53 protein-coding genes (1 of these 53 running past the window's edge) are annotated in these 57,671 nt (G+C 47.5%); 34 read left to right on the top strand and 19 right to left on the bottom strand.

Annotated elements, in window-relative coordinates:
• Both EKM92_RS09815 and EKM92_RS09810 read right to left on the bottom strand, forming a co-directional pair.
• Positions 1 to 5, bottom strand: partial view of a GNAT family N-acetyltransferase gene (locus tag EKM92_RS09815; RefSeq protein WP_125710320.1) — the start only. 418 nt of this gene lie to the left of the window's left edge; only the first 5 of its 423 coding nucleotides appear in the window; it begins with the start codon at positions 3 to 5; its stop codon lies off the left edge, out of view.
• A gap of 78 nt (positions 6 to 83) precedes the next feature.
• Complete coding sequence (locus EKM92_RS09810; RefSeq protein WP_125710318.1) at positions 84 to 437, bottom strand: iron-sulfur cluster biosynthesis family protein; 354 nt, start codon at positions 435 to 437, stop codon at positions 84 to 86.
• A 448-nt stretch (positions 438 to 885) separates the two neighbouring features.
• Between EKM92_RS09810 and EKM92_RS09805 the strand changes: the two genes are divergently transcribed.
• Together EKM92_RS09805 and nagE are read left to right on the top strand one after the other, a co-directional pair.
• Complete coding sequence (locus EKM92_RS09805) at positions 886 to 1,986, top strand: peptidoglycan-binding protein (RefSeq protein WP_125710316.1); 1,101 nt, start codon at positions 886 to 888, stop codon at positions 1,984 to 1,986.
• 752 nt (positions 1,987 to 2,738) lie between these two features.
• Positions 2,739 to 4,727, top strand: a complete 1,989-nt coding sequence (gene nagE, locus EKM92_RS09800) for an N-acetylglucosamine-specific PTS transporter subunit IIBC (RefSeq protein ID WP_125710314.1) — start codon at positions 2,739 to 2,741, stop codon at positions 4,725 to 4,727.
• Between the two features lie 51 nt (positions 4,728 to 4,778).
• On the opposite strand, the gene EKM92_RS09795 is transcribed toward nagE, so the two are convergent.
• Both EKM92_RS09795 and EKM92_RS09790 read right to left on the bottom strand, forming a co-directional pair.
• Positions 4,779 to 5,759 carry a Gfo/Idh/MocA family protein gene (locus EKM92_RS09795; RefSeq protein ID WP_125710312.1) on the bottom strand — a complete coding sequence of 327 codons (981 nt, stop codon included), beginning with the start codon at positions 5,757 to 5,759 and terminating at the stop codon, positions 4,779 to 4,781.
• 1 nt (position 5,760) lies between these two features.
• Positions 5,761 to 6,423, bottom strand: a complete 663-nt coding sequence (locus tag EKM92_RS09790) for a ribose-5-phosphate isomerase A (RefSeq protein WP_125710310.1) — start codon at positions 6,421 to 6,423, stop codon at positions 5,761 to 5,763.
• A gap of 151 nt (positions 6,424 to 6,574) precedes the next feature.
• Between EKM92_RS09790 and EKM92_RS09785 the strand changes: the two genes are divergently transcribed.
• The gene (locus EKM92_RS09785; RefSeq protein WP_125710308.1) at positions 6,575 to 7,414 is read left to right on the top strand and encodes a MurR/RpiR family transcriptional regulator; all 840 of its coding nucleotides are present in this window, start codon (positions 6,575 to 6,577) and stop codon (positions 7,412 to 7,414) included.
• A gap of 753 nt (positions 7,415 to 8,167) precedes the next feature.
• Here the strand turns inward: EKM92_RS09785 and EKM92_RS09780 are convergent.
• Complete coding sequence (locus EKM92_RS09780) at positions 8,168 to 9,469, bottom strand: sensor histidine kinase (RefSeq protein ID WP_125710306.1); 1,302 nt, start codon at positions 9,467 to 9,469, stop codon at positions 8,168 to 8,170.
• Positions 9,466 to 10,158 carry a response regulator transcription factor gene (locus EKM92_RS09775; RefSeq protein ID WP_125710304.1) on the bottom strand — a complete coding sequence of 231 codons (693 nt, stop codon included), beginning with the start codon at positions 10,156 to 10,158 and terminating at the stop codon, positions 9,466 to 9,468. Before EKM92_RS09775 ends, EKM92_RS09780 begins: the two co-directional genes overlap by 4 nt.
• A 123-nt stretch (positions 10,159 to 10,281) precedes the next feature.
• Between EKM92_RS09775 and EKM92_RS09770 the strand changes: the two genes are divergently transcribed.
• Positions 10,282 to 10,575: a hypothetical protein gene (locus tag EKM92_RS09770; protein ID WP_125710302.1), complete on the top strand. Its 294-nt coding sequence runs from the start codon at positions 10,282 to 10,284 to the stop codon at positions 10,573 to 10,575.
• On the opposite strand, the gene EKM92_RS09765 is transcribed toward EKM92_RS09770, so the two are convergent.
• Positions 10,558 to 11,562, bottom strand: a complete 1,005-nt coding sequence (locus tag EKM92_RS09765) for an alcohol dehydrogenase catalytic domain-containing protein (protein WP_125710300.1) — start codon at positions 11,560 to 11,562, stop codon at positions 10,558 to 10,560. The two genes, EKM92_RS09770 and EKM92_RS09765, sit on opposite strands and share 18 nt — an antisense overlap.
• A 97-nt stretch (positions 11,563 to 11,659) precedes the next feature.
• On the opposite strand from EKM92_RS09765, the gene EKM92_RS09760 reads away from it, so the two are divergent.
• Positions 11,660 to 12,013 carry a hypothetical protein gene (locus EKM92_RS09760; protein ID WP_125710298.1) on the top strand — a complete coding sequence of 118 codons (354 nt, stop codon included), beginning with the start codon at positions 11,660 to 11,662 and terminating at the stop codon, positions 12,011 to 12,013.
• Between the two features lie 321 nt (positions 12,014 to 12,334).
• On the opposite strand, the gene EKM92_RS09755 is transcribed toward EKM92_RS09760, so the two are convergent.
• Positions 12,335 to 12,808 (bottom strand): hypothetical protein, encoded by a 474-nt coding sequence (locus EKM92_RS09755; RefSeq protein ID WP_125710296.1) that lies wholly within the window; start codon positions 12,806 to 12,808, stop codon positions 12,335 to 12,337.
• Between the two features lie 2 nt (positions 12,809 to 12,810).
• Positions 12,811 to 13,947 (bottom strand): AI-2E family transporter, encoded by a 1,137-nt coding sequence (locus EKM92_RS09750; RefSeq protein ID WP_125710294.1) that lies wholly within the window; start codon positions 13,945 to 13,947, stop codon positions 12,811 to 12,813.
• A gap of 292 nt (positions 13,948 to 14,239) precedes the next feature.
• On the opposite strand from EKM92_RS09750, the gene EKM92_RS09745 reads away from it, so the two are divergent.
• Entirely contained in the window at positions 14,240 to 14,437 is a 198-nt protein-coding gene (locus EKM92_RS09745; protein WP_056964344.1) for a hypothetical protein, read from the top strand.
• A 320-nt stretch (positions 14,438 to 14,757) separates the two neighbouring features.
• On the opposite strand, the gene lexA is transcribed toward EKM92_RS09745, so the two are convergent.
• From lexA to EKM92_RS09710, 7 genes are all read right to left on the bottom strand, one after another.
• Positions 14,758 to 15,384 (bottom strand): transcriptional repressor LexA, encoded by a 627-nt coding sequence (gene lexA, locus EKM92_RS09740; RefSeq protein ID WP_125710292.1) that lies wholly within the window; start codon positions 15,382 to 15,384, stop codon positions 14,758 to 14,760.
• Positions 15,385 to 15,497: 113 nt separating this feature from the next.
• On the bottom strand, positions 15,498 to 17,258 hold the full coding sequence (locus tag EKM92_RS09735) for an LPXTG cell wall anchor domain-containing protein (RefSeq protein WP_125710290.1): 1,761 nt from the start codon (positions 17,256 to 17,258) through the stop codon (positions 15,498 to 15,500).
• Entirely contained in the window at positions 17,255 to 18,214 is a 960-nt protein-coding gene (locus EKM92_RS09730; protein ID WP_125710288.1) for a WxL protein host-binding domain-containing protein, read from the bottom strand. Before EKM92_RS09730 ends, EKM92_RS09735 begins: the two co-directional genes overlap by 4 nt.
• Positions 18,215 to 18,274: 60 nt before the next feature.
• Entirely contained in the window at positions 18,275 to 18,880 is a 606-nt protein-coding gene (locus EKM92_RS09725) for a WxL domain-containing protein (protein ID WP_125710286.1), read from the bottom strand.
• A gap of 175 nt (positions 18,881 to 19,055) precedes the next feature.
• Positions 19,056 to 19,526, bottom strand: coding sequence for a hypothetical protein (locus EKM92_RS09720; protein WP_125710284.1), 471 nt, complete (start codon positions 19,524 to 19,526; stop codon positions 19,056 to 19,058).
• An 18-nt stretch (positions 19,527 to 19,544) separates the two neighbouring features.
• Positions 19,545 to 20,492, bottom strand: coding sequence for an AEC family transporter (locus tag EKM92_RS09715; RefSeq protein ID WP_125710283.1), 948 nt, complete (start codon positions 20,490 to 20,492; stop codon positions 19,545 to 19,547).
• Between the two features lie 138 nt (positions 20,493 to 20,630).
• Entirely contained in the window at positions 20,631 to 21,566 is a 936-nt protein-coding gene (locus EKM92_RS09710; protein WP_125710281.1) for a hypothetical protein, read from the bottom strand.
• 120 nt (positions 21,567 to 21,686) lie between these two features.
• On the opposite strand from EKM92_RS09710, the gene EKM92_RS09705 reads away from it, so the two are divergent.
• On the top strand, positions 21,687 to 22,619 hold the full coding sequence (locus EKM92_RS09705) for a magnesium transporter CorA family protein (RefSeq protein ID WP_125710279.1): 933 nt from the start codon (positions 21,687 to 21,689) through the stop codon (positions 22,617 to 22,619).
• Positions 22,620 to 22,654: 35 nt separating this feature from the next.
• Here the strand turns inward: EKM92_RS09705 and EKM92_RS09700 are convergent, their stop codons facing one another.
• Entirely contained in the window at positions 22,655 to 24,019 is a 1,365-nt protein-coding gene (locus EKM92_RS09700; protein ID WP_125710277.1) for a class II fumarate hydratase, read from the bottom strand.
• Positions 24,020 to 24,028: 9 nt separating this feature from the next.
• The gene (locus EKM92_RS09695) at positions 24,029 to 24,907 is read right to left on the bottom strand and encodes a LysR family transcriptional regulator (RefSeq protein WP_125710275.1); all 879 of its coding nucleotides are present in this window, start codon (positions 24,905 to 24,907) and stop codon (positions 24,029 to 24,031) included.
• Between the two features lie 51 nt (positions 24,908 to 24,958).
• Between EKM92_RS09695 and EKM92_RS09690 the strand changes: the two genes are divergently transcribed.
• Together EKM92_RS09690 and EKM92_RS09685 are read left to right on the top strand one after the other, a co-directional pair.
• Positions 24,959 to 26,671, top strand: a complete 1,713-nt coding sequence (locus tag EKM92_RS09690) for a malolactic enzyme (RefSeq protein ID WP_263853894.1) — start codon at positions 24,959 to 24,961, stop codon at positions 26,669 to 26,671.
• A 39-nt stretch (positions 26,672 to 26,710) separates the two neighbouring features.
• A complete protein-coding gene (locus EKM92_RS09685; protein ID WP_125710271.1) occupies positions 26,711 to 27,694 on the top strand; it encodes an AEC family transporter in 984 nt (327 codons plus the stop codon).
• Positions 27,695 to 27,738: 44 nt separating this feature from the next.
• Here EKM92_RS09685 and EKM92_RS09680 read toward each other — a convergent pair whose 3' ends face one another.
• Positions 27,739 to 28,386, bottom strand: a complete 648-nt coding sequence (locus EKM92_RS09680; protein WP_125710269.1) for a YigZ family protein — start codon at positions 28,384 to 28,386, stop codon at positions 27,739 to 27,741.
• Positions 28,387 to 28,398: 12 nt separating this feature from the next.
• Here EKM92_RS09680 and EKM92_RS09675 point away from each other — a divergent pair, with 12 nt between their 5' ends.
• From EKM92_RS09675 to trxB, 25 genes are all read left to right on the top strand, one after another.
• Positions 28,399 to 29,652: a helicase-related protein gene (locus EKM92_RS09675; RefSeq protein ID WP_125710267.1), complete on the top strand. Its 1,254-nt coding sequence runs from the start codon at positions 28,399 to 28,401 to the stop codon at positions 29,650 to 29,652.
• Between the two features lie 2 nt (positions 29,653 to 29,654).
• On the top strand, positions 29,655 to 30,317 hold the full coding sequence (locus EKM92_RS09670; protein WP_225420772.1) for a ComF family protein: 663 nt from the start codon (positions 29,655 to 29,657) through the stop codon (positions 30,315 to 30,317).
• Between the two features lie 134 nt (positions 30,318 to 30,451).
• Positions 30,452 to 30,997 carry a ribosome hibernation-promoting factor, HPF/YfiA family gene (hpf, locus tag EKM92_RS09665; RefSeq protein WP_056963469.1) on the top strand — a complete coding sequence of 182 codons (546 nt, stop codon included), beginning with the start codon at positions 30,452 to 30,454 and terminating at the stop codon, positions 30,995 to 30,997.
• Between the two features lie 747 nt (positions 30,998 to 31,744).
• Positions 31,745 to 34,108, top strand: coding sequence for a preprotein translocase subunit SecA (gene secA, locus EKM92_RS09660; RefSeq protein ID WP_125710265.1), 2,364 nt, complete (start codon positions 31,745 to 31,747; stop codon positions 34,106 to 34,108).
• A gap of 376 nt (positions 34,109 to 34,484) precedes the next feature.
• A protein-coding gene (prfB, locus tag EKM92_RS09655; RefSeq protein WP_125710263.1) for a peptide chain release factor 2 occupies positions 34,485 to 35,601 on the top strand; the annotation gives its coding sequence in 2 pieces (ribosomal slippage) (positions 34,485 to 34,556 and positions 34,558 to 35,601; 1,116 coding nt in all).
• Between the two features lie 318 nt (positions 35,602 to 35,919).
• A complete protein-coding gene (gene ftsE / locus EKM92_RS09650; RefSeq protein WP_125710261.1) occupies positions 35,920 to 36,606 on the top strand; it encodes a cell division ATP-binding protein FtsE in 687 nt (228 codons plus the stop codon).
• Positions 36,596 to 37,483, top strand: coding sequence for a permease-like cell division protein FtsX (gene ftsX / locus EKM92_RS09645; RefSeq protein ID WP_125710259.1), 888 nt, complete (start codon positions 36,596 to 36,598; stop codon positions 37,481 to 37,483). Before ftsE ends, ftsX begins: the two co-directional genes overlap by 11 nt.
• Before the next feature lie 781 nt (positions 37,484 to 38,264).
• On the top strand, positions 38,265 to 39,377 hold the full coding sequence (locus EKM92_RS09640) for a PDZ domain-containing protein (protein ID WP_125710257.1): 1,113 nt from the start codon (positions 38,265 to 38,267) through the stop codon (positions 39,375 to 39,377).
• Positions 39,374 to 40,093 carry a response regulator transcription factor gene (locus EKM92_RS09635; protein ID WP_125710256.1) on the top strand — a complete coding sequence of 240 codons (720 nt, stop codon included), beginning with the start codon at positions 39,374 to 39,376 and terminating at the stop codon, positions 40,091 to 40,093. Before EKM92_RS09640 ends, EKM92_RS09635 begins: the two co-directional genes overlap by 4 nt.
• The gene (gene pnpS / locus EKM92_RS09630) at positions 40,086 to 41,729 is read left to right on the top strand and encodes a two-component system histidine kinase PnpS (RefSeq protein ID WP_125710254.1); all 1,644 of its coding nucleotides are present in this window, start codon (positions 40,086 to 40,088) and stop codon (positions 41,727 to 41,729) included. Before EKM92_RS09635 ends, pnpS begins: the two co-directional genes overlap by 8 nt.
• Before the next feature lie 424 nt (positions 41,730 to 42,153).
• Positions 42,154 to 43,008 (top strand): phosphate ABC transporter substrate-binding protein PstS family protein, encoded by an 855-nt coding sequence (locus EKM92_RS09625; protein WP_125710252.1) that lies wholly within the window; start codon positions 42,154 to 42,156, stop codon positions 43,006 to 43,008.
• A gap of 9 nt (positions 43,009 to 43,017) precedes the next feature.
• Positions 43,018 to 43,938 carry a phosphate ABC transporter permease subunit PstC gene (gene pstC / locus EKM92_RS09620; protein WP_125710250.1) on the top strand — a complete coding sequence of 307 codons (921 nt, stop codon included), beginning with the start codon at positions 43,018 to 43,020 and terminating at the stop codon, positions 43,936 to 43,938.
• Complete coding sequence (gene pstA, locus EKM92_RS09615) at positions 43,938 to 44,822, top strand: phosphate ABC transporter permease PstA (protein ID WP_125710248.1); 885 nt, start codon at positions 43,938 to 43,940, stop codon at positions 44,820 to 44,822. Before pstC ends, pstA begins: the two co-directional genes overlap by 1 nt.
• Positions 44,823 to 44,829: 7 nt before the next feature.
• Entirely contained in the window at positions 44,830 to 45,639 is an 810-nt protein-coding gene (gene pstB / locus EKM92_RS09610; protein ID WP_125710246.1) for a phosphate ABC transporter ATP-binding protein PstB, read from the top strand.
• Between the two features lie 492 nt (positions 45,640 to 46,131).
• Positions 46,132 to 46,893, top strand: coding sequence for a phosphate ABC transporter ATP-binding protein PstB (gene pstB / locus EKM92_RS09605; protein WP_125710244.1), 762 nt, complete (start codon positions 46,132 to 46,134; stop codon positions 46,891 to 46,893).
• Positions 46,894 to 46,966: 73 nt separating this feature from the next.
• Positions 46,967 to 47,644, top strand: coding sequence for a phosphate signaling complex protein PhoU (phoU, locus tag EKM92_RS09600; protein ID WP_125710242.1), 678 nt, complete (start codon positions 46,967 to 46,969; stop codon positions 47,642 to 47,644).
• A gap of 563 nt (positions 47,645 to 48,207) precedes the next feature.
• Positions 48,208 to 49,119 carry a phosphate ABC transporter substrate-binding protein gene (locus EKM92_RS09595; RefSeq protein WP_125710239.1) on the top strand — a complete coding sequence of 304 codons (912 nt, stop codon included), beginning with the start codon at positions 48,208 to 48,210 and terminating at the stop codon, positions 49,117 to 49,119.
• A gap of 72 nt (positions 49,120 to 49,191) precedes the next feature.
• Positions 49,192 to 49,887, top strand: coding sequence for a phosphate signaling complex protein PhoU (gene phoU / locus EKM92_RS09590; RefSeq protein WP_125710237.1), 696 nt, complete (start codon positions 49,192 to 49,194; stop codon positions 49,885 to 49,887).
• Between the two features lie 676 nt (positions 49,888 to 50,563).
• Positions 50,564 to 52,030, top strand: coding sequence for a daptomycin-sensing surface protein LiaX (gene liaX, locus EKM92_RS09585; RefSeq protein ID WP_125710235.1), 1,467 nt, complete (start codon positions 50,564 to 50,566; stop codon positions 52,028 to 52,030).
• Between the two features lie 20 nt (positions 52,031 to 52,050).
• A complete protein-coding gene (locus EKM92_RS09580; protein WP_125710233.1) occupies positions 52,051 to 52,338 on the top strand; it encodes a hypothetical protein in 288 nt (95 codons plus the stop codon).
• Complete coding sequence (locus EKM92_RS09575; protein ID WP_125710231.1) at positions 52,338 to 52,676, top strand: phage holin family protein; 339 nt, start codon at positions 52,338 to 52,340, stop codon at positions 52,674 to 52,676. Before EKM92_RS09580 ends, EKM92_RS09575 begins: the two co-directional genes overlap by 1 nt.
• A gap of 130 nt (positions 52,677 to 52,806) precedes the next feature.
• Positions 52,807 to 53,742: an HPr(Ser) kinase/phosphatase gene (gene hprK / locus EKM92_RS09570; protein ID WP_054718853.1), complete on the top strand. Its 936-nt coding sequence runs from the start codon at positions 52,807 to 52,809 to the stop codon at positions 53,740 to 53,742.
• Positions 53,743 to 54,165: 423 nt separating this feature from the next.
• Positions 54,166 to 54,993, top strand: a complete 828-nt coding sequence (gene lgt, locus EKM92_RS09565) for a prolipoprotein diacylglyceryl transferase (RefSeq protein ID WP_125710229.1) — start codon at positions 54,166 to 54,168, stop codon at positions 54,991 to 54,993.
• Between the two features lie 14 nt (positions 54,994 to 55,007).
• A complete protein-coding gene (locus tag EKM92_RS09560) occupies positions 55,008 to 56,039 on the top strand; it encodes an NAD(P)H-dependent glycerol-3-phosphate dehydrogenase (protein WP_125710227.1) in 1,032 nt (343 codons plus the stop codon).
• 66 nt (positions 56,040 to 56,105) lie between these two features.
• On the top strand, positions 56,106 to 57,053 hold the full coding sequence (gene trxB / locus EKM92_RS09555; protein WP_125710225.1) for a thioredoxin-disulfide reductase: 948 nt from the start codon (positions 56,106 to 56,108) through the stop codon (positions 57,051 to 57,053).
• Positions 57,054 to 57,671 lie beyond the last annotated feature (618 nt).

Genomic DNA, 57,671 nt, shown 5'->3' with positions numbered 1-57,671 from the left:
TGCACGATATTGCCTCACAATCATCTTTAAAGTGTCTGCGATGATTGTACCCTTTTGTTGATGAGAGTTCATGTGAAAAAACATTAGGATTCGGTAAAATCGATGAATTGCACATTGTCGTCGATGTCCCCACCATCGCCTGACAAGGTAAAAATGCTCATGTTCGGGATATACTTCAAACTCAAATGTTCATCTAAGTCTTCTTGCGAGTACCCTTTGATGCCGACAGGCCCTAAGTTGCTGGGTAAATCGACATCATAATCGCTGGCTTCGTCTGAGTCAGGGATCACGTTAATGGTGAATTGCACTTGCATGTGGATCATGGCGTGTTGTGAATATGGCCCCACGCCATCTTCAAAGGTCAACAATAAGCGCTTATCCGGTGCTAAATGTGGTGTTAGTTTTGCCACTGCAGCATCATTAAAATGAATTTCCATGAGTTTGCCTCCTTGAAATGTCAACACTCCCTGACTTAAGCATAGTCACTTTGACGTGATAAGGCAATTTATAAGCCTATACAATTTTTTCGAACGATATTTGCTTTTCGTCACAATTTCTTCACATTTACTGGCTATATTAATCGTATGGATTTAAGTCACCCACTTATTTCCATACCCATACCCAACTTTTTCATTTTTACTCCTCCAAGTAAAAATCGCCAAGTAGCCACCCACTACTTGGCCAATCCTTACTCCTTGGTCGCCACCACCCATGGCGACCATTTTTTTGACTAAAAAAGGGATCTCAGGTGAAGACTGACTTGCCAATAAGGTCGTTTACAATAAACTTGTAGTAAGCGCTTTCTAGACGTGATATAATTCACATATCAGAAATAAATAGGTCTAATGTCAGGTCAACTGTTCACCATCTCAGGAGGAAAAAGATATGAAGAAACTGGTTACAGTCGGCACCACCATTTTACTGGCGTTAACTCTCGCTGCTTGTGGTAGCAATACAAAAGATAGTGATTCATCAAGCAAGACCAGCTCCAGCGCCACCACAAAAACGAAAATCACCATCAACGATGGCCTCAAGTCTGGTGAAACCGCACCAGCTGCGGGAACATTGGTGATGCGTCAAGGCTATGCCGCACCGCATGGCACGCAGTCGGCGGCAGCGGTTAATGTGACATTAAATGGAGATACCATTGTGGCGGCGCGCATTGATGAGTTCCAATATGTCGACAAATCTGCCGATTGGACTGGGGTGCCAAACTCAGACAAGGATTTTGGTAAAGGTTATCCTAGCGGCAAATTTTTAATCGGCAAAGCCCAAAATTCTAAGCCTTATTCTGCTTTAATGAAGAAAGAAGCGAAGGCGACGAAGACTTGGGAAGAAAGCATGACTGCGATTCAAAATTATGTCAAAGGCAAAAAAGTTTCAGATCTCAAGCAAACAGTCACGGATCTCAAGGCGACCAAAAAGGCTGCTGATGTGGTTTCTGGCGCGACGTTTGCCGACACTGCTGGTTATGTTCAAGCCATTTATGATGTCGCAACCAATGGGATGGTTTCAAAAGGGATCGCCACAACAGATAACAATGTGACAGAAGGACAAATCTTGGCAGCACCTCATGGCAAACAAAGCTTTGGCATCATCACTGTGGCGATGCAAAACAATAAAGTTGCTAATGTATTCGTCGATGAATTCCAATACACCCCAAGTGCAACCTTTGGCGCTTTGCCGAATTCAGATAAAGACTTTGGTAAAGGCATCAAGTCTGGCACGGTTTTAGCTTCTAAGCGGGCCAACTCCAAAGCTTACTCTGCTTTAATGACTAAAGAAGCTAAAGCGACTCATACTTGGATCGAAAACTCAGATGCGATCGCGGCTTTTGCCAATGGGAAGACTATTGCGGAACTTGAAACTGCCGTCGGTAAGGTGAAGAACACCAAGAAAGTCGCAGATGTGGTTTCAGGGGCAACATTTGTCGATACTGCTGGATACTTACAAGCAATTATTGATGCAGCCAAAGCAGCAAAATAATCAAGACTTAACATCGTGAATCTATCATTCAAAAGGCGAGGACCGGTTTTTGCGGTTCTCGCCTTTTGAAGTGGCAAAACGGTAGCTGAAAATGAACCATGACTTGGGCAAAGCGCCTAGATTGCGTGATCGTCAAGGTGCAGATGATGAAAGGGGAGATACTACCTCAAACACGGGAAAAAGATGGTGGTGTGGCACGATGGCTCAGGCATGAAAGCAAGTATGCCTGAGCCGTCATGCATTAATTTGAAACCGATCATAACGCGGTTCAATTTCCTTGGTGATCGCCGGATTATTCGATAAAATATTTCGATTAATTAAAATACAAAAGAGAAGTTAAGCCGCCATAGTGGGGATTCAATTTATGACGGTATTTCCGATCAGTTGCCATCACTTTTGCCTAAAAGCCTATACATATAGGATGCACTGCGGTTCAAATTAATTGACGAATATGACACCGAATCCCGTTGTCGACGATTTAAACGGCTAAAAGGTAACGCCTTCGGAAATCGGTTACAGCATTTTGGACCAATATTTTTACAATTCGTTCGGGTTTTGCATACCACTTTGACGAAAGGTGAAATGAAAGCGTACAACAACCGGTATCCTCGAGGTGCCCGAAATCGTGCCCGGCCAATTGAATTGGTGTGTACCAATATTTCCGCAGTTGCAAAGCGTTTTCAAGCTTGGCATACTCCTATTTGTACTAAATTTTTTACTAGTCCGTTCGACTAGAGATCTTGGAGGAACTCATGAAATCATATATGCAAAACCTTGGGCGCTCCTTACAACTGCCAGTCGCTGTACTGCCAGCTGCCGCGCTTTTGGTCGGGATCGCCAACTACTGGCTGTCCTTTGGGCCTAACGCTATTGCAACGTTCCTGTTGCAAGGTGGGTTGGCAATTTTGGGTCAATTGCCAATTCTGTTTGCTGTGGGTGTTGCCTTAGGGATGTCTGAAGGCAAAGACGGGGCCGCAGCCTTTGCTGGGTTAGTTGCCTTTGAAGTGCCTGTCAATGTGTTGAAACCTGAAAATATCGCGGCTTTCACCGGCGTTAAAGTCACTGCGGTGGATCCCGCCTTTTCTCAAATCACTAACGTTTTCATCGGGATCATCGCTGGGTTGATCGCTGCCGCATTGTTCAACCGTTTCCACTCAGTTAAATTACCAATGGCCTTGTCTTTCTTCTCAGGCAAACGTGCAGTGCCGATCATGGCGGCTTTCGTTATGATGATCGTGTCTGCGATCTTGTTTGTGGTTTGGCCACCAGTTTATAACGTGTTGGTTGCCTTTGGTGAATCCATTGTGAAACTCGGTGCCGTGGGGGCCGGCTTGTACGGCTTCTTCAACCGTTTGCTGATTCCAACAGGTTTACACCAAGCCTTGAACTCTGTGTTCTGGTTTGACGTTGCCGGGATCAACGATATCGGTAAGTTCTTAGCCTCTCAAGGGACTAAAGGGGTTACCGGGATGTTCCAAGCTGGGTTCTTCCCAGTCATGATGTTTGGCTTGCCTGCTGGTGCGTTCGCGATTTACAAAAATGCCCGCCCAGAACGCAAAAAAGAAGTTGGTTCTTTGATGTTAGCCGGTGCGTTCGCCTCATTCTTCACCGGTGTGACTGAACCGCTTGAATTCTCCTTCATGTTTGTGGCATGGCCATTGTATGTGATCCATGCGGTATTTACTGGTATCTCCTTAGCCTTTGCAGCGTTCATGCACTGGACTGCTGGGTTTGCCTTCTCCGCTGGGTTAGTCGACTTTGTCTTAAGTTTCAAGAACCCAATTGCCAACATGCCTTACATGTTGATCATTCAAGGGTTAGTGATGGCTGTGATCTACTACTTCGGCTTTGATTTTGCCATTAAGAAGTTCAACATCATGACCCCAGGTCGCGAAGAATTACCTGCCGATGACGGCAAAGTAGCGCCTGAAGTGGTTACTGATGCAAACGACGACAAATACACCATCCAAGCTAAGCGCATTTACGCTGCCCTTGGTGGTAGCGACAACTTGAATGTTGTGGATAACTGCACGACGCGTTTGCGTTTGAAGTTGTCCGATACTGGCAACATTGATAAAGCGGCGATCAAAGCCACTGGCGTACCTGGTATCAATGTTTTAGATAAGAACAACTTACAAATTATTGTCGGGACTGAAGTGCAATTTGTTGCGGATGCTTTGACGCAATTAAAAGAATCCAATACCCCAGTTTCTGCAATCGAACCAGCTGCTGCAGCTGCTCCGGCTGCTGCTGCAAAGTCTTCTGCTACTGAAGCTGGCGTAGACGTTGAATTCCACAGTGTGGCCAACGGTCATTACTTGGAACTCGATCAATTAAGCGATCCTACTTTTGCTCAAAAAATGTTAGGTGACGGCTTTGCCATCGACCCAACTGACGGCAACATTGTGTCACCAGTTGATGGTGAAGTGACCACGGTATTCCCAACTAAGCATGCGATCGGCTTTAAGACTGCTGGCGGCTTAGAAGTCTTACTGCACATGGGCTTAGATACGGTTGAATTAAAAGGCGCAGGCTTTGATGTCCAAGTTGCTGATGGCGACAAAGTCAAACATGGCCAACTGGTTGCTAAAGTCGATCTCGAATCGATCAAAGCTGCTGGGAAGCAAACGCCAATGATCGTGATCATCACCAATATGGATGCAGTCGGCTTGTTGAAATATAATGCGGTCAAAGATCCAATTGCAGATGATGCTAAAGTCTTAACGGCAACAACTAAATAAGATTAAAAAATGCTGTTTCAGCCTGATCGCTGAAACAGCATTTTTTGTGTGTTAGTCGAAAGGAAACTTCATACCCCAAGCGTTGCGAACGTCATCCATAATGTGGGAAACGTCATGTGACATCGCCAGTTGCCCATCATCATGTCCGGCTTCGATATAGCGTTGCATATCGCGGACTTCATATTGCAACGCTAGCGCTGAGTCGCCGGCTTTCAACGTTTCAGTGTGCGAAGTGTGTGCGTCTTCAGTGTAGGTGACAACAGCTTCAGTGGCGCGGGGATAGTTGTTGATCTCGACATAGCCTTTGGTGCCAGACACCACGCCACGCTTAGGTTGCTTAGCGCGCAGTGACAAGGCCATTACCGCCATTTGTTGGTCCGGATTTTTCAAAATGATCCCAGATTGTTCATCGACGCCAGTTTCAAAGAATTTCACGGTGGTGAGGGTGACGTTTGGTTGCGACTTCAAGAACGTCCGCGCAAAGGCCGTCGCATAACCGCCGATATCAAGCAACGCGCCGCCTGCTAAATCTTTGTTGAAGAAACGGTTAGTGGGGTCATAATCTTTCAAACTGCCGAAGTTGACTTGCACCATGTTGATGTCGCCAAGTTTGCCTGAGGCGATCAAGTCCTGGACTTGTTGATAAATCGGCATATGCATCAAGGTCAAACCCTCAGTTAAGATCAAGCCTTTGGCCTTGGCCAAGGCTTGGACTTCGTCGAATTGCTTGGCGTTGACGGTGATCGCTTTTTCTGCGAAGACGTGTTTGCCAGCGTTTAAGGCTTTCTTGATATAAGGGTAGTGGAAAGTGTGTGGCGTGGCGATGTAAATAATGTCGACCTTTGGATCATTGATCAAATCATCAGCGTCGGTGTAAGTTTTCACAATATGTTTTTCCGCGGCAAATGTTTTGAGCATCTCCGCATTCACGTCAGCGACCGCGTAAATCGAGCTGTTGACGGCATTGAACGCGTCCGCCATTTCATGCGCGATCCAGCCAGTGCCAATCATTCCCCAATTATATGTTGTCATGTTAATGCGTCCTTTCTAATTGTTGAACGTCACCGTCAGCAGTTTCCAACAAAATCGTGTGAACTAGGCCGCTAAACAATGACGTCGCGACAACACCTGGCAATTGTTCAAAACGGTGGGCGAAGTCAAATACATCAGCGCCTTCAGGTAAGGTCACATCGATCACCACATTGCCATCTCTGGTACGCGTCAAGCCCATGTAGTTGCTAGCATCACGCAAGGTGGCAGTGGTGTGAAAAACGTCTGCAACTTGCTGCACTAAGGGGATGGCAACATCTAAAGCTTCTACCGTTAACGGCACTTGGCGATCAAATTCAGGCACATAGCGTTCAGCGCCGACTAATAAGACGAATTGTTTGGTCAACATCGCATTGCGCTTTTCATAAGTGAAAATGGCGCCGCCACTTTTTAAGGCATCAAATTGTGCCGTCACTTGATCACAACCATCAAAAGCCAGATCAGTGGCCGTTAAACTTTGATCGACAGTTAAACTAAGTGTGCGACAGGTGGCAACAGTCGCTTCTGACGGACTACAAATGCGCAGATCAGTTAACGTGCTTGAAGCAATGGCTTCTGCGAGTTGTTTGATGTGATTACCGCCGCCTAGGCTGATCGCCATGCCGGAATGGATCATCGCTAATGCCGCTTGAATTTGTTTAGACATGTGTTGCCCTCCCGAGAAATTAAATTTCACAATTAATATAATTCGTGAAATAAATTTTGTCAAGCGCTTGCGTAAATGCTAAAAATGCACTAGATTTGAAAAGGAAGAATTTCACGACAATTGAAATCACGAAATTTTTGAGGTGATCAAAATGGCCCCACGCAACATTATTAACGATCTCTATGCCCAACAACCGAAAATGTCAGTGACTGACAGTAAAATTGCGCAGGTGATTTTAGCTGACCCTAGCAAAGTGGTGAACATGACCATCGCGGCATTAGCCAAGTCCGCACAAGTCAGTGAAGCGTCAGTGTCGCGGTTTTGTCGGAATTTAAATCGCGAAGGCTTCCATCAAGTTAAAATTGAACTTGCCCAAACCGCAGAGGATCAACATAATTACTATCACGATATTCATGCCGATTCTCTTACCCAAGCGCTTGAAAATATTGCCGCCAACAAAACCGCAGAAGTTGACGCGACGTTAAAAGCAGCTGATACCGCAGAAGTTGAGCAGATGTTAACGTGGTTGAAACAAGCGCCAGTGATCCAGTGTGCCGGCGCGGGTGGTACTTATCCTGTCGCTTTAGATGCTGTGTACAAGTTCAATCAACTCGGCTTTTTAGCGTTGTCTGATGCGACTTATGAAACCAGCATGGCGCAAACCATGAACTTACCGAAAAATTCGGTATTGCTGGTGATTTCAAATTCTGGGGAAACTTCAAACTTGATTAACCAAGCGCAATACGCAAAACAACACGGCGTCCATGTGATCGCCTTGACCAATCGTGAAGACTCACCGCTAGGCAAGCTCGCCGACGCCCATGTTCTAACTGCAGTGCGGCAACAAGTTTTTGAATCTGAATATTACTTCTCTAGATTGTCGGCGACTGCGGCAATCGAAACGTTGTTCTTATTGATACTCGCACAAGATCCGGCGTATTCTGATCATATTCAAGCCCATGAACATTTGATCGCCGATGCCAAAATCTAACACAAATGATGTCCCTCATCGTGAATGTTTCATGCCGCCACCAGGCGAGAGTGGTTTAGCTCCGTTGCGGTCATTTGAAGCAGTGGTCTCCAGTTGTCTCGTCGCTGCATAGTGAGGGTCCTCGAGGAAGCTAGCCTGGATGTCTCGCTACGCTCCCCACCAGCCGGATCTTCCTCTGCGGTTTTCCGTAAACGACAAGTCGTTAACGGAAATCTCACTATGCTGCAACGGACAACTTCCGACCACTGCTTCAAACGACCTCCACTGCGCTAGCCCACTATCACCTGATGGCTACAAAACGCAACTTGCCGACGTTGATATGACATTTCATCTATCGAATGAAGTCGCACGTGAGCGTATTTGATTTGTAAGCTAGCAACACAACGTAGAAAATCTGTGAGCGGAGATGATTTGGCAGAGCGGAGGTGAATTGGACAATTGCCTGTGGGAGTGAAATCAAGTGAAACGCCGGTTTGTGACGGTTCGCGCAGATTTCACCGGCAAATATTGAAACGGAGTGAATTTCTCCGGATCAATATTTAGTCGAAAGAACATCGGCGGGCTTTGCCGATTTCTGCAGACGGCCGCACCGGCAACTTGTCCAATTCACCGCAGTGGCGCCAAATCGTCGGAGCCCACGGATTTTCGTGCCGGAGGCAAGTCGGTATCGCTAACTGAAAAATTTAATTCACCGGACATTATTTGCAAGCAAAAAGCTAAGACCGCAGTTTCAGGTCTTAGCTTTCATTTGTATTAGTTTACTTTTGGGACCCGCGGGAGCTTGACTTTAAATTCTGCACCATGGGGTTGGACGTCTGAAACTGTCATTTTTCCGCGATGAGCTTTAACGATCCAAGCACCGATCGACAGGCCTAAGCCACTGCCACCGGTTTTGCGATTGCGAGATTTGTCGGCGCGATAGAAACGTTCAAAGATGTGGGCTTTATCGTCATCGGAGATCGTTGGGCCAGAGTTGCCGACCACTAAGTTCCAATCATTGGCAGACACCGTGACTTTCACCCAGACGCGATCACCTGAGGCAGTGTATTTGAAGGAGTTGTCGAGCAATAACACAGTCAGTTGATGCAGTCGCTCCGCATCAAATAACACATTGCCGTGTTCTGGGAGATCCACTGAGAAAGTTTTATCTTGAGAGGCGGCAATGTCTTCGTATGGCCGCAACATTTTGGTGAAAAAGGCATTCAATTCATAAGGTTGAATATCCAGTTGCACGGCATTCGAGTCGGCCTTGGCGATCGTCAACAAGTCGCCCGTCAATTGCCGCAAACGTTTAGTTTCAGATAACGATGTGGCGATGGCTTCAGTTTGATCGATGATCTTGGCATTGGGTTTGGTCAACATTGCTTCTTGTTGACTTTGGATCACTGCTAGCGGCGCCCGCAGTTCGTGGGCGGCGTCGGCGACAAAGTCTTGTTGATGCTGCCAAGCGACCACGATCGGTGCTAGCGAGCGATTAGACAGCCAATAAGCTAACGCCAACGCCAACAACCAGAAAATCACCATCGTCAAGATCAAGGCTTGGCGGAACGTTTTCAAGGCAAACATTTGCGAGTCAATGTTTTGGACGATCATCACATATTTGCCAGCATAAGTGGAATTGGTGTTATTTTTTTTCACTTTGATCAACAAGGTGCGAAATGTCCCGCTGGTGGTGGTCAAGGTGCGTTTGTCGTTGACATATTTCTTGTTGAGTTTCATGTATTGCAAATAGGCGTAAGCATCCATACCGATTTGCGCTTGATTGGTGATCTTGCCTTGACTGTTGAACACTAAGATCGTGGTGCGCATCGGATTAGGCTCGTTGCCATTGGGTTTCCCGTTTTTAAACGGGTTGCGGCCGATGGTCCCAGTTTGGGAATTGGAAAGGGTTTTGCGCTTTTGTTGGACCAAAGTTTGATCGACATCGCGGTAAACTGAGCGTTCGTACATCACAAACACGATCAATCCCAGCGCGATAAACAACCCGGCAAAGCTCAGCAGTTGCGCGACAAACAAGCGCCTGCGTTGATGTTCGATGGCAGTGTCACTGTTCATTCAAACCCCTCACTTTGTAAAATGTAGCCGACACTGCGAATGGTTTTGATCATTGCTTCGGCTTCAGTGTGGCGTAGTTTCTTCCGTAAATTCGACATGTAAACTTCCACCACAGAAATCGCAGTATCTGAATCAAAGCCCCACAGCCGATCAAAAATCTGATCTTTGGTGATGATGGTGTCAGCATTTTGCAACAAGTAAACCAACAAGTCATATTCTTTGCCATTTAAAGTGACGGGGGTGTTATTGACGTTAGCGGAGTGATTGGCAACATCCACTGACAGTGGCCCACAGCGCAACACGTTGTCAGCGGCAAGTTTGCCAGTACGCTTTAACAACGCCTTGAGCCGCATGATCAATTCTTCGCGGTGGAAAGGCTTGGTCAAGTAATCATCGCCGCCTAACGTAAACCCCCGTAATTTATCGGCAAGGGCGTCTTTAGCAGTAAGGATCAACACTGGGGTTTGAACGGCTTTTTGACGAATGGTTTTTAATAAGTCAAAGCCGTTCATTTCCGGCAACATGATATCTAACACAATTGCGTCATAAATATCTTGTTCGGCCATAAATTCACCGTCGCCACCAGTTAGTGCGGCTTCCACGTCAGCAAAGTCGCTGATAAATTCGCAAATACTTTGATTTAAGTTAGGGTCGTCTTCAACGACTAAGATCTTTGGTTTTGTGGTCACTAGCTCGCACCTGCTTTCTCATTCTTTAGCATCTTACCTGTTGAGTCTAAAAACTACCTTAAAGCGTGTTGCAACTGCGCGTCAATCACGTAGAATAAAGGTAAACAACTGGGAGATGACAACATGGAACCCACTGAAAGTATTAGTCGTTTACAAAAAACTGAAGGCGCTAACACCTTTTTGGAACAAGGCTTTATCACCGAACGCGATGAACCGGCGATGATGGATAAAGATTGGTGCCAAGACTTTTTATTGCAAGTCAACGATGAATTGCGGTTGCGGAGTTTGACGCAGCGCGGCATTTTAGAAAAATTCAACTATTATATGGGTGACGGGATGATCATTTATAATCCTGACGAACTCACCCAAGCGGATGCCAAACGGAAATTGCGTTATGCCTTAGGCTTTCATAAATAAGCTAGTTTTCCCAACGCTGTGGCCAGCTTCGATTGCTTTGGTGGCGGCGACTAAATGTTTCAAATCAAACGGTGCCGTCGTGGTGACAGACGCTTGAATCACGCCGGCATCATATAATGTCGCCAGTTGATTGAGAATATGGCGCGTTGAGTCATAAGCGACGTTGAAGTCTGATTTGGTGAACATGTATTCTTGATCAAAACTTGCGGCTTTCGGTTTTAAACCAGCGAGATCAAGGGGATGGGTTGGGGTGACGATGGTGCCGATATGGCCAAGCGGCGCGATCAACTTAACCGCTTGTGCCAAATAGGGTTCTGGCGCGTATAAAATGGCGATCCCATCAACCAGCCGCGGAATTTGCTTGGCCCAATCGTCGTGATAATCTAGCGGTTGATCGACATGATGTTGCGTTAACCAATCGAAATGCTTCGAACTTGCTGTGGCAATGACCTGCAACCCGGCCCAATGGGCAAGTTGCGTGAGCATCGAGCCGACACCACCAGCCCCATTGATCACCAACAAACTTTTACCTTTGTTGGCGTTTAGTGCTGGGGTGAAGCCCATTTTTTCAAATAAAAGTTCCCAAGCAGTCAACCCAACTAATGGGATCGCCGCTAAGTCTGTTGCTGCGGGACGTTCAGGCACTGGTGCGGTCAAATGTGCAGGGACTGCTTGAAAATGTTGATAGCTCCCAGCTTTTTGGGTGGTGCCTGCGTAAAACACCCGTTGGCCGACGGTATATTCTTGAACCGCACTGCCGACTGCAGTAATGTGGCCGACGCCGTCATAACCGAAAATTTTCGGATGAGCTTGGGGCTTTAAGTTCGCGCGTAATTTGGTGTCGATCGGATTTAAACTGATCGCTTCTAGCTGCACCACGACTTCATCTGCGGCAGGCGTTGGGATCGGTAAGTCAATTTCTGTAAACACATCAGGGTCGTCGATCGCACGACCGTTGAAGGCGGCAATGGCAAGATTTTTTGGCATGGTAAGCCTCCGATAGATTAAGTTTTTAATAGCTCTAGTGTAAATCATTCCCACAATCTGGTAAACTGGTCTCAACTTGTACAATCGGAGGAAACCCATGTCCCATGTCAAAAAAAGCCATGCATATGGTTTACTTATTTTATTAATCATCGCCGCAGTCGGTTTTAGTTGGCTCGGTTGGTTTGCCACGAATCCTCAAGATCTCATGGCCAAAGCCGCAACGATCAGCTTAGGCGTCGGCTTAGCGGTTGGGGTGTGGTTATTAGTTGGCTTAGACGCCAGTTGTCAAACCCGCCGCGGACGCTTCGGCGTTGATATCGTGGTCGGTGGGGCGATGATGTTGTTGATCTACATCTTTATGCTTGGGTTGACTTTTGATTGGCTGTTCACATTCGGGGCTATCGGGATCGTGTTGGTATTATCATTACTGTTTGCCGCTCGACGCATTTAATGATTTTTGGTGGCTGAGACATACGCGAACTTAGCATAGAGTAGAAGGCGCCTGCCGAGTAAATCCCGAACTTAGGATTTGCTTGGCAGGCGCCTTCTTTGCAAATGCGTTGCTTTATGGCTCGTACAATCTTGTCATTGTCGTGTTTATTTTGATGCCTTTAATGATGTCCTGGTCTCTTTTTTGTGGGATTTAAACTTGGGATTCCAGCTTCCGGCCCAATTTCTAATCACTGCCACTCAACAGACGACTATTTCCGCACCCGTGTCGATCATGACATGAAAAAAGCTAAGACGTCGTTGTCTTAGCTTTGCAATGCGGTTATTGCACATGTTCAATGGCAATTTGAATGTTTTCTGGAACCCGTGGACGTAAAATTGCGATCAAGCTTGCCAAGTCAATACGGAAGGTCATCCGCACGAACCGCCGCGGATTCAAGTTGAAGATCGCCACCACCATTTGTTTGCCATTAGGAAGATCTAGCGGCGTTAAGGTGATCGCTGATAACTTGGTATAAGGGATCACGCGAGAGAAAATACCAGTCGCGATCACTTTTGTTGGCGTCAAGCCAGAGTTGCCAGCCATGATCACCAAGGTGATGAACGCTGCTGCAAAAACGATGTAGGCAATGCTAGTTGTACCTGATTCCACCAGTAAGGCGGCTAAGATGCCGGCAAAGAAGACTTGAAATAAGGCGTAGCCGCCGCGTACATCGATTTTGTTTTGCCAAAATAAGAAATATCCGCCAGCTGCGATCATTGCAGCGTCTAAAATAATAAAGAATATGTCAACCATGGTTAATCCTTTCCATCGTTTGCTTCTGGATACAAGCCGCTGACTTGTTGATACCAATGAAACAAGCGGGTGATGATGATTTTAATGACGGCAAAGCCTGGGATCCCTAAGATCACGCCGACTAAACCGAATAGATTCCCTGCGGTCAACAACACGATGACGATCGTTAAGGGATGCATTTCAAGCTTGGAGCCCATCACTAATGGTGAAATCAGTTGTGTTTCGATCAACCATTCGATAAAGAAAGTGATGATCACTGCGATCAACATTTTCGGTGAAGTGGTGGCACCCACGATCAACGCAGGGACCATCGCCAGCGCTGAGCCAAAGTACGGGATCAAGTTCAAAGGCCCGGCGATCAAGCCCAACACTAAGGCAAATTTCAACCCAATGACAGAGAAGCCAACCATAAAGATGATCGCCACTGCCATCGCCACAGTTAATTGACCTTGAACATAAGAGCCGACTTTATCATTCATTTCATGCAAGGTATCACTCATACTACGCCGCAACCGCGTGGGAAACAAGTTGACTAACAATGGGGCGAAGTGATCGCCTTCTTTTAATAAGAAGAATAAAATGATCGGCGCCGTGGACACGGTGATCATCACGTTGCCAACGATCCCAAAGAAACTTTGTAAACCAGAAACTGTGCCTGATAATAAGGAGCCTTTTTTACTGTTGAGGCTGGCCATGAACTCTTTGCCGAATTGATTAAGATCGGCTTGAGAGATGAAACTTTGATTTTCGTTGAGGTGCGTCAGCCAGTCGGAGAAGGATTGCCAGTATTGCGGGTAATATTTGACGATGTTGTTAAATTGCTGCTCGATCGGCGGCACCACTTTGACGATCGCCAATACCAACAACCCCAACACGACAATGAATACTAACGCAATGGCGAGAATGCGTTTGACGCCATGTTTTTGTAAAAAATTCACCAGCGGGTTCAGCAAGTAAAATAGCACCCCGGCTAAAATAAATGGTGGGGCGACGATGCCGACAAAAGCACCCACTGGCTTAAACAACCAAGCGATTTGGGTAAAGATCCAAATGCCGAGCAGTACCAACACGATATTCAAGCACACCGTGGTGAATCGATTATTAAGAAAACGGCGGTAGAACCAGGACTTATGCTCCATTGGGTGCCTCCTTGCACGGGTTTCTTCTATTAGTGTACCGAATCTGCGCGCAATTTGCGAATTAACCCTGTGGGCGTCATAAAATGTTAACGCTTACCTAAAAGCCTGTTATACCGCCGCTGAAATGTATCTGAATGTAAATTTGGTTTGTAAATTCACGATACAAAGTCTATAAATGCCCACAATCGGGCACTTAATGTAAAATTAATGTATATTTGAGCTTTACATTCGGAGGATTTCAGGTATACTAGTAATCATAGCAAACCAATTGTGGTGGAAGGGAGTGTCATCAATGACATCAATCGAGATTATGAAATGGGTATTACGGGTCATGATTGTGTTAACAGTCGTCCTCATGTTTACTCATATGGCAACAGTTGCAATTCTCTTGTTAGCCGTCGATGTGCACTTCGGCGTCTTCTATCTGATGACGCGTAACAAGTGCGATCGCCGCCAACTCAAACACATTCCAGTGACTCACCGGATGTAAAAGTTTTGCCCACATCGCGCACCAGCCGTGCCGAAATGTGATTTTGACCCAGACAAAAAATGTCTGGGTCTTTTTTATTTGGTGGCGGGTCAGTCATTTGAAATTGGAACTCCAGCTGGCCGCCGGGACGTGGAGAGGGTCCGAATCGGAGCTAGGCGAGAGCTGTAGCCGGCCGCACCGGCAACTTGTCCAATTCACCGCAATGATCCCAAATCGTCAGAGCCGACAGCGTTTTCGTGCTGCCAGGCAATGGTGAGACTCATACTTTTAGCATTTGTTGTAACAAAATAGCCGGATCACTGGGATCCGGCTAACAGGATTTAGTCGAGGATCGGGCGATACAAGCTGACCACAATGCCTAAGATCACGACATTGTCAAAATACATATCGTCCATATCATCATTTTCAGGATGGAGGCGGATGCGACCGTCTTCTTTGTAGAAGCGCTTGACCGTGGCTTCAGAATCTTCAGTCATCGCCACAACCACTTGACCATTTTCAGCATTTTGTTGTTTCTTGACGATGATTTGATCACCGTTTAAAATGCCCATTTTGATCATGGAGTTCCCAGATACGCGCAACATGAATAATTCGTCGGCGTCATAGCCGATATCATCAGGTACTGGGAAGTAGTCGTCAATGTTTTGGATCGCGGTGATCGGGACACCTGCAGCAACCGTCCCGACAATCGGGATCCCACCGTTGGTAACGCCGATGTAATCGCGTCCGGCTTGGGTCAACATCAAGGTACGCGGCTTGGTCGGGTCTTTGGCGACTAAACCATTGTCTTCGAGTTTAACTAAGTGAGCAGCCACTGTGCTTGAACTGGAAAGGCCGACTGCCTTGCCGATTTCACGTACAGTTGGTGGAAAACCGCGATCTTCGATGGAGCTGTGGATCGTTTCGAGGATCTCTTGCCAACGTTTGTTCTTTTTTCCGGTAGGCATCTGGCCCACTCCTTTCGCGTACGCAACATGTTTTGATTACTTATAGCGTACCAGAGCGAACAGCTGTTTGCAACAATTTTTCTTGAAGAATCGTGATTTAATGCGTTTTCGCGTTATAAACTGCCAGCTTCGACAGTATGAGTTAAGGTCCATGTGATTTCTGCGCGCCAATGACTGTCCAAACTGGTTGTGGCGTCTTCCGTCGGTTGCAGCCGCAGGTCGATCGGCGGTGTTTCAACTTCGGTGCGGCCAGTTTGAATGACCGCGGCAGGGGCATCATAGTCGAGGCGCTGATCATTGATCAAAATGGCAAAAGGAAAATCCTTTTTCGACGGCGTAGCACCTAAATTGACACTTAACTGCCAATTTGCGACATCGTAGTGATCGATAACGGCGATGTTGACAGGATCCAGCGGTTTATTCACCTTGCGATCAAATAATTCAAGGCGAGTAAATTCCCAATTGAGTTTGTCAGGCGCATTGACAGATAACATCACGGATGGTTTGGCGATAGTGATCCCAGCATAATTAGACACTAAGGTATAGGCTTGCTGCGAGTTTTCCATAATCAGATCTAATTTGATCGCGTAAGGGGTCCCAGCTGCAGTGGCTTGCATCAAGGTTTTGATCAAACTACCAGTGCCTTGTATTTCAAAGGCAACTGCCGCATCGCTGAGGTCGTCGATATAACCTGAGGCATTGTTCACGCCGGTAAAATTACGCATCGACTTTTGATTGGGGAGATCTAATTGTAAACCTTTGGGCGTTTGTTTGGTGGGGGTGATCGTCCAATCATATTTCCACCGACCTGCAGGCAGTTGTTTTGCGGTTTCAGTGAGTCCTTGCGTGCTGTGAATTAAAGGTTTCAACGCGATGGCGTCGGCATTAGTATCCACCGCAGCTAAGCCGCCAATATGAAAGTCGTGAGTGGCCTTAGCTTTGCCTGCTGTGGCACCTAACGCTGCTGAAAGCCCAGGTCGTGCGGGATCCCAGTTGACTTGTTGACTCGCTTGTCCATGAAAGCCGACGGAAACACCAGAGGTATGCGCTAAGTTCACATTTTGGCTGGCAGTCCAGTTGATCCGATCGGTTGCATCGATCGGGGTCGTTTGCGTTGTTGCTTGATAGGCGGGACTGCCAGTACTTGGGAACACGACTTTTGGTGCTTGAATGCTCAGCGTTTTTGTCGGCTGCTTCACCAGCAAGCGACTGATATCACTGGCCACCAACGCCGAATTCGTCAAACTCATCGGCGTGTTAGTCGTATATTGAAAAAAATAGGTGCCAGGGGTGGTTGGTGTATAGCTAAAAGGAATCGTAAAACTCCAAACGCCGAACGGTACCGCTTTAGGGATCGTTTTGGTGTAAACGCGCTTCGCTTGATAACGACCGCCGACATAAGGTGCGACTTGCCAGATCGTTAAGGTCACATCCATGCTTTTGAAAGTGTCGAGAAACACTGGTCGGGAATAATAAGCCGTTAAATCTTGTGGAGTGTTCACGGTAGTGGTGAGATAGGCATTATCAGGTGTTGGCGGTGTGAACCCGCTGTTGAGCAACCAATTATATGGAGGCGTTGCTTTGGCAGGTGGCACATCCCAAAGACTCACTTGCGGGTACAGGATCTCTGGTAGTTCTGCCGCTTGCACTGGTTTGCCGCCAGTCAGTGACAAGACCAATAACAACACCCACCATCCATGGCGTTTGCTTGATTTCACTAAAATCAGCGCCAACATCATCACGCCAGCAAATACTAATGGCATGCTACGCTGATTGCCAGTGGCGGGAAGATTTGGATGCGGACGGGCGAGAATTTCACCTTTGGCGACTTGCGGGGGATCGCCAGTGACTGTGATCGTCATGTGCGTTTTCATGATTTTCTCCTTGTGGTGAGCAACCAAATGATCACTGCGATCATGACCACAACTAAACCAATCAAGGCGTAGACCCACCAAGGTAGCAGTGTAGTTGCGGCCTTCGGGGTGACTTTGGCGATTTGGTCACCGGTGATGATCAAAGTTTTGGTGAGGTGATAGCTTTGTTTGCCAGACGTGAGGCGTAGATCCAAGGTGTAGGTACCAGGGGTCAAGGCTTTTTTCAACGGTAATTGCAAAGGCATGATCGCATTAGGCGCCATTTGCGCGTTGTTGAGGACTTGTTTGCCTAGGCTTTTGTGATCAGCGTCATACAAGTTTAAGGTTTGCGTGATGTGACCGAAAAGTCGCGGGGTGTGATTGCTTAAGTCAGCAGTGATCGTTGGGGTTTGGTTGTTTTGCTGGAGCTTTGGTTGACTTAAGGTGAGGTGGGGGTTCACGGTTAACGCGTGATCGATGGTCACGTGGATCGGGATCGCCATAGCAAAGCGATTTTGAATCCCGCTGCTCGACTTTTCTTTGGCTGCGCGGACATACCAACTGCCTAGGCGTTCACCTGACCACTTGGTGTTAGGTACCTTGATGTGAGTTTCTACTGTCGTTTTGCTGTTGGCAGGGACGTTGATGGTTTGTTTCGGGGTTTCGATCATTGACAGTAAACTAGGCCCAGCGTCTTTGACTAGCTTCGCACCTGGCGTGTAAAGCAGTTGACCGTTGCTTGAAACGCCTGCAGATAAAAATTCTAACTCAAAGTCGCGCGCATGATCCGCTTTATTGGTAATGGTGATCGCCAGCGTTTGTGTGGCGTTGGCTTTAAGTTGAAATTGAAAATAACTTTGACTTTCAGCACTTGGGGTTGCCGGCGTCACCGTGAAATCAGAGCCGGCTGCATTAACTGTTGTTGGCGCGACCCAGAAAAACAGAAACGCGAGTAACAAGCAGAACAATCGTTTCATTCATTCCTCCTGAAATTGACAAAAAAGAGCTGGGCGATTTATCGTCCAGCCCTTTGCGGACTACAGTGCAGCAGCAGGTTTCATGGTAGTGGTCAAGGTCCAAGTTAAATCAGCAACGTATTCAGAACCGTTCTTCGCTTTAGCTTTAGGCGTTCCAGTTTGAACGAGGTCTGCCTTTATTTGTGCAGCTGGCAGGGTCAAGGTGCCACGATCTTCCAAAGCAGCGGCTAATTGAGCCGAATCACCGCCGGTCGTTAATGGTGTTTCATTGACTTGGAACGTCGATTGTTGGTTTGGTTTAAGCGTCACGGTTGCAGAGTTTAAGACATCTTTTGGATCATCTTTGGCAGCAAATCGTGATAATGCCACTGCCAGTTGCCACTTTTCTTCGTGGTCTGCCGTGCGGGTGTCGACAATTTGGAGGTCGTGGATTGCCTCTTGGTTTAAACGTTGGAATTTTGTATAAATTTCAGTGACGGTGGCTTCTTTAAAATTGAAGTCAGGCGCGGAACTCAAGTACAGTTGATTGTCATCAGTCTCAGAAGCGACGACTTTGACGGTCGCCTTGGTGGGGCCTTTCACTTCGGCGGCATGAACAGTGGCATTGGCGCTAGTAAGCGCCGCGATCGTAGCGGCACCAGCAATGAAGATAGGGGTGAATTTCATGAGTATTCCTCCTAAGTTGAGTGAGTGGCGATTGAAGTTGGCCCTAGCTTATCAAGACAGAATGCCGGAATCAACTAGTACAGGAAAAAACAATATTTTCACGTTTCAAATAATGGTTCAGAATAATTAATGTAATAAAAATAGTGCCTGCAATTAGCAGACACTACTTATATCACTATTGATTTAAAGTGCTGAGGTCATCGTCTTTGATATGTTTGTAAATCGGACCATCAGGGAGTTGTTGCATTTTGGTTTTGGAGATTTTTTTAAAACTGAGGGTACTGGCTGATGCGTTAGGTTGCGCTGTACCAGTGAAGGTGTAAGTGAGATCCGCGATCGTTAACTTGCCATTGAAGATCCCCGCTTGACTTGAGGTGAAGTCTTCACCATTTTGTCTGGTTTGGACATCGAGATAATAGCCTGACGTTGATGCCGTAAACTGTAACACTTGATCATGATCGTCAACATTGACAAAGCTGTGACCGATTAAATCGGACTCGCGGGCTTTTAGTGGTGCCGGCTTTTTGGCTTTGGGTTTGACGACTTTGGTGCTGGTTTGACTAGGCTTGCTACTGGTTGTTTTCGTCGGTTTGGCTTGGCAACCTGCTAAACTCAATACCAACGCGATGATGAGTAATCCGCGCATGATCATACCTCCATGTGCTTAGTGTAGCACGCGCACAGCGATCATGACGATGGGGATCACCACCATGGAAAATAAAGTTGTTGCCGAAACAGTGATAGAAGCATTAGAAGCGTCAGCACCATAAAGCTTGGCAACCACTGGGGCGTTGGTCATCACAGGCATCGCCGATTGCAATAAGAAGACTTGTTTCATGAGCAATGGCACTGGTGCGGCAAACACCAACAAAAACATGATGATCGGGGCAAAGACGAAACGGCCTGCGAAGATCCCCAGTAATTCTTTGTTAAAGCGAATGTTTCGTAAACCTGCTTGATACATGCAGATCCCGATGAAAAACATAGAACCGGGGATGGTGAGATTCCCCACATAAGTGAGATCACTCATGATGAAATCAGGGAGCTTGATTTTTAACAACACGAAGATCACACCGACGATAAAGCCTAACAAAGGTGGTGAGAACACTTTGCCAAGGACCTTCTTTAAATCAAAATGTGCCGCATGCGGCCCGTCGGCTTGAATCAAATACACCCCGATAGTCCAAAAAATCGTGGTGTTGGCCATGTAGTACACCAGCACATAAGGCAAAGACTTCGGACCAAACAACGCCATATTCACTGGCAAGCCGATAAACACCGTATTGGAGTTGAAAAACATCGACTTAAACAACCCGCGGCGACCTTTAGGCACTGCTAAAGCGCGGCACACCCCAAAGGATAACCCAAATAAAATGGCCATCGACATGACGGGAAAGCGCAAGTCAGGCAAAATCGTCGCCAATTGTTTCGCAGAGAAGTCACTGGTGATGGTCACGATCATGTAAGCGGGCAAAGCCACTTGGGTGACGACTTTGGCAATGATGCGACTGGAGCGGTCATTGAACCAACCGACTGCGGTCAAGCCGTAGCCGATGGCGATCAAGATCAAGATTTCTAAAACGCCGAAAACACTAGATAAGAATGCTGTCACGGTGGGAACTCCTTTGTAGTGGGTGATAAAAACAATGATTCTATTGTATCACATCAATATAAAAATTAAAATATGTTGTGAAAATGATGAGAGAAACCAAAAAGTCGAGCGCTGTGCAACACGCTCGACTTTTGGAATTTATTGAATCTCACCGTCAGCATTCACGGTGACATATTGATTGTCACGGGTCTTTTGGTTGATCACCACAAAGGTGAAGTTCGTTCCAGTTTGGCCCATGGCGGTGATCGTATAATCTGAACTTGGATATTGTTGTTCAACAATCGCTTGAGCTTGACTGACTGTCATCTTGCTGGAACTGGAGCTTGAATCGCTTGTCGTGTCCGAATTACTGTCGGCGTTTGAATTGGTTGAATCGTTGGTCTTAGTATCCTGCTCATCAGCGGTCGTGTCAGCGTTAGCTGTGTCGTTATCGTCTGTCGTTGAGCTGTCGGCAGCGCGCGTTGTGGTAGACTGTGCATCCATGGCTTTGGCGATGGTCGGAACGCTATCGTTAGTGGTTGATAAACTCAACTTCGTGTCGACATAGCGATAAGTGGTTTTCGACACGCGGTTATTCAGCACTGTTTTTAAGTAGCTTGGGTAGCTGGCGTAATCACTGTCGTATTGGGTTGTAGCTTTGGGCACTTGATTGCGTTGGGCCTTTTTGCTGGTGTAGGTGAAGATCACGGCGTTTTGACTTTTCAGTTTGAAGGTCTTGCTACCAGAGTACGTGCCTGAGTCGACGATGGTGCGCACAGAATCACCTTGGATCACCAATTCGCGGCGATAGTGGCCATTTGTCTTCAAGGTCAAATAAACTTGAACCTTTAACCTTTCACCGTCGGGATCTTCGGCTTTTCCAGATGCTGTCCAAGTGCCGCTAGTGGTTTTCGTCGAACTGGCAGTAGGCGTCGTGTCGATCACTTTGGTCACGGAACTGGAATTTTGACTGTCAGGGCCTGAGACTTTGGCCCCGCGGAAAATCAGAAACAAGGTGGTCAAGGCAATTGCGATAATGATTAGAATGAAAAACCACAGGCCAAGATGCCGCCTGCGTCGTCTGCTTCGGCGCATAAGTTTCCTCCCAATGTGAATTGAATACCGTCCATTGTAACGCGTTTTTCTGAAAACGACAGGTTTCTTAAACATTTTTAATCCGATCAGCCGTGGTAAACTAGTGATGAGGTGAACGTTATGCAAGCAAATTACACCATTAATGCGGGTCGCATCGTTGAATCGGCCACGACCAGCCACTGGTTGCGCGTCACGGCGCCAAATCGCGACGAATTAGATGAACTCGATGACCGCTATCAATTTCCTTTCGACTATCTTGAAGCTGGGCTTGATCCTCATGAAGACCCTCGCGTCGTCGGCGTTCGCGACGGCAGCGATAAACCGGCTTTAATGGTGTTGCGGGTGCCGGTAGCTGACACCAATGCGCAAGGAGATCAAGTTTATGAAACAGTACCAATGGCTTTGATCTTAGTCGATGATCAATTGGTGACGGTTGCTTCTAAGCGTTTGCCGGTGGTCGATGACTTTATTGCACATACACGCGCGTTAGGCGACGCTGAAGATTTAGCGTTGGCGATGTTACAATCGGTACTTTCGGCATTTGTGCGCGATGTTGATGAAATGGATCAGCGCACGCGTGCCATGGAGTCACGTTTAGCCACTGCCAGCCGTAACACCTTGTTATATGAGATCATCGCCTTGGAGCGGAGTTTGGTGTATTTTGATGCGGCGTTGACCAAAACCCAAGCTGTGGTGAAGAAACTAGCGGATTCCGCCCAATATTTCACCACTGATGAACATTTATATCGCCTCCATGCCGTCAATGTTGAATGTGATCAAGTCCTCACTGTGTGTGATTGTGCGCGGGCGTTGCTTGATCAATACAATACGGCTGTGTCGGCGATCGTCGGCAATAACTTGAATTTGATCATGAAAGTGTTGACCAGTGTGTCGATCATTATGACGATCCCTGCGATCGTGTCTGGGATCTGGGGGATGAACACTTGGTTGCCGCTGCGGCATGGGATGAGTGGCTTTTTCATTTTGCTCGCGGTGATGGGCGTATTGTGTGGTGCGTGTGCATGGCTTTTGAAGAAAAAAGATTATTTCTAAAAAACGCCCATCTCCAAGAGACAGGCGTGACGTGATCATAAGTTACATAAGGTCAACGGATCGACCCATTCATCATATTGCGCTTCAGTGACTTTACCACTGGCAATGGCGGCAGCTTTTAGTGAGCTACCGTTTTTTTGTGCAGCTTGGGCAATGTGGGCACTGGCTTCATAGCCGATGTGAGGGGATAAAGCCGTGACTAACATCAAGGAATTATCCACTAATTCGCGCATCCGGACTTCATTGGCAGTCAAACCTTGCACCAGCAAATGACTGAATTGCGTCATCCCGCCGGCTAACAAGTCGCAAGATTCTAAGAAGCTGGCAATGATCACCGGTTTGTAAACATTCATTTCAAAATTCCCCTGGCTATTGGCCACACTGATGGTGACATCATTCCCTAAAACGCGCGTGGCGATCATCGTCAACGCTTCTGCTTGCGTCGGATTGACTTTACCAGGCATGATCGAACTCCCAGGTTCGTTAGCGGGGATCGTCAATTCGCCGTAGCCGCCGCGCGGACCTGAAGCTAAGAAGCGAATGTCATTGGCAATTTTCAACAAGTCAGTGGCTAAGGTTTTTAATGCACTGTGATTGATCGTCAATTCAGAATGTGCTGCCAAGCCATGAAATTTGTTCGGCATTGATGTAAATGGCGTCTTTGTGAGTTGTGCGATGGCTTGCACCATTTTGGTTGTTTGCTTAGCCGTGGTGTTAAGTCCGGTGCCTACAGCAGTACCACCTAAAGGCAAAGCCAACAGTTGTGGCAACAAGGCGCGCAACGTTTCAACATCTTGTTGCAACGTCGCGACCCAGCCTGAAACTTCTTGTCCGAAAGTCAAAGGTGTCGCATCTTGCAAATGGGTGCGACCAAGTTTCACCGTGTGCATGTATGCGACTTGTTTGGCTTCTAGTTGATCGATCAATTCATTTAATGCGGTGATCACTTGCTGACCGGCAGCATAGGCGGCCATGTGCATCGCAGTGGGGAAGGTATCATTTGAGCTTTGACCGCAGTTGACATGATCGTTAGGTAAAACCGGATCTGATGAATGTTGACTAGCCAAATGCGCAAGCACTTCATTAACGTTCATATTCGTTTGGGTGCCTGAGCCGGTTTGATAAACCCGCAATGGAAAGCTTTGCGCAAGTTCTGTGTCTTTTAACGCGAGTAATTGCTTCGCCGCTTGTTGGATCGCGGTACTGATTGTTTGTGAAATACTGCCAGTTTCACCATTGACGATCGCAGCAGCAAGTTTCACTTGAATCAAACTGCGGATCACTGGCATCGGCATTTGCGGACCGGTGGTGAAGTTATGGCGAGAGCGTTCAGTTTGCGGACCCCACCAAACATTATCTGGAATTTCCACAGCACCTAATGAATCATGTTCAATACGCATAATTGCCTCCTAAGCATGTTGATTTAACAGCGTCATTAATTCGGTCATCGTTGGCGTTAACACTTGCCCTCGGCGTGTCACCACAGAAATACTGAAGCGCGGCTGACCGGATTCACTTAATGGGACACAAGCCAAGTCGTCAGCGTCAGTCACCGCAGTAGTTGCCAGCAACCCAATGCCGACCCCAGCATGGATCATCGATTTTAACAAGGCAACATCAGGCGTGCGGTAGACGACACTTGGTTGGATCCCTGATGCTTGGGTGAACCACTGCATCGCTTTGGTGTGAACATACCCTTCAGAAAAAGTAACAAAAGGTTCATCTGCCAATTCCGCAAAACTGATCGTCTCACGCCGCGCGTTGGGGTGAGTCTTCGGCATCACGGCGACAAATGGGTCTGCGGCAACCGTATGCACGTCAAGGTCTGGTGCGACTAATGGTCCGGTGGCGCCGAGTAATGCGACGTCTAAATGGCCGGCGCGTAAGTCTTCTAATAAATTGGTGCTTCCGGCTTCATGGGTTTCAAGATCAGGCATCAAACCGCTTGCGACCAGTCGTGGTGCCAGTTTGGGAAAATAAAAACTCCCAATGATCGGCGGCAACCCAAAGCGAATCTTAGGATGACGTAGCGCGCGTAGCTCTTTTTCTGCGAGTTTAAGTTGTTTGCCAACGACATTGGCGCGTTGATAAAGTTGTTGGCCTGCAGGGGTGATGGTCAAACTCCCGTGGCTTTGATCGCGATCGATCAACTGAATGGCAAATTGACTTTCCAACCGTTTCAACGCCAGGGTGATGGTTGGTTGGGTGACGCCAAACTTTTTAGCAACTTGTGAAAAATTTTTTTCATCGCAAAGCGCGACAAAATATTCTAGGTCGCGTGTATTCATTGCCCCGCCTCCTCATATTAACAAATCTTATCACATCTACGCCGTTTGACTATATTTTTTTGCAAGGAATATGCTGTTACTCGTAAACAACGACAGGAGGAAATCGTAATGAAATATACAGCCCAACAATTATTACATGACCCATTTTTAAACAAAGGTACTGCCTTCACCCAAGCAGAACGCGACGCATACGGCTTGAACGGATTACTGCCTAGCGCGATTCAATCACTGAGCCAACAAGTCAAGCAAGCTTATGCGCAATATGAAAGTAAAAATGATAACTTACAAAAGCGTTTGTTCTTAATGCAATTGTTCAACACCAACCACGTGTTGTACTACAAGTTGTTCTCTGAACACATCGCAGAATTCATGCCAGTGGTTTATGACCCAACCATTGCTGACACCATCGAAAACTACTCCGCATTGTTCGTTGAACCTCAAAATGCGACATATTTGTCCATCGATGCGCAAGATGACATCGAATCAGCTCTGCGTCGTTCCGCTAACGGCCGCGACATTCGTTTATTAGTGGTCACTGACGCTGAAGGGATCTTAGGGATCGGCGACTGGGGCACGCAAGGTGTTGATATCGCTGTGGGTAAGTTGATGGTTTACACTGCCGCTGCCGGCATCGATCCTTCCCAAGTGTTACCAGTGGTATTAGATGCTGGGACCAACAATCAAGAATTGTTGAACGATGACTTATACCTTGGCAACCGTCACGAACGTGTTTATGGCGACAAATACCACGCCTTTGTTGACAAGTTCGTCGCCACTGCTGAAAAGTTGTTCCCACGTTTGTACTTGCATTTTGAAGACTTCGGTCGTGCTAACGCCGCTGATATCTTAGATCAATACAAGAACCAAATCACGACTTTCAACGATGATATTCAAGGTACTGGGATCATTGTGTTAGCCGGGATGCTGGGTGCCTTGAACATTTCCAAGCAAAAAATGACTGACCAAGTTTACATGAGCTTTGGTGCTGGGACTGCGGGTGCCGGGATCGCTGCTCGGGTTTATGAAGAATACTTGCAACAAGGCATGGCGCCAGAAGAAGCGAAGAAGCACTTCTATTTAGTCGACAAGCAAGGGTTGTTGTTTGATGATGACGAAACCTTGACGCCTGCCCAAAAAGTATTCGCCCGTTCTCGTTCAGAATTTGCTAACGCTGATGAACTGACTAGCTTAGAAGCTGCAGTCAAAGCGGTACATCCTGACGTGTTAGTCGGGACTTCCACACAACCTGGCACCTTTACTGAAAGCATTGTGAAGGAAATGGCTGCACATACTGAACGTCCGATCATTTTCCCATTGTCTAACCCGACTAAGTTAGCAGAAGCCAAAGCTGAAGATTTGATCAAGTGGACTGATGGCAAAGCGTTAGTTGCCACCGGGATCCCAGCAGCACCGGTTGTTTACAACGGTGTCACTTACGAAATCGGTCAAGCGAACAACGCCTTGGTATACCCAGGTCTTGGGTTAGGGACGATCGCTGCGACTAGCAAGTTATTGTCAGATGACATGATCTCTGCTGCTGCACACTCCTTAGGTGGGATCGTGGATCCTGACCTTGCCGGCGCTGCGGTATTGCCACCAGTGACGAAATTGGATCAATTCTCCAAGACTGTGGCATTAGCCGTTGCCAACCAAGCGGTTAAAGATGGTTTGAACGTTGATGACATCAAAGACGTTGAAAAAGCTGTTTCTGATATGCAATGGGCACCAGAATATCAACCATTAAACATTGAAATGGCTGATTAATTAAAATCTGCAACACAACAATAGAAGGGGGACGACAAAGTGACTGCTTTATACACTTCCGTCCAAAGTATTTTAACGATCGTTTTGATCATTGCTTTGGGGTACATTTTACAAAAAAAGGGCTGGTTTGATGAAGCCTTTGGCGGCACCATTTCCACATTATTGATGAAAGTGGCCTTGCCTGCATCGATTTTCATTTCTGTTTTGGAACGCTTGACATTAAGCAAGCTGATCTCGATTTCCAGTGGCTTAGTTTACGGCTTCGGTGCCGTGATTTTAGGCTACATCGTGGCGTTTGCCTTAGTGAAACTCTTGAAGGTACGCCCAGGTCGTCGCGGGACGTTTATCAACATGTTCGTCAACGCCAACACCATTTTCATCGGGTTGCCGTTAAACCTCGCTTTGTTCGGCGATAAAGCGACACCTTACTTCTTGACTTATTATGTGGTGAACACTGTGTCCACTTGGACCTTAGGCGCCTTCATTATGAGTTGGGATGACCCAACGAAAATCGCTGGCACTGGTGAAAAAACTAGCTTTAACTGGAAGAAGTTATTACCAGCACCATTAGTCGGCTTCATCGTCGCCTTGGTCTTCTTGCTGTTGAACATTCCATTTGTCAATGTCGGTTGGTTAGGCTTTGCCAAAAACACTTTAGATTATGTGGGTTCTTTGGTCACACCGTTATCATTGATCTACATCGGGATCATTTTAGCGAAAGCTGGCTTTGGTGCTATCAAGTTCGACCGCGATTCCATCGTGGCCTTGATCGGTCGCTTCATTGTCGCACCGCTATTGATCACCGCGTTGATCGTGATGGGGATCCACTCAGGCTTCAACGTCCCATCTTTGGAAGCGAAGACCTTGATCATTCAAGCGTCTGCTCCAGGACTTGCAGTATTGCCGATTTTAGCAAACCAAGCGCATGCTGATGAAGAATATGCAACGAATGTGGTGACCTTATCCACTGTGTTGTTTGCCATCGTGGTGCCGATCGTGATGATGCTGATTCAAGGTTTCTAATATGCCAAAATGGCATTGATTCACAATTAAAAAACGCTGACTCGTTATGAGTCGGCGTTTTTTGTTGTGGTGACAGGAATTTCAACAAATTCGTCGTCGCCGATAGTCAAGCTCAATTGACCAGAGAGTAAATTGGTGAGGTCATTTTCCAAGTTTTCGAGCGCCGATTCCGGGACACTGGTTTCAATTTCGACGTTAACGGCGTAATTTATGATCATCGGCAACGCATTTGCTTCAAGGTAATGTTGCACCGATCCGAGCTGTGCATATGAAATGGCAATGGTGACTTGCTTTTGCAAGCGGCGCTCAACGATCCCGATTTCATTGACGGCGTTAGAAACACTGTTTGAATAAGCGCGGATCAACCCGCCTGCACCGAGTTTGATGCCACCGAAATATCTGGTGGTGACGGCGCAGACATCATGTAGGCCCATTTCTTGTAAGGTTTTCAACATTGGGACTCCGGCGGTGCCACTAGGTTCCCCATCATCATTGGCGCGTTGAATATGATCATCGTCGCCGAGTAAGTATACCGGGACGTTGTGATTGGCTTTGTAGTGCGTCTTTTTAACTTGAGCGATGAACGCTTGGGCATCAGCTTCTGATGTGATGCGCGCAAGTTGGGTGATGAAGCGAGATTTTTTATTGATCAGCTCAGCTTCACCGTTTTGTTGGATCGTGCGATAAACCATGGGAGGCTCCTTATGCGATATGCAGGGATGCAATTGTTGTTGGACGATATTAAGTCTGATCTTAGTGTAGCACAAGCCGTGCCAGCGATGACGACAGATGGGCGCTGCATGCGCTGCGGACAAAAACAAGCGGTGACGTTGCCGATCGGGTGGCGTTATTGTCCAGTGTGCGTGAATCTCGGTCGCGTCGTTGAAGGCCAATCGTTGTTTCGCTTTGAAGCGCCGCGCTTTCCGCCGACAGCTTCGTTGACTTGGCAAGGGGAGTTGACGCATGCACAACAACAAGCTAGTGCTGAATTATGTGCGTCAGTGAAAGCGCAACGGGAACATTTATTGTGGGCAGTGACTGGTGCTGGGAAAACGGAAATGTTGTTTCCTGCGATCGCGCAATTGTTAAATAAGGGCGGTCGCGTTGGTGTGGCGGCTCCGCGGATCGATGTGGTCCGTGAACTGGCACCGCGTTTGGCACAAGCTTTTGCCCATACGCCAATGGCTGTGCGCTACGGCGGTGCTCCTTGGCCAAAGCAAGATGTGCAGTTGACGGTGTTGACCACCCATCAACTGTTGCGTTACTACCATTGTTTTGATTTATTGGTGATCGATGAAGTCGATGCGTTTCCTTTTGCCCATGATGCAGCGTTAATGTATGCTGCCCAACACGCTGTCATTGGTAGTATGGTGTGGTTGAGTGCCACCCCTGATCAAAAATTACTGCAACAAGGTCGTCGCGGTAAGATCGGCTTAAGCACTTTGCCACGACGATTTCACGGTTATCCACTGCCAGTGCCGAAGCTTGCTTGGGTGAAAAAAGTCCATTTGCCTCAACAATTACCCCAACCGTTGCTTGATCAACTGAAAAAGTTGGTGACGACACATCGCGTGTTATTGTTTGTGCCAGATATCGATTGGTTACGACCAATCGTCAAAGCATTGCGTCGACAATTAAACGTTGCGGTGCAAAGTGTACATGCGCAAGATGAAGCACGCGAAGCCAAAGTCTTAGCGTTTCGGGCCGGGGAGATCCAAGTGATGGTCACCACGACGATTTTAGAGCGTGGGGTGACGATTCATCGTTGCGCGGTAGTCGTGTTATCGGCAGATTCGCCAAGATTTGGCCACGACGCCTTGATTCAAATGGCAGGCCGTGCCGGGCGGGCAGCAGATTCACCAGATGATCCAGTGTGGTTTTACGTGCAACATTACACGCGCGACCTTCAAGTGGCAATCACCACCATTGAACAACTCAATCACATGAAGGCGGGATGACAATGGCTTGCGTTTTATGTGGTCAACCGATTCAAATCGAGTGGACCTTGACGAAAATCTTTACCTTAACAAAAGTGCGCGCACCACATTTATGTCGTGCGTGTTTGCGGCAATTTACTCGCATCGATCAAGCCAATGCCTGTCCTGGTTGCGGTCGCGCCGATTCACCGACGTTGTGTTATGACTGTCAGCGTTGGCAAAAAGCTGGTTACCCTTTGCTTCATCATCGCGCAGTGTTTCAATATGACGGCGCGATGAAAAGTTTTATTCAACAATATAAAGGGTTAGGTGATTGGCGATTGCATGTCGCGTTTCAAGATCTGATTCAACCACCAAAATCAACTTATGTTCCCATTCCCACTGAAGCCGGTCATTATCAAGCGCGTGGTTTTGATCCAGTGCTGGGGTTGTTTGATCATTTGTCGCTACATCAATGGTTAGAAAAAGCGGACACCCCAGTTCCACAGGCTCAGAAAAATCGTGCAGGACGGTTAATGACGCCGCAAAGTTTTTCCGTGCGACCACTGGTGTCACTTGCGCAAATTTCACAAATCACGTTGTTAGATGACCTTTACACCACTGGACGGACGCTTTACCATGCCGCTGACGCGTTGCGCGAGGCAGGGTTTCATGGCACCATCACAAGTTTTTCGCTAATTAGGTGAATAATTCACAGCTTTTAGGTTTGTACATTTGGAATCAGTTCGGTATAATAGGGTTAGAGATTGGAAGGGCTCTCAAATGCCCGCCAATCGGGCGCTGTGGCTTATCACAGCGTTGATGAAAGGGGAGAAGTGTCATGCTAACATACAACGTTCGTGGCGAAAATATTGAGGTTACCGATGCCATTCGGGCTTATGTCGAAAAGCGCATTAGCAAGCTCAACAAATTCTTTGATAACTCGGTTCAAGCGATCGCGCATGTGAATTTGAAAGTTTACCCCGACAAGACGGCTAAAGTTGAAGTAACGATCCCACTGTCTTATCTCACGTTGCGCGCCGAAGAAACCAGCCCTGATCTGTATGCCAGCGTTGACTTGGTTACCGACAAACTCGAACGCCAAGTGCGCAAGTACAAGACCAAGATCAACCGCAAGTCCCGCGAAAAAGGGCTCGCCCCGATCCAAGTGGACGCCGCTGATGAAGAAGCAGTTCCAGAAGATGACTTACAAGTGGTTCGCACAAAGCGTGTTTCCTTGAAGCCAATGGATTCTCAAGAAGCCATTTTGCAAATGGATATGCTTGGCCACAACTTCTTCATTTTCGAAGATGCCGAAACTTCTGGCACCAGCATTGTCTACAAGCGCCGCGATGGTCGTTATGGCCTGATCGAAACTGACGAATAATAATGGAAAAGAGTTGCTTCGGCAGCTCTTTTTTTGTGGGGTCGGGTAAAGGGAGAAAATCAGTGAGCTCCGGTGAACTTGTTCCACGATGCGGCTGAAATCAGTTCTCGTAGCCGGCCGGTTGCAGAGATCGGCAAAAAGCGCCGATGCTCTTTCACCTAAAATCAAAGCCGAAGCCCACGTCTTTGATTTTGCCTGAAAGCATAACTGAGCCAGAAAATCACTGTCTCAGCTATGCTTTCTGCCACGTTCGCTGATTTCAGCCGCATCATTCCACAAGTTCACCTCCGCTCACCGATTTTCTGTGTTCCCTTAGTCTTCTGATATCAGGCGTCACTGATCGATCATTCGTTAATCATGGATCAGTATCGATTCGGATGTTCATGGTGAATTCCTTGCCAACAAATGAGCGACGCGACAGTGATTTTAAATTGGGACGGAAGCTGGCCGTCGCTGCATCATGAGATTTTTGTTGGCGGTTCACTGCCTACAGAATGCCGCAGGGGAAGATCCACTTGGCGATGAGCGTCGCGAAACGTCCAAGTTAGCTTCCCCGAGGACCCTCATTATGCAACGGCGAGCCAGCTGGAGTCCCAATTTCAAATCTCCCGACGACGCTCAGGCTTTTTTCTTGTGCCCCAGTTTTAAATTTTGTTAATCAATGCTAGAATAATGAGGATACTGTCAGTCAGTGTACACTCTTGCTGGGTTGCACCTAGCAAATCGTGACAGAAGGGAATTTAATTAATGGCTAATCCACTTAGAAAATGGGTCGAAAACGATAAACGCGAAGTTAACCGCATCGGCAAAATTGCCGATAAAGTGATCGCACATGAAAAAGAAATGGCGGCTTTGTCCGACGAAGAATTACAAGCCCAAACCCCAGCGTTGAAGAAACGCTTGGAAAACGGCGAAACCCTTGATGACATTTTGCCTGAAGCGTTTGCCGCAGTGCGTGAAGGCGCCAAGCGGGTCTTGGGGTTATTCCCATTCCGCGTGCAGATCATCGGTGGGATCACCTTACATGAAGGTAACATCGCTGAAATGAAAACTGGTGAAGGGAAAACCTTGACCGCCACCATGCCAGTGTATTTGAATGCTTTAGCAGGACATGGCGTCCATGTTGTTACTGTCAACGAATACCTCAGTGCGCGTGATGCCACTGAAATGGGCGAACTTTACAACTGGATGGGTCTTTCTGTGGGCTTAAACACCCATGAAAAGTCTTCTGACGAAAAGCGTGAAGCTTACAATGCCGACATCACCTATTCCACTAACGCGGAATTAGGGTTCGACTATTTGCGTGACAACATGGTTGTGTACAAGCAACAAATGGTGCAACGCGAATTAAACTATGCCATCGTCGATGAAGTTGACTCCATTTTAATTGATGAAGCCCGGACCCCATTGATCATTTCTGGTGGCGCTGAAAAGTCTAACGGCTTATATATTCGTGCCGATCGTTTCGTCAAAACGTTAAAAGAAGAAGACGACTACAAGATCGACTGGCCAACGAAGACCATTTCCTTAACTGAAAATGGGATCCGTAAAGCCGAAAAGACCTTTGGCTTGAAGAACTTATATGACACTGAAAACACGGCCTTGACCCACCATATGGACCAAGCGTTGCGAGCCAACTACATCATGCTCAAAGATATCGACTACATGGTCAAAGACGGTGAAGTCTTGATCGTCGATTCCTTTACTGGGCGGGCCATGGAAGGTCGCCGCTTCTCTGATGGCTTGCATCAAGCGATCGAAGCCAAAGAAGGCGTTGAGATCCAAGATGAGAACCAAACCATGGCGACCATCACCTATCAGAACTTCTTCCGGATGTACAACAAACTGTCTGGGATGACAGGGACGGCGAAGACTGAAGAAGAAGAATTCCGGGAAATCTACAACATGAACGTGTTGACGATTCCAACCAACCGTCCGATCGCCCGTGTCGACATGCCTGATATTTTGTATCCAACGTTGGATTCTAAATTCAAAGCTGTCACTGCAGATATCAAAGCGCGCCATGAAAAAGGCCAACCGATCTTAGTCGGGACCGTGGCCATCGAATCTTCTGAACGTTTAAGCAAAATGCTTGACGACGAAGGTATTCCTCATTCCGTCTTAAACGCCAAAAACCACGCCCGTGAAGCAGAAATCGTCATGAACGCTGGTCAACGTGGTGCCGTCACCATCGCCACCAACATGGCTGGTCGTGGGACTGATATCAAACTTGGCCCTGGCGTCAAAGAAGTTGGCGGCTTAGCAGTGATCGGGACTGAACGTCATGAATCTCGTCGTATCGATAACCAGCTTCGTGGCCGTTCCGGTCGTCAAGGGGATCCAGGTTACACCCAATTCTACTTGTCACTTGAAGATGACTTGATGAAGCGTTTTGGTTCTGATCGCATCAAAGCGATGCTTGATCGCTTCAAGTTGGAAGACGACGAACAAGTGATTCGCTCTCGCATGATCTCTCGTTCTGTTGAATCTGCGCAAAAGCGGGTTGAAGGGAACAACTACGATACCCGTAAGAACACCTTGCAATATGATGATGTCATGCGTGAACAGCGTGAAGTCATTTACAAGCAGCGCCAACAAGTCATCAATGAAGATGACACGTTGAAGCCAGTGCTCATGGCGATGCTCGACCGTTGCATCACCCGCATCGTCCAACTTCATACCCAAGGCGATCAATCTAAGTGGGAACTCGACAAGATCTATGACTATGTGACCTCCAACATGGTATCCAGCGACAAGCTGGCAACCAATGCTTTTGAAGGGTTAAGCCAAGATCAGATCATCGACAAAATCGAAGGCCTTGCAGAAGACAACTACAACGAAAAACTCAAACAATTAGGCGACAAAGACCAAATGCTTGAATTTGAAAAAGTGGTTATCTTACGTGTTGTTGACTCTTTATGGACTGATCACATCGACGTCTTAGATCAATTGCGTCAATCTGTTGGCTTGCGTGGATATGGTCAAATGAACCCATTGGTCGAATACCAAGAAGAGGCTTATGCGATGTTTGAAGAAATGATCGCCCACATGGATGAAGACGTGACGCGTCTGTTCATGAAAGCCGAAATTCGTCAAAACATTCGTCGTTAGGCACCACAAAAGACCGGGCATGCCCGGCCTTTTGCATTCAGTGGCAGATGGAAGTGACTTGGCGTCACTGCGGAAAACTGGACCATTGCCGGTGCGGCCGGCTACAGAAATCGACAAAAACCGTCGATGTTCTTTCGCCTAAAAATGAAACGAAGAAAATCGTTTCGTTTCATTTTTTACCGGTGATATCTGCGTGAACCGCCACAAACCGGCGTTTCATTTGATCTCACTGCCACGGGCCATGGTCCAGTTTTGCTCAGTTGCTAGCACTTACGGGTTCCGACATAGCTGCTCCGGGAGCATCTCGGTGAAATAACCGGTTGTCTAAACCCAAAGTTATCGTGATTTAAATTATGTTATTAAGGAGAAATTCTGTATGGAAATCGCAGAAGCGCGCAATACCCTTGCGCAATTACGCACCAAAATAAATCAATTCAGGGGGTCTCTTTGACCTCGATGCCTTGAACGAACGCATTTCAGAAAATGAAGGCCGCATGGCAGAGCCAGATTTTTGGAATGATCGCGAATCTGCCCAAAAAGTGATCGATGCTAACAACATCCTCAAAACGAAACATGACAATTTCTACGCGTTGTCCGATCAACTCGATGATCTCGACGTGTCGTTGGAATTGTTACAAGAAGAACCTGATGACGACATGCAACAAGAACTTGAATCAGGCATTCATGATCTTGAAGAGAAAATGAACAACTATGAAATGGCGTTGTTGTTGAATGGTCAATATGACGCCAACAATGCCATTTTAGAAATTCATCCTGGTGCTGGTGGTACCGAAGCCCAAGACTGGGGGGCAATGTTGTTGCGGATGTATCAACGTTGGGCCGATCAAAATGGCTTTAGCGTTGAAGTTGCTGACTACTTAGCAGGTGATGAAGCCGGCTTGAAGTCAGTCACCTTGTTGATCAACGGCAACAACGCATACGGCATGTTGCGCGGTGAAAAAGGTGTGCATCGCTTAGTGCGGATCTCACCATTTGATTCCGCAGGTCGTCGGCATACTAGTTTCGCTAGTGTTGATGTGATGCCTGAACTTGATAACTCCATTGAAATCGACATTCGTCCAGAAGACATCAAAATGGAAGTCTTCCGTTCCAGTGGTGCTGGTGGTCAGCATATCAACAAAACCAGTTCTGCGGTGCGTTTGATCCATATTCCAACCGGGATCGTGGTATCCAGTCAAGCGCAACGGTCACAGTTTCAAAACAAAGACACAGCGATGGGGATGTTGAAAGCTAAACTTTATCAACGTGAACAAGAGATCAAAGCCAAAGAAGCTGCCGCCATCAAAGGTACTCAAATGGAAGTGGCCTTTGGTTCTCAAATTCGCTCATATGTCTTCCACCCTTACACCATGGTCAAAGATCACCGTTCCAATTACGAAACTGGTAATGGGCAAGCGGTCATGGATGGGGACTTGAACCCATTCATCTATGCTTATTTACAATGGCAGTTATCTACTGAAAACCCTGATTAATTGAATTTGCATGTCGATGTGAGCTTGATGAAGAACACAACATGCAACGTCGTTAATGGTTCGGATAACAGCAAGAGTGCTGTGTTACTGATCGCGCAAGCGCATTGAAATTGGGCCGGAAGCTGGCTCGTCGCTGCATCGTGAGGACACTCACTATGCAGCGATGAGCCAACTGGAGTCCCAATTTCAATGCACTGGCATGTAACGGTCACATGACGCTTGTGTGACAAACGCTTTTGTAACGTCAATGCAATGCTGTTGTTGTATACGCCTGTTATACTGGTCGCAGTGAAAAAAGTGATTAAGGAGAATCGTGACATGATTCAGATGAAAAACGTGATGATGAAGTATGACAACGGCGTCGTCGCGATGAAAGATTTGAACCTCGAAGTCGATCCAGGCGAATTCGTCTATGTGATCGGCCCTAGTGGTGCTGGTAAGTCAACGTTTATTAAAATGCTTTATCATGAACTGACCCCTAGTGAAGGGGACATCGTGATCAACAATTATGATTTCAAAACCATGAAGCCTTCTGAAGTGCCATATATGCGGCGCTTGATCGGCATCGTGTTTCAAGATTTCAAATTGTTGCCACGATTGACAGTTTATGAAAATGTCGCCTATGCGATGCAAGTCATCGAAACCCCTGACAAAGACATTCGTCCTCGGGTGTTAGAAGTGTTGAAGTTAGTTGGTTTGGAACAAAAGCTCCGTCGTTTCCCTTCTGAATTATCTGGTGGGGAACAACAACGGGTTTCCATCGCTCGCGCTATTGTCAACAAACCTAAAGTGGTGATCGCCGATGAACCAACTGGTAACTTGGATCCTGAAACTGCTGAAGGCATTATGAGCATTTTGGAACGGGTCCATGATAATGGAACGACGATCATCATGGCGACGCATAACCAACAAATGGTTGATGAACATACTCACCGTGTCTTGGAAATTGCTGGCGGGCGCTTAGTCCGTGATGAAAAGGAAGGGAGTTACGATAGTGAAGCCTAATGTATTCAAGCGACACCTCAAAGACTCCTGGAAGTCCTTGCGGCGTAATGGTTGGATGTCAGTGGCTGCGGTTTCCGCAGTGACGGTCACCTTGTTGTTAGTCGGTATCTTCATGGCGTTGTTGATGAATGTGTCTCGCATTTCGACCCAAGTGGAAAACGATGTCCGCGTGCGGGTTTACGTTGACCGCGGTACCAAAAAGGCGGAAGAAACCAAATTAGAAAAGCAGATCAAAGCTTTACCTAACGTCAAAACCGTGAAGTATCGCTCTGCTAAAACTGAATTGGATACCATTGTTGGGAGCTACGGCTCGCAATGGAAGATGTTCTCTGGTGATAAGAACCCGTTGAACAACGTGTTCTTAGTGGATACCAAAGATCCAAAAGCTACCATCAAAGTGGCCAAGCAAGCACAAAAGCTGAAGCATGTCTCTGAAGCTTCTTATGGTGGCTCCACTGCCAAAAAGTTATTCAAGACTGTTGATACGATTCAACGTTGGGGCATCGGGTTTACCATTTTACTGTTGTTTGTGGCCGTGTTCTTGATCTCTAACACTATCCGGATCACGATTTTATCTCGTGCTGATGAAATTGGGGTCATGCGTTTAGTTGGGGCCACCAACAGCTACATTCGCTGGCCATTCTTGTTAGAAGGGGCATGGACCGGGTTGCTCGGTTCGTTGATCCCAATGTTAGTCGTTGATATCGGCTACGGATTGGTATACGCCAACGCTGGGTTGACTACTGCCGCTAACGGCTATTCCTTATTCCCGACGATGCCATTCTTATTCTGGCTGGACGTCGCTTTGGCTGCGATCGGGATCATCATTGGTGCTTTAGGTTCCGTTGTTTCCATGCGCCGCTTCCTTAAAATCTAAAAGTTTTTCGTTGAGGTTGAGACATCATTCGTCTCAACCTTTTTTTGATGGTAATGTCCGATATCGATAGTGATTCAGCAAACTATACCAATATGCCTCCGGCACGAAAATCTGTGGGCTCCGATCAAAAGCGTTCCGGCGGGCTAGTCATGGAACGCTATGACGCTCGTCGGAGCTAATTTTGCAATCGCTACGCTCATAACCGCAAAATGGATCTCCTTCTCGTGGGGCTCTAAGCGATAAATCGCTAAGAGCCCCACGGCTGATGACTAGCCCGCCTCCACGCTTTTGATCTCCGCCCACAGATTTTCTACGTTGATATGGCCGGCTTACAAATCAAATACGTTGACGTTACGACGTCATTCACAAGACTAAACATGATATTAACGTCGACATCACGTGTTTTGTAGCCATCAGGTGACAGTGGGCTAGCGGAGTGGAGGAACTGAAATTTAGGTGAAGGAGCATCGGCGCTTTTTGCCGATCTCTGCAACCGGCCGGCCACGAGAGATGATTTTAGTTCCGCAACGGAGCTAGCTCACTGTTGCCTGGTGGCGGCATGAAACGCTGACGCTGCCGGACACCATTTGCATCAGAAGTGCCAAGATGTATTGATGTCTCGGTCCCTTTTTAGTCAGGCAACAAATTTATTTTTTAGATTTACAGAACTTTTACGCCGAAAATGACAATGTATCCGTTTGCATTTTGATGTGTCAGTCATGTATCGTTCGGCTTATCGCTGTTACATGATATACTAAAGGCGAATAGGAAGGTGAACCGCGTGCGATTGTTTTTGACCTTGTTAGGCCCGATTACTTGGGTGGGCTTTCTCGTCGCAGTATTTTGGCACTGGCTGCGCTTGCGACATGAACGTAAAGTCTTTTTAACGGCGATCGATCGCCACGCCACTGGGTTGTGGGCGGGGGTGATCGGCGGCGTTGCTGTGGCTATCATCATTTCAGCGTTGAGTGTCTTAGGCGGGGTGTTGTTATCACCGGCAGTGCTCATGATGCTCAGTGCTTTGTCTTTGGTGATGTTATTGCTATCAGGCATCGGCTTTGGCCCTTGGTGGTTGCCGATTGCTGGACTGCTAGCGATTTACTTGCCGCAGACCCGCTTTGCAGTGGGAATGCCTGAAGCTTGGACATGGCGATTGTTGCTGTTAGTCGGGTTGTTATGGCTAGCAGAAGCAGGACTACTGAAAATCTTTGATCCGCCGATCGATGTGCCGACGATCAAACAAGGTCCCCGCGGTGCGAAAATTGCGATTTATGCGCATCGACAATTTTATTGGTTGCCGTTAGTTTTACCAATATCAGGGACGACCTTTGCACAGTTGCCTTGGTGGCCAGCGTTGACGATCGGGAATTTACATTTTGCTTTGATCGGGTTGCCAGTAATATTAGGCGTTGCGTTGCGAACGAAAAAGCAATTACCGAAAACTGCCATTAAATTATGGATCTGGCAATATCTCATTGCTGGCTTGCTAGCCTTAGCACTAACTGCTGGGGCATGGGCCTTGCCGAGATATGCGGTGATTTGGTTAGGAATCGCCGTGATTGTCGGGATCGCAGTCGGCGTCGCCAATCACTACGCCAATATGCGTGGGATCAACTATGTCTCACAAACCATGACTGGTGTGCGATTAGTGGCGATCCAACCGGAAACCCCAGCGGCAAAAATGGGCTTAGAAGCCGGTGACGTGGTGTTATTATGTAACCAAATGGCAGTCCATAATGACGCCGAATTATACGCGGCGATCCAAGCGCACCCAACATATTGCCGCTTGAAGGTAATGCGATTAGATGGTGCGATCAAGTTATGTGAAACAGCGATTTACGAAGGGGCCCCACACGAGTTGGGCATGATCACTTTTGCGGAGGAGCAAGCATGAAAAAGATCCTGGTTGTGGATGATGAACCGGCTATCGTGACCTTGTTACAATATAATCTCGAAAAAGAACATTTTGATGTGACCACAGCAGGCGATGGGGACTCAGCGTTGACCTTAGCGTTGCAAGAACACTTCGACTTTATTATTTTAGATTTGATGTTGCCAGGGCTTGATGGCTTGGAAGTCACCAAAAAGATCCGCGGCGCCAGCATCACCACACCGATCATGATCTTAACGGCCAAAGATTCTGAAACCGATAAAATCGTCGGCTTAGAACTCGGTGCTGATGATTATGTGACCAAGCCATTTTCACCGCGAGAAATCGTGGCGCGGATCAAAGCGATCGAACGTCGCGTCACCAAAGATACGACCGCACAACCTGCAGGCCATGGTGCTAAAGCCGAACAAGAATTGATCGTCGTCGGCGGCTTGCGCATCGATCCTGAGAATTATCGTGCGACTAAAGATGGTGAGAAGTTGACGTTAACGCCGAAAGAATTCGAACTGTTAGCCTTTTTCGCCAAGCGCGTCGGGAAAATCTTGTCTCGCGATGCCTTGTTAAATGGGGTATGGGGCTTTGAATACCCTGCAGAAACGCGGATGGTCGATATTCAAGTCTCACATTTACGCGATAAAATCGAAGCTGATCCAAAGCACCCTGATTACATTAAAACAGTGCGTGGTTTCGGTTATCAAATGGAGGTCCCAAATGAATAGAGCGACCCGCCAATTACTCACCTCAAGCCTGCTGGCCATAGCAGGCTTTTTCGTCATTATCGCTGGTAGTGATCAACTGTTGTTTCACCAACAAACCACTCATCTCAAAGCGGTGTATCAAACATACTTAGCCACAGGGAAGAAAACGCAAGCTGTTGCTGAAGCTGAAGATGTGGCGATCACACCATTAGTTGGCAAACCTGAATCAAAGCGTCAAAAACTGATGCAAGATTTGATCGATCAAAAACGCACTATCGTTGATCACACACCGCAAGTGGTGACGTTCAACGGTCAAACTGAACAACTATTTATTTTTGAAGGCCAACATAATCATTTTGTCGGGGTGTGGCAGAAAAAAGCAAGTTTAGCCAACACGTCACCTTCTGATTTATGGGTGTTTACCATCGGTTACTGGGCGCTCATGATAGTATTGATCGGCTGGCAAGTCAAACGCCAGCGTTATTGGCAAGGGCATATCGATACCATGACCCAAAATATTGCCCATATTCGTCAAGAAGGTAGCGTTAATCCGATCATTTTAACGCCAGGATCACCGTTTATGGCGATGGGGGCGGAGATCAATCACTTGGAACAAGCGGTCGATCACTTACGTACCAAAGTCGTCCTTCGGCAAGCCAGTTTTGATCGGTTGATCGACCATTTACCTCAAGGGGTGATGTTGATTGATGCCGATCGCAATGTGTTGCTGGCTAACCAAGCAATGGCGCGGTTTGTCGGGCACCCGATCGCACCCAACGTCCATAATTATTTAGATGATGTCAAAACTTATCGCTTAGCGCGAATGATCGAGCACACTTTCCGCAATCAAAAGTCTCATCATAAAGAAATGACGATGTTGACCACCCAAATGTCTGTTGATGCCAATGTCATCGCCTTAAAAGCACAAGCTGATCGGGAACAAGTGTTGGTGATTTTATATGATGTCACGTACTTGCGGCAAGTCGAACAAATGCAACTGGACTTTGTCGGCAACGTCTCCCATGAATTGAAGACGCCAGTGACTGCGATTTCTGGTTTTGCGGAAACGTTGTTAGCTGGGGCTAAAGACGATCCGGCAACTTTGGATCAATTTCTGAATATTATTCACGATGAAAGTACCCGTTTGACCAGTTTGATCACTGATATTTTGACCTTGAGTCGACCATCTGATGCGCCAGCTAAACATTCGGCAGTCGATCTCAATCAGTTGATGGATCAAGCCGTGAAGAGTTTGGCCAAGCCGATCAAAGAAAAGCAATTAGATGTCTCGATCCATATTCCAGATGATTTAACGATTCAAAGCGATGATGTGAAGTTGTCACAAGTCATCCGTAATTTATTAAATAATGCGGTATTTTATAATCGCGATCATGGTAGTGTTGATGTCACTGCGACAACGCAACCGAACCAATTAACGTTGACGTTCCAAGATACTGGCATCGGGATCGCAGATACTGACCAACAACGGATCTTCGAGCGGTTCTATCGCGTTGATAAAGCCCGCTCTCGTCACAATGGTGGGACTGGCTTAGGCCTTGCGATCGTCGCAGAAATGTTGCAACAACTCGGTGGTGATGTCGCCATTCATTCACAAGTTGGCGTAGGCACGACCTTCACGGTGACACTACCGCGTTAACGCTTCAAAATTGCTGTTGAACGTGTTTCTACTATATAATAGTAATTAACGAGATACACATCACCTATTCTCGTGGTCGCTGTTTTGTGATGCGAAGTCGTTAACGTCGATCGATAGCCGGAAAGGTTTTGAATTTGGGCCGGAAGCTGTCCATCGTGACATAGTGAGATTTCCGTTGGCGGTTTACCGCCTACGGAAAGCCGCAGGTCGAGATCCACTTTGAATAGGAGCAAAGCGAATATTCAAAGTTAGCTCGGCCGAGGACCCTCACTATGTTGCGATGAGCCAGCTAGAGGCCCAAATTCAAAATCCTTCCCCTAAAACCGTAAAGTAAAATACATTTACCACATTTTTACACCCGCCGTAAGTAAGATTTACACAAGCTTGTTACACTGAAAGACGAGAACAAAGACGGAGGCACGACGTGAAAAAATTGCTAGGCTTACTCGCCTTGATCAGCTTAACGCTTTTAGCGGCATGCGGAGCCCAAAGCTCCAGTGGCGAATCCATCACTGCAGTGGGGTCATCAGCACTGCAGCCGCTAGTTGAAGCAGCTGCAGAACAATATCAATCCGACAACCTCGGCGTATTTATCAATGTGCAAGGTGGCGGCTCCGGTACTGGCTTAAGCCAGATCCAACAAGGCGCCGTGCAAATCGGGAACTCAGACCTTTTCGCAGAAGAAAAATCTGGCATCCAAGCCAAAAAGCTCGTCGATCATCGCGTGGCGGTGGTGGGGATCACCCCGATCGTCAACAAAAAAGTCGGCGTGAAGAACTTAACGGTCACGCAACTGCGACAATTGTTTACCGGGGAGATCACCAACTGGAAACAAGTCGGCGGCAAGAACTTACCTGTCGTGGTTGTTAACCGCGCGCAAGGTTCTGGGACCCGCGCGACGTTTGAACGTTGGGTGATGAATGGTCGTCAACCAATGGCGGCGCAAGAACAAGATTCCACTGGGATGGTACGGTCGATCGTTGCCAGCACCCCAGGGGCAGTGTCTTATGTTGCCTTTTCGTATGTGGATAACACGGTGATGGCACCATCGCTTGATGGGGTGACACCAACAGATCAACATGTCACCACCAACGCTTGGCCGATTTGGTCATATGAACATATGTATACCAAAGGTCAACCGACTGGCTTAACCAAGAAATTCTTAGCTTACATCCAATCCCCAAAGATGCAAACCAAATTAGTGGCAAAAATGGGATATATTCCAGTCACGGCAATGAAAGTACAACGCGACCACGCCGGCAACGTCGTGCATAACTAGGAGGCGCTCATGGATCCGATCAAAGACGCAATGACGCACAAGTCCCGCTCTGCTAAAATCGAAGCGCGCGGGCATTTGATCAGCTTAGCTTGTATCAGTTTGATCGTCGCCGTGGTGCTGGCGATTTTCTTCTTTGTCGCTAGCCGTGGTTTGGCGACTTTCTTCACCAATAAAATCAATTTATGGGACTTCTTATCTAAAAGCACTTGGGAACCTGCTGTTAAAGATGCTCATGGCAATCCCCAAGTTGGCGCTTTGCCAATGATCGTCGGGAGTTTCGGCGTCACCTTCTTATCTGCAGTGGTGGCCACCCCTTTTGCAGTCGGCGCAGCGATTTTCATGACTGAGATCTCACCGAACTTGGGGAAAAAGATCTTACAACCAGTCATCGAATTGTTAGTCGGCATTCCTTCAGTGGTTTACGGGTTCATCGGGTTATCAGTGATCGTCCCGATCATTCGGACGGTGTTTGGTGGCACTGGCTTTGGGATCTTAGCTGGGACTTTCGTGTTGTTTGTCATGATTTTACCAACGGTGACGAGTATGACTGTCGATGCATTGAAGTCAGTGCCGCGGCATTATCGTGAAGCCAGCCTTGCGTTAGGCGGTACCCGGTGGCAAACCATTTCTCGCGTGGTATTGCGTGCAGCGATGCCTGGGATCTTAACTGGGGTCGTGTTTGGGATGGCGCGGGCCTTTGGTGAAGCACTTGCTGTGCAAATGGTCATTGGGAATGCGGCATTATTGCCAAAAGACTTGATCAGCCCAGCGTCTACGTTGACTTCTGTGTTGACGTCAGGTATCGGGAACACCGTGATGGGTTCGCTTGATAACAATGCTTTGTGGTCGTTAGCACTGCTCCTGTTGTTAATGTCGTTAGCCTTTAACTTATTGATTCGCTGGATCGGGAAGAAAGGGGAGATGAAGTAATGTCTGCAAAATCGATCGATAAATTTATGACCGGTGTGCTTTACGCCGTTGCTGGCATCATCGTCCTTTTGTTAGCAGGATTGCTCGGGTATATTTTGTTTCAAGGGTTGCCGCATGTGTCGTGGCATTTCTTAACCAGTCCTGCTAAAAGTTTTGAAGCAGGCGGCGGGATCGGGATCCAATTGTTTAACTCGTTTTACTTGTTGCTGCTTTCAATGGTGATTTCTGTGCCGTTGGCGTTAGGTGCTGGGATCTACTTGGCAGAATATGCGCGCGACAACTGGTTGACTGATGTGATCCGCACTGCAATCGAAATTCTGAGTTCGTTACCATCAGTTGTGGTCGGGTTGTTCGGGTTCTTAGTCTTCGTGTTACAGTTTGGCTTCGGGTTTTCTATATTGTCTGGGGCGTTGGCGTTGACGATGTTCAATTTGCCGCTGTTGACGCGGAACGTTGAAGATTCCTTGCGACAAGTCGGCTTTGCCCAACGCGAAGCCGGCTTGGCCCTTGGTTTATCGCGGTGGGAAACTGTGATTCATGTGGTGATCCCAGAAGCGTTACCAGGGATCTTAACCGGGATGATTTTAGGTGCCGGGCGTGTGTTTGGGGAAGCTGCAGCGTTGATCTACACTGCCGGCCAATCCGCACCGGCATTGAACTTCGCCGATTGGAATCCGTTAGATATCGCCAGTCCGTTGAATCCTTTCCGACCAGCGGAAACTTTGGCGGTGCATATTTGGAAAATCAACTCTGAAGGTATTCAACCAGATGCTGCGGCAGTTTCTGCTGGGGCATCTGCCGTCTTGATCATCGCGGTGCTTGCGTTCAACGTGTTAGCACGCTGGGGTGGCAATCGCCTGTACAAGCGGATGACCGCAGGATAGGAGAAAAATGCAAAACTATTCATTAGACGATCGCTATATTAAAGATCTCGATCCCGCTAAACATGAATTTGCCATCACTACCAATGATGTGAAAGTCTTTTATGGGGATAACGAAGCCGTTCACGGGGTGTCATTGCCTTTTGAACGTTACAAGATCACCGCATTGATTGGCGCGTCTGGTTCTGGGAAGTCGACGTTTTTGCGGTCATTAAATCGCATGAATGATAATATTGAAGGCAGTCGCGTGACTGGGGAGATCATGTACCGCGGGTTGGATATCAACTCCAACAACATCGATGTGTATGAAATGCGCAAACACATCGGCATGGTGTTCCAGCGACCTAATCCTTTTGCCAAGTCGATTTATGATAACATCACTTTCGCGCCGAAACGCTTCGGTGAAAAACGCAAAGAAGTCCTCGACGAAATGGTGGAAACTAGCCTTAAGCAAGCAGCACTTTGGGATCAAGTCAAAGACAACCTTAATCAAAGTGGCTTGGCGTTATCTGGTGGCCAACAACAACGGTTATGTATTGCGCGTGCCATTGCGATGAAGCCTGATGTGTTGTTGATGGATGAACCTGCATCGGCGTTGGATCCGATTTCCACGTCGACCATCGAAGATACGATGATGCAGCTCAAAGATAAATACACCATCATCATTGTGACTCACAACATGCAACAAGCAGCGCGGATCAGTGATTACACCGCGTTCTTCTATTCTGGCCAAGCCATTGAATTTGATGAAACACGGAAGATCTTCACGCGACCAAAGATCAAAGCCACTGACGATTATGTTTCAGGGCACTTCGGGTAACAAGATGCGCATTTGAAATCGGGGCTCCAGCGGACTCGTCGGGACGTGGAGAGGGTCCTCGAGCAAGCTAGTCTGGATGTTTCGCTACGCTCACCACCAGCGGGAGCTTTCACTGCGGAATCCTGTAAGCGAAACCCGCTAACAGGATTCTCACCACGTCCCAACGGTCAGCTTCCACCCCGATTTCAAATGACTGCTGACTCGCTGACATTGCATGATTGTGATGTGAGCAGTCGACAAGTTATGGGTGGAAGGCGAATCGGCGGAGGCTGGACGAGCATCAGCCGTCGAACCGTTGTTAGTGGTTTACCACTTACAACGGCGCGAGCTAAAAGATCCACTCGCGGGTTTTGCGAGTTAGCTTTTAGCTCGCGGACTGCTCTACTTCGGTCGCCATGCTCGTCCAGCTGGAGTCGATTCACCTGGAGCCCTTAACTTGTCGGGCGGTCTAACTAAGAAAATTGAAACAAGCAAACAACGTAAGGAGAACCTATGGCTAAAGATAAAGTGATCACCAGTGCCGATGTGAAATTATGGTATGGCGACTTTGAGGCCTTGCATGGCATCAACTTAGACTTCAATCAAAATGAGATCACCGCCTTGATCGGGCCTTCTGGTTGTGGGAAGTCCACTTACTTGCGATGCTTGAATCGCATGAACGACTTGATCCCTGGCGTAAAGATCGAAGGTGACATGCGCCTGCAAGGTGACGATATTTACTCACCGCAAATGGATGTGGTCCAACTGCGCAAACGTGTCGGCATGGTGTTCCAACAACCAAATCCTTTTCCATTCAGCATTTATGATAATGTGGTTTATGGCTTGCGCCTGCAAGGGATCAAAGATCGCGCCGTGCTTGATGAAGCAGTAGAAACCAGCTTGAAGCAAGCGGCAATTTGGGATGAAGTTAAAGACAAGCTGCATGTGTCGGCGTTATCGTTGTCTGGTGGGCAACAACAGCGAGTGGTGATCGGTCGCGTTTTAGCGGTGCAACCTGATGTGATCTTGATGGATGAACCGACGTCAGCACTGGATCCGATCTCAAGTACCCAAATTGAAAATATGTTGTTGGAATTGCGCGAACAATATACCATAATACTAGTAACGCATAACATGCATCAGGCTTCGCGGATCTCGGATAAAACTGCCTTTTTCTTGCAAGGGCGCTTGGTGGAATTTGATGACACCAAGAAGATCTTCTTAAACCCTCATGAACAAGAAACATCAGATTATATTTCCGGCCGCTTCGGCTAATGATGACAAGCGTGGCTCGAATTTTCGAGGCACGCATTTGTGTATATAAAAATGAATTCAAGGAGGTTTCAGCATGCGGCGACTATTTGAAGACGAACTCAACGACTTACATGTTCGTTTCTCCGAAATGGGGATGATGGTCAACGAGGCGATTTACAAGTCAGTTTCGGCGTTCGTCAATCATGACAAAGCGCTGGCCCGTGAAGTGATCGCAGACGATCAACATATTAATAAACGTGAGGTCGATCTGGAAAAACGCAGCTTTGAAATGATCGCATTACAACAACCAGTGACCACTGACTTGCGGATGATCGTCACCGTGATGAAAGCCAGTTCTGATTTGGAACGCATGGGCGATCACGCGGTATCGATTGCTAAATCCACGATCCGCGTGAAAGGTGAGACCCGCGTGCCTGAAATCGAAGCGGAAATCGCCCAAATGGCCCACGCAGTCAAAGGCATGGTGGCAGAAGTCTTAGACGCTTATGTCAAAGAAGATTCTGTGCGCGCGCGTCAAATCGCGACTGAAGATCACGGCATCAATGACTTCTCCAAGCGGATCTATGAAGAATGTATCGAACGGATGCGCGAAGATTCTGAAACTATTGTTGGCGCCATGGATTATATGTTGGTATCCAGCTATTTGGAACGGATCGGCGATTACGTCACCAACATTTGTGAATGGATCTTATATTTAAGCACTGGCAAGTTGTTGGAATTGAATTCCAATGCTTCTGAAGACGGGTTTTAATGAAAAGTGAAAGTGGCCAAGACGAATTTTAGTCTTAGCCACTTTTTTGTATCGTGAGGGTCACTGTTTCAGATCACTGCCACTTATTTACAGTAGATGTATGTTGCTGGCCTGAAGGAAAATGGAGAAAAGTTGTGGGTGAAATCGTCTTGGCAGAACAAGGAAAACTGGACCATTGCCAGTGACAGTGAGATCAAGTGAAACGCCGGTTTGTGGCGGTTCGCGCAGATCTCACCGGCAGATTTTGAAACAAAGTGATTTTCTTTGGTTCAAAATCTAGGCGAAAGCTCCTCGAACGTTTTTTGTTCGAGAGCTGCAGCCGGCCGCACTGGCAATGGTCCAGTTTTCCGTAGTGGCGCCAAGGCGCTGGAACCCATAACTTTTCGTGCCGGAGGAATATCAATGTCCTTATATATGGTAGCTAATATCGTTGTTTTTTTTACATTTGCAATGAAAGTTTACGGAAGTCGCACAACACTTTTACTGAAAATAGCGCCGATTTTTACGTCTGCGCCTTAGAATCAAAGATGTTCTAAGGATGACAAGACGAAAGGAAGAACAACATGAAGAAATCCGCACTGATCACGTTTGCACTGACTTTTACAACTTTTGCCACTATACTGGCAGGCTGCGGCGGTAGCTCCAGCGCTAAAGGCGCCGACGCCGCTTCGAAGTCAACGACTAGCGCGCCAAAATCAGCAAAAGTGGTGGCAGTCGGCTCCACGGCCTTACAACCTTTAGTTGAACAAGCAGCCTCTGCTTATCAACAAGATCACCCAGAAGCAAAAATCACAGTGCAAGGTGGCGGTTCCGGTACTGGCTTGAGCCAAGTGGTTCAAGGGGCAGTGACGATCGGGAACTCTGACATTTTCGCTGAACAAGGCAAAGGCGTTGACGCCTCAAAGCTTGAAGATCATCAAGTCGCCGTGGTCGGCATGGCACCAGTTACCAACAAAGACGCTGGCGTGAAGAACTTATCGATGAGCCAATTGCGCGACATTTTCACTGGGAAAGTGAAAAACTGGAAAGCTGTCGGTGGTGCTGACAAAGCGATCACTGTCGTTAACCGCGCCCAAGGTTCCGGTACTCGCGCCACGTTTGAAGCAGCAGTGCTTGAAGGCAAGTCAGCCATGACCAGCCAAGAACAAGATTCCAACGGTGCGGTTCAAAAAATCGTGGCCACGACGCCAGGTGCGATTTCTTACTTAGCGTTCTCTTACATCAAAGACGATGTCCAACCTTTATCTGTCGACAACGTGAAGCCAACTCCTGAAAATGTTGCCACCAACGACTGGAAGATCTGGTCATATGAACATATGTACACCAAAGGCAAAGCCGATGCTGGTGCGGCAGCGTTCTTGAAGTACATCGACTCTGATGCCGTGCAAAAGAGCTTAGTGACGAAGTTAGGTTACATCTCCATTCACGACATGAAAGTTCAAAAAGACGCCAACAACAAGGTATCCAACAAGTAATTTGAGCTGATCTCACCAGCATTTGCCGACGAACTTGCCGGTGAATGCTGGTTTTTTTGAAAGGAGGCCAACATGCCAGAAATTTTAAATCGTGATTTGCATCGGTTGAATCATTTATTTGAAGATATGGGACTGAACGTTTCTGAACAAATCGATTTAGCGACGAAAGCATTTTTGAAAGTCGATCTCGATGCCGCCCAAAAGGTGATCGACCGCGATGTCACCATTAACAATGATGAGTTGCACCTCGAAAAGCTGATCATTCAAACCCTTGCCTTACAACAACCGGTCGCCTCAGATTTTCGCATTGTGATGAGCATTTTGAAAAGTTCGACTGATCTGGAACGGATCGGCGATCACGCCGTGGGGATCGCGCGGGAAACGAAAGCTGCGAGTCGCGATCGCATTGCCGATATCGATTCAGTGTTAACGCGCATGAGTACCACGGTGCGAATGATGTTGGAACAGATCTTGACGGCTTATGTGAAAACCGATGTGGACCTTGCCAAACAAGTTGCCAAACGTGACTTAGACGTGGATCGTGATTTTGTCACGGTACGCAAACTCACTACGCAAAACGTCGATGTTGACGCGGATCTGATCGCCAGTTACTTATTTGTTTCACGGTTGTTGGAACGCATCGGCGATCATGTGGTGAATATTGCCGAATGGATCGTTTACAATCACACCGGGAAAATTGTGGAATTAAATCTCGGGAAGCAAGATCGTCGGCAAGCGGAGGGGAGTGCAGATGCAACTACTGATTAAAATTGCCGCATTATTGCTCGTCGCTTTGGTGACTTATTGGGCGATGGCTGGGACGGCAGAATTAAAAATCAACCGTTGGCGCAAACGGACTTGATTTTTACCGGCGGCGGCTTACGATAAAAGTGGATCAACGATTGTGGCGCTCGACGCCGTATGCAATCGTTGGTCTATTTTTGTGCGTGGGACTTCTAAACGATGAGGTAGCCGTCAATTTCCGATGACGTCGCCGTGGATACCTGTGCTTAAAACAGAAAAGCTGTAGGTGAAGACGATTTGGTAAAACGGAGGTGAATTGGACAATGGCCTGTGGTAGTAAAATCAAGTGAAACGCCGGTTTGTGGCGGTTCGCGCAGATTTTACCGGCAGATTTTGAGACAAAGTGTTTTTCTTTGGCTCAAAATCTAGATGTAAGAACATCGGCGTACTTTGCCGATTTCTGAAATCGGCCGCACGGCAACTTGTCTAATTCACCGCAGTGATGCCAAATCATCGTAGCCCTCAATTTTTCACCAGTGGACTCAGACTCCAAGCCAAATCAATGGTGGTCAATTGACTTAGCGCAAAATCAACCTTAGGACCTATGCAATCAATTCCCGAAGCAGGCATACTATAGTTACACAAGCAAGCCAACTGTTGCGCCTGCACAATCGTAGTTGATTATCTGGAGGTAAATCTCATGAATGAACGTGAACGGATCCTTGATTTGGTCAAGCAAGGCGTGATCACCAGCCAAGAAGCTTTGGTCTTATTAGAAAATCTCGACAAAGCCAAAACCGTGGTGGATACTCGCCAAGCAGATACCCAAAAGCCTGCTGACGACCAAACATCGCAAACTGAACAACCCACTGAAAATCCTAATGAAGCTGAATTATCAGCCTTAAATACGCAAATCGCTGAAGTCGCCGGTTCTTTAGATGCTGCGACGGCTCAAGACAAATCTATTGCCGCCAAGATCTCTGCAAACAATGAGCAGATCATCGTCTTAGACACGATGGAAGACTTGGACACTTTAACGGAAGACAAATATCAAGAACGCGGCGACTTAAAGCAAGAAAACAACGAGCTCAAAGCCCAACGCGAAGCACTCGCTGCTCAAATTGATACCTATAAAAACCAACTGGCTGACCTCAACCGTCAAAAACGGGCGTTGACTAAGCAGCATTTTACCGACAAAGTCTTACCAGATGACTGGCAAGATCAAGCAAAGGATGCCTTGAATGACTTAGGCAAAACCATGGAATCTGCTGGCAACCAATTCTCTAACTTGTTTAAGAAAACCATGAACAACGTCTTAGACAACGTCGATTGGAAAGATGTCACGGTTAAAGTGCCAGGGTTGGCGACTGAGAAGTTCAACCACACCTTCACTTACCCAGACACCAAAGCGTCTGTCTTAGACTTGAAAGTGGCCAATGGGGATGTGACCTTGCGCCCTTGGGATCAAGACGATATTCAAGTCGATGCCACCATTAAGTTATTTGGTAAAATGGATGGCGCCACCCCGCTGGATTCGTTCCTAGATCGCAGCCACATCGATGTCAACGATGATCACTTCGTTTTCCAAGTGCCAAATCGTCGCGTTCAAGCCGACTTGATCATCTCATTGCCACGTCGCACTTATGATCACGTCAATGTTCGCTTACTCAACGGTGGCGTGCAAATGCAAGATCTCCAAGGCAAAGACTTCTACGTCAAAAACGCGAACGGCGACTTGAGCTTCGCCAACTTAACTGCCACGATGCTGGAAACACAAGGCGTTAACGGCTCGTTGAAAGTCAACGGTGGCGACATTCACGATTTGATGTTTGAAACGGTCAATGGTGACATCAAGTTGCACACCACACCAAAGAAAGCAAACTTGCAAACCGTCAACGGTACCGTGCGGTTGACCTTAGATCATGATTTCGAAGAGTTGACGGCAAGCTCGGTCAACGGTAATGTTAAACTTGCTGCACCGCAAAGTGTTGCTTTGTCTGGTGATGTCAAAACACGTTTTGGTTTGGTCAAGAGTCGCTTGTCCAACCAAGATACTGGACCTAACACCAAACATTTAACGTTGGATCGCCCAGGGACTGGTGTTGGTCATGTTGAAATCACCACCACTAGCGGCAACATCCAATTAAAAGATACGGATAACGCCTAAATTTTGTAAGGAGAACGCCTATGCCTTTCTTGTTGATTCCCATTTTCTTAATTATCATCGGAGTCGTGATGCTTTGCGTCATCGGGCTGGTGTTCGGGTTGTTGCACATTTTGTTTTGGCCGATCGTGATCGGGTTGTTGATTTGGTGGCTCGTTGGTCGCTCAGATCACCACAACCACTATCACTACCATCGTCAACGCCACCAGCGCACCGATTGGCAAGACGGCTTACATGAACGCAAAAACGCTCAAAACGTTCATGAAGAAAAGCAAACATCCCACCATGATGATGATTGGAGCGATTTCTAGTGAGTTTCTTTCGTAAAGTATTACTGACGACAGTTGTGTTTATCGTCTACGCGCAGTTCTTCCCGACGCAGTTGTTTATCGCAAGCTGGGGCACTGCGTTGATCGGGGCCTTGGTGCTCGGCGTGTTGAACGGGTTGGTGAAGCCGGTGATCAAGTTCTTCTCCTTTCCACTGACACTGTTGACCTTTGGACTGTTCTTCCTGGTGATCAACGGCTTCATGTTGAAGTTGATGACCGTGTTCGTCGCAGGAATCAGCTTCTCAGGCTTTGGGGCGATGATGTTATTGGCGATCGTCATCAGTATCGTGAACACTTTGTTTGACAATCACGAGTATTAATTTAAAGCCTGACCGCTTGCGGTTGGGCTTTTTTGTAAGTGACAATCTGAAACCGGTTACCAGCAAACCCTGTTCAGATCGGCAGTTAGATGATAGAATTAAAGTAACTATGGAAGGACAGGTGGAGCCGATGGCAGATAGCGTAACCGTCGCACAGTTAGTCGCAGACACAAAGTTAGACGTTTTTAGCGGAGAAGAAGACCTTAAAGATCGCAAAGTCGTGGTCAGTGATATTTCACGGCCAGGCCTTGAGTTGACCGGGTACTTCAATTATTATCCCCATGAACGGCTACAGCTTTTTGGCCGCACAGAAAATGCCTTCGCAGGCAACATGTCCAGCGAAGAACGCCTCACTATCCTCAAGCGGATGTGTGCTGACGACACGCCTGCATTTATCGTATCGCGCGGCATGGCGCCATTAAAAGAAATGGTCACCGCTGCTCAAGCTGCTCATATCCCAGTGTTGACGTCGAAGTTGCCGACCACGCGTTTATCAAGTTTGATCACTGATTACCTCGATGGTCGCTTAGCGGAACGTCGCAGTATGCATGGCGTGTTGACTGATATTTACGGCTTAGGGGTCTTGATCACTGGGGACTCTGGTGTCGGGAAATCCGAAACGGCGCTTGAATTGATTCAACGTGGCCACCGTTTGATTGCGGATGATCGCGTCGATGTTTATCAACAAGATGAACAAACCATCGTTGGGGAAGCACCGAAGATCTTATCTCACTTGCTTGAAATTCGTGGGTTAGGGATCGTGGATGTGATGAACTTGTTTGGGGTCGGTGCCGTACGTGAACGCACTAGTATCGATTTGATCGTGCATTTGGAAGCATGGTCGCCAGATAAGCAATTTGATCGCTTAGGTTCCGGCGAACAATCACAACAGATCTTTGACGTCGCCGTACCAAAGATCTCCATCCCAGTTAAAGTTGGGCGTAACTTGGCTTCCATCATTGAAGTGGCGGCGATGAACTTCCGTGCGAAGTCCATGGGCTATGATGCGACGAAGACTTTTGAAGCGAACTTGAACAGTTTGATTCAATCGAACTCAGAAGAATAAGCAATTCCGAGAACATGACCATATGCGGTGATGTTCTCTTTTATTTGTGATCGCGAGTTGAAGGATTATGTCCGGAAAGAAAAAGGCGTCGCGGAGGTGAACTGGACCATTGCCTGTGGCAGTGAAATCAAGTATGACGCCGCTTTTTGGCGGCATGCGCAGATTTCACCGGCAAATTTTGAAACGAAGTGATCCTCTTCGGTTCAAAATTTAGACGAAAGAACATCGGCGGTTTTTGCCGATTTCTGCAGTCGGCCGCACGGCAACTGGTCCAGTTCACCGGAGTGACGCCTTTTTCTCAGCCCAGATACTGACCTTTTACCTATGGCAATGTGTCATCAGCCTTAGGACTGTCGGCAAATGCGCTTAGGTGTGATAGACTATAAAAGCACAATTCAATTCGTGAATAAGAGGAGTTTGCCAATGTTTGCTGCGTTAAATCCGATCGCATTACAACTCGGCGGCCTTGAGATCCACTGGTATGGCGTGATCATCGCCTGCGGGGTCTTGTTAGCTGTTTGGTTAGCGATGAAAGAAGCTGTTCGTCGCGGGATCTCTGATGATCACATTTTAAATTTGGTGTTATGGGCGCTACCGTTTGCGTTGATCGGCGCGCGGACTTACTATGTCGCCTTTGAGTGGCCTTATTACTCGCAACACCCGAGCGAGATCATCGCCATTTGGCATGGTGGCATCGCGATTTATGGGGCGTTGATTGCTTCAGTGATCGTCTTTTTGGTTTATTGTCGCGTGAAGTGGTTGCCTGCTTGGCTCGTGCTCGATATTGCGGCACCCACTGTGATGATCGCCCAAGCCATCGGTCGTTGGGGCAACTTCATGAATCAAGAGGCTTTCGGTGCGAAAACCACGCTCACTTACTTGCGCGGGTTACACTTGCCTGAATTCATCATTCAACAAATGAATATCTCAGGCGCTTATCGGCAACCGACTTTTTTATATGAATCGATGTGGAATCTCGTCGGATTCATTTTGATCATGAGCATTCGTCATCACAAAGGGTGGTTCAAGCAAGGCGAGATCTTCTTGAGTTACGTGATGTGGTATGCGTTCGGGCGCTTCTTCGTCGAAGGCATGCGCACCGACAGTTTATATTTGATCCCAGGGTTGCGGATCTCCCAAGCGTTGTCCATTGTGTTATTCGTGGTGGCGCTGGGCTTGTGGATCTATCGCCGTCGACAAGATATCGCGTGGTATTTAGATGGTGACCCGTTAGCAAAGGTCAATCAATAAGGAGAAATAGATTCTTGGTTAAAAAAATTGCAGTACTCGGTGCCGGTTCTTGGGGCTCCGTTTTAGCAAACTTGTTGGTGGAAAATGGTCATGACGTTGCATTGTGGACCCATGATCCAAAGCAAATTCCAGAAATCAATGACCAACACACCAACGCCCATTATTTAGGCGACTTCAAGTTCCACGAAGCGTTGCATGCGACTGCAGACTTGAAAGAAGCAGTCGACAATGCGGATGTGATCTTATTCGTGGTGCCAACTAACGCGGTACGTTCTGTCGCCGAACAAGTGAAACCATTACTTGAGGCCAGTGGTTCAAAACCGATCATCGCCCATGCCGCCAAAGGTTTGGAACGCGGGACCAAAGAACGAGTTTCTCAAGTGTTGGAAAGCGTCTTGCCTGACAGCTTGCACTCCGGCATCGTCGTGATCTCTGGCCCAAGTCATGCAGAAGACGTGGCCGCCAAAGACATCACGACGTTAGCCGCAGCTTCTAAAAGCTTAGCGGCAGCCACTGCGATTCAAAAGTTATTCATGAATGACTATTTCCGTTTGTACACTAACCAAGATGTCATCGGCGTGGAACTCGGTGCGGCGTTGAAAAACGTTATCGCTATCGGTGCTGGTGCCTTGCACGGCTTAGGTTACGGCGACAACACCAAAGCGGCGTTGATGACCCGCGGCTTAGCGGAAATCACGCGGTTAGGGGTCAAGCTTGGCGCTGATCCGATGACGTTCATCGGGTTATCTGGGGTTGGCGACTTGATCGTCACTTGTACTTCAGTGCATTCACGTAACTGGCGCGCCGGTAACGGCTTAGGCCAAGGCCAAACGGTTCAAGAAGTGCTCGATAACATGGGCATGGTGGTTGAAGGTTACTCCACTGCCAAAGTGGTCCATGAATTAGCCGGTGACTTAGGCGTGGAAATGCCGATTTCTTCTGCGATTTATCAGGTATTGTATGAAGACGCGCCGATCAAAGAAGTGATTGCTGATTTGATGAAGCGTGCCGGCAAGCCAGAATTTGATTTTCATATTGAAAAGTAAGTAGTTGATTTAATCAATTGCGTGCGTTACAATTAGCTTACGAAAAGAAAGCGGAGGTAAGACATTATGGCGAAATCTTATGATGTGATCGTGATCGGTGCCGGCCCTGGTGGGATGACGGCAGGCCTTTACGCATCACGTGCCAATTTAAGTGTGTTGATGTTAGATCGCGGGATCTATGGCGGTCAAATGAACAACACCGCCGCCATCGAAAACTACCCCGGCTTCAAGTCGGTGTTAGGCCCAGACCTCGGGCAACAAATGTATGATGGCGCCACTCAATTCGGTGCCGAATACGCTTATGGCAATGTCACCAGCTTAAAAACTGATGGCGACACCAAAATTGTTGAAACCGACGACGGCACATACACCGCCAAAGCAGTGATCATTGCCACCGGCGCTGAACACCGCAAGCTGGGGATCCCTGGCGAAGAAGAATTCTCTGGCCGCGGTGTATCGTACTGTGCCGTATGTGATGGCGCCTTTTTCAAGAATCGTGAAGTCGTTGTCATCGGCGGCGGCGATTCTGCCATTGAAGAAGGCACTTACTTGGCAGGGTTGGCCAGCCATGTAACGATCGTGCATCGTCGCGATTCCTTACGTGCGCAAAAGATTTTGCAAGACCGTGCGTTTGCCAATGACAAGATCAGCTTCGTGTGGAATGCCAACACGGAAGAGATCCTCGGCGATGACAACAAAGTCACCGGCGTGCGTTACACCGATAAGGTGACCGGCGAATCTCACGTGATCCCAGCTTCTGGTGTGTTCATCTATGTCGGCATCATGCCATTGACGGATTCTTTCAAAGACGTTGACATCTTAGATGAAAACGGCTGGATCCCAACTGATGAAACCATGGCCACTCGCGTTCCTGGCATCTTTGCCATCGGGGATGTCCGGGCCAAGAAGCTCCGTCAAATCACCACTGCGGTTGGTGACGGCGGCCAAGCCGGTCAAAGTGTGTTTGATTATATTCAAACGTTGCAAGACGCTGACTTAAAAGTGCAAGCTTAATTGAAAGTAGTCGAGATCATATGGTCTCGACTATTTTTGTCTAAAAAGGCGATGAAGCAATGCGAATCGCCAAGTAATGTATCATGCACGATTATTATGAAAAACGTTTATAGCCTTTAGTCTTGTCACGGGTGATCACACGTGATATGATAATGGCGAATTCAAGGAGGAAGGGGCGGCTTAGCGCAGGTCGTCAGTAGTACTTCGCAACGAGGGGCAGTTCCTCGCAAACTGAGTGAGACTGATCCGCAGCGGCTTAGGCCGTTGGATCTCTAGCTTCAAAAGTGCCGGCACCTAAGGGCCCAGTCGGGTTCAGTTAGATCACACCGGATCGATTTCCCCATGGTGACATGGGATGCAGGTGGCGCCTGTGGACGAAAGGCAATGCAGAGTTGAGTAGTCCTTAAAGTGGTTTTGGGCCAATCCCCCAAAGTTACGCAGAGCCGTCACTTGGTAACACTGTTAGTAACTGCACTGACGTAATTGGATAATGTTGGCGTTAAAGCCAGAAGCCCACGAAATGGGAAACTGTTTCGTGGGCTTTTCTACCACTAGTCAAGAGAAAGTTGCTGTATCAAGCTTTCTCTTTTTGGTTTGGCTAGTTTTTTCGTTATCATC

It is taken from the genome of Lacticaseibacillus porcinae (genome assembly GCF_003946305.1).
GTDB classification, from domain to species: domain Bacteria; phylum Bacillota; class Bacilli; order Lactobacillales; family Lactobacillaceae; genus Lacticaseibacillus; species Lacticaseibacillus porcinae.
This window is presented reverse-complemented; position numbering and strand designations above follow the sequence as displayed.

Coding starts and splice junctions, on each gene's coding strand:
- EKM92_RS09810 (WP_125710318.1), bottom strand. CDS start 437: ATGGAAATTCATTTTAATGATGCTGCAGTGGCAAAACTAACACCACAT.
- pstA (WP_125710248.1), top strand. CDS start 43,938: ATGTCTGCAAAATCGATCGATAAATTTATGACCGGTGTGCTTTACGCC.
- liaX (WP_125710235.1), top strand. CDS start 50,564: ATGAATGAACGTGAACGGATCCTTGATTTGGTCAAGCAAGGCGTGATC.
- phoU (WP_125710237.1), top strand. CDS start 49,192: ATGCCAGAAATTTTAAATCGTGATTTGCATCGGTTGAATCATTTATTT.
- EKM92_RS09785 (WP_125710308.1), top strand. CDS start 6,575: ATGGCCCCACGCAACATTATTAACGATCTCTATGCCCAACAACCGAAA.
- EKM92_RS09780 (WP_125710306.1), bottom strand. CDS start 9,469: ATGAACAGTGACACTGCCATCGAACATCAACGCAGGCGCTTGTTTGTC.
- phoU (WP_125710242.1), top strand. CDS start 46,967: ATGCGGCGACTATTTGAAGACGAACTCAACGACTTACATGTTCGTTTC.
- pstB (WP_125710244.1), top strand. CDS start 46,132: ATGGCTAAAGATAAAGTGATCACCAGTGCCGATGTGAAATTATGGTAT.
- EKM92_RS09760 (WP_125710298.1), top strand. CDS start 11,660: ATGTCCCATGTCAAAAAAAGCCATGCATATGGTTTACTTATTTTATTA.
- ftsE (WP_125710261.1), top strand. CDS start 35,920: ATGATTCAGATGAAAAACGTGATGATGAAGTATGACAACGGCGTCGTC.
- EKM92_RS09725 (WP_125710286.1), bottom strand. CDS start 18,880: ATGAAATTCACCCCTATCTTCATTGCTGGTGCCGCTACGATCGCGGCG.
- EKM92_RS09805 (WP_125710316.1), top strand. CDS start 886: ATGAAGAAACTGGTTACAGTCGGCACCACCATTTTACTGGCGTTAACT.
- lexA (WP_125710292.1), bottom strand. CDS start 15,384: ATGCCTACCGGAAAAAAGAACAAACGTTGGCAAGAGATCCTCGAAACG.
- nagE (WP_125710314.1), top strand. CDS start 2,739: ATGAAATCATATATGCAAAACCTTGGGCGCTCCTTACAACTGCCAGTC.
- EKM92_RS09580 (WP_125710233.1), top strand. CDS start 52,051: ATGCCTTTCTTGTTGATTCCCATTTTCTTAATTATCATCGGAGTCGTG.
- EKM92_RS09700 (WP_125710277.1), bottom strand. CDS start 24,019: ATGCGTATTGAACATGATTCATTAGGTGCTGTGGAAATTCCAGATAAT.
- EKM92_RS09720 (WP_125710284.1), bottom strand. CDS start 19,526: ATGCGCGGATTACTCATCATCGCGTTGGTATTGAGTTTAGCAGGTTGC.
- EKM92_RS09695 (WP_125710275.1), bottom strand. CDS start 24,907: ATGAATACACGCGACCTAGAATATTTTGTCGCGCTTTGCGATGAAAAA.
- EKM92_RS09765 (WP_125710300.1), bottom strand. CDS start 11,562: ATGCCAAAAAATCTTGCCATTGCCGCCTTCAACGGTCGTGCGATCGAC.
- hprK (WP_054718853.1), top strand. CDS start 52,807: ATGGCAGATAGCGTAACCGTCGCACAGTTAGTCGCAGACACAAAGTTA.
- lgt (WP_125710229.1), top strand. CDS start 54,166: ATGTTTGCTGCGTTAAATCCGATCGCATTACAACTCGGCGGCCTTGAG.
- EKM92_RS09770 (WP_125710302.1), top strand. CDS start 10,282: ATGGAACCCACTGAAAGTATTAGTCGTTTACAAAAAACTGAAGGCGCT.
- EKM92_RS09670 (WP_225420772.1), top strand. CDS start 29,655: ATGGCTTGCGTTTTATGTGGTCAACCGATTCAAATCGAGTGGACCTTG.
- EKM92_RS09680 (WP_125710269.1), bottom strand. CDS start 28,386: ATGGTTTATCGCACGATCCAACAAAACGGTGAAGCTGAGCTGATCAAT.
- EKM92_RS09710 (WP_125710281.1), bottom strand. CDS start 21,566: ATGCGCCGAAGCAGACGACGCAGGCGGCATCTTGGCCTGTGGTTTTTC.
- EKM92_RS09755 (WP_125710296.1), bottom strand. CDS start 12,808: ATGGTTGACATATTCTTTATTATTTTAGACGCTGCAATGATCGCAGCT.
- EKM92_RS09790 (WP_125710310.1), bottom strand. CDS start 6,423: ATGTCTAAACAAATTCAAGCGGCATTAGCGATGATCCATTCCGGCATG.
- EKM92_RS09635 (WP_125710256.1), top strand. CDS start 39,374: ATGAAAAAGATCCTGGTTGTGGATGATGAACCGGCTATCGTGACCTTG.
- EKM92_RS09795 (WP_125710312.1), bottom strand. CDS start 5,759: ATGACAACATATAATTGGGGAATGATTGGCACTGGCTGGATCGCGCAT.
- pnpS (WP_125710254.1), top strand. CDS start 40,086: ATGAATAGAGCGACCCGCCAATTACTCACCTCAAGCCTGCTGGCCATA.
- hpf (WP_056963469.1), top strand. CDS start 30,452: ATGCTAACATACAACGTTCGTGGCGAAAATATTGAGGTTACCGATGCC.
- EKM92_RS09735 (WP_125710290.1), bottom strand. CDS start 17,258: ATGAAAACGCACATGACGATCACAGTCACTGGCGATCCCCCGCAAGTC.
- trxB (WP_125710225.1), top strand. CDS start 56,106: ATGGCGAAATCTTATGATGTGATCGTGATCGGTGCCGGCCCTGGTGGG.
- EKM92_RS09750 (WP_125710294.1), bottom strand. CDS start 13,947: ATGGAGCATAAGTCCTGGTTCTACCGCCGTTTTCTTAATAATCGATTC.
- pstB (WP_125710246.1), top strand. CDS start 44,830: ATGCAAAACTATTCATTAGACGATCGCTATATTAAAGATCTCGATCCC.
- EKM92_RS09745 (WP_056964344.1), top strand. CDS start 14,240: ATGACATCAATCGAGATTATGAAATGGGTATTACGGGTCATGATTGTG.
- EKM92_RS09705 (WP_125710279.1), top strand. CDS start 21,687: ATGCAAGCAAATTACACCATTAATGCGGGTCGCATCGTTGAATCGGCC.
- EKM92_RS09675 (WP_125710267.1), top strand. CDS start 28,399: ATGCGATATGCAGGGATGCAATTGTTGTTGGACGATATTAAGTCTGAT.
- pstC (WP_125710250.1), top strand. CDS start 43,018: ATGGATCCGATCAAAGACGCAATGACGCACAAGTCCCGCTCTGCTAAA.
- EKM92_RS09595 (WP_125710239.1), top strand. CDS start 48,208: ATGAAGAAATCCGCACTGATCACGTTTGCACTGACTTTTACAACTTTT.
- secA (WP_125710265.1), top strand. CDS start 31,745: ATGGCTAATCCACTTAGAAAATGGGTCGAAAACGATAAACGCGAAGTT.
- EKM92_RS09730 (WP_125710288.1), bottom strand. CDS start 18,214: ATGAAACGATTGTTCTGCTTGTTACTCGCGTTTCTGTTTTTCTGGGTC.